This window comes from Klebsiella sp. AqSCr, from assembly GCF_008452795.1.
GTDB lineage: Bacteria > Pseudomonadota > Gammaproteobacteria > Enterobacterales > Enterobacteriaceae > Klebsiella > Klebsiella pneumoniae.
This window is the reverse complement of the sequence record NZ_MJDM01000005.1, coordinates 749,065-803,958: the sequence shown is the minus strand read 5'-3', so window position 1 is coordinate 803,958 and position 54,894 is coordinate 749,065. Positions and strand designations below refer to the sequence as shown.

58 protein-coding genes, 3 tRNA genes and 2 pseudogenes (2 of these 63 cut by a window edge) are annotated in these 54,894 nt (G+C 57.0%); 22 read left to right on the top strand and 41 right to left on the bottom strand.

The genetic code is table 11. The features are described from left to right. The 8 genes from BHE81_RS07855 to BHE81_RS07820 all read right to left on the bottom strand — a co-directional run. On the bottom strand, positions 1 to 253 hold the 5' end (the start) of the coding sequence (locus BHE81_RS07855; protein WP_002907918.1) for an anti-virulence regulator CigR family protein. The gene continues 275 nt to the left of window position 1, outside the view; only the first 253 of its 528 coding nucleotides appear in the window; its start codon is at positions 251 to 253; the stop codon falls past the left edge of the window. A 365-nt stretch (positions 254 to 618) separates the two neighbouring features. Further along, positions 619 to 1,590 (bottom strand): ABC transporter ATP-binding protein, encoded by a 972-nt coding sequence (locus tag BHE81_RS07850; RefSeq protein WP_023342767.1) that lies wholly within the window; start codon positions 1,588 to 1,590, stop codon positions 619 to 621. Then, a complete protein-coding gene (locus tag BHE81_RS07845) occupies positions 1,587 to 2,567 on the bottom strand; it encodes an ABC transporter ATP-binding protein (protein WP_023342768.1) in 981 nt (326 codons plus the stop codon). Before BHE81_RS07845 ends, BHE81_RS07850 begins: the two co-directional genes overlap by 4 nt. After that, the gene (gene opp4C / locus BHE81_RS07840) at positions 2,564 to 3,514 is read right to left on the bottom strand and encodes an oligopeptide ABC transporter permease (protein WP_073545861.1); all 951 of its coding nucleotides are present in this window, start codon (positions 3,512 to 3,514) and stop codon (positions 2,564 to 2,566) included. The genes BHE81_RS07845 and opp4C overlap by 4 nt, the downstream gene beginning before the upstream one ends. Next, entirely contained in the window at positions 3,511 to 4,470 is a 960-nt protein-coding gene (locus BHE81_RS07835; protein ID WP_004175825.1) for an ABC transporter permease, read from the bottom strand. The genes opp4C and BHE81_RS07835 overlap by 4 nt, the downstream gene beginning before the upstream one ends. A 43-nt stretch (positions 4,471 to 4,513) precedes the next feature. Then, positions 4,514 to 6,217, bottom strand: coding sequence for an ABC transporter substrate-binding protein (locus BHE81_RS07830; protein ID WP_032411661.1), 1,704 nt, complete (start codon positions 6,215 to 6,217; stop codon positions 4,514 to 4,516). Positions 6,218 to 6,561: 344 nt separating this feature from the next. Continuing rightward, positions 6,562 to 7,245 carry a CatA-like O-acetyltransferase, family 1 gene (locus BHE81_RS07825; protein ID WP_023342771.1) on the bottom strand — a complete coding sequence of 228 codons (684 nt, stop codon included), beginning with the start codon at positions 7,243 to 7,245 and terminating at the stop codon, positions 6,562 to 6,564. A 31-nt stretch (positions 7,246 to 7,276) separates the two neighbouring features. Further along, entirely contained in the window at positions 7,277 to 7,660 is a 384-nt protein-coding gene (locus BHE81_RS07820) for a VOC family protein (protein WP_023342772.1), read from the bottom strand. 91 nt (positions 7,661 to 7,751) lie between these two features. On the opposite strand from BHE81_RS07820, the gene BHE81_RS07815 reads away from it, so the two are divergent. Then, complete coding sequence (locus BHE81_RS07815; protein ID WP_002907813.1) at positions 7,752 to 8,522, top strand: DeoR/GlpR family DNA-binding transcription regulator; 771 nt, start codon at positions 7,752 to 7,754, stop codon at positions 8,520 to 8,522. Between the two features lie 4 nt (positions 8,523 to 8,526). Here BHE81_RS07815 and BHE81_RS07810 read toward each other — a convergent pair whose 3' ends face one another. Then, positions 8,527 to 9,156 (bottom strand): LysE family translocator, encoded by a 630-nt coding sequence (locus BHE81_RS07810; protein WP_002907812.1) that lies wholly within the window; start codon positions 9,154 to 9,156, stop codon positions 8,527 to 8,529. Positions 9,157 to 9,405: 249 nt separating this feature from the next. On the opposite strand from BHE81_RS07810, the gene BHE81_RS07805 reads away from it, so the two are divergent. Continuing rightward, positions 9,406 to 10,041 carry a carbonic anhydrase gene (locus BHE81_RS07805; RefSeq protein WP_002907811.1) on the top strand — a complete coding sequence of 212 codons (636 nt, stop codon included), beginning with the start codon at positions 9,406 to 9,408 and terminating at the stop codon, positions 10,039 to 10,041. A 312-nt stretch (positions 10,042 to 10,353) separates the two neighbouring features. On the opposite strand, the gene BHE81_RS07800 is transcribed toward BHE81_RS07805, so the two are convergent. From BHE81_RS07800 to BHE81_RS07790, 3 genes are all read right to left on the bottom strand, one after another. After that, entirely contained in the window at positions 10,354 to 10,563 is a 210-nt protein-coding gene (locus BHE81_RS07800; RefSeq protein WP_002907807.1) for a YdgH/BhsA/McbA-like domain containing protein, read from the bottom strand. Positions 10,564 to 10,665: 102 nt separating this feature from the next. Beyond that, positions 10,666 to 11,364: a hypothetical protein gene (locus tag BHE81_RS07795; protein WP_004184290.1), complete on the bottom strand. Its 699-nt coding sequence runs from the start codon at positions 11,362 to 11,364 to the stop codon at positions 10,666 to 10,668. Between the two features lie 45 nt (positions 11,365 to 11,409). Continuing rightward, positions 11,410 to 11,844 carry a winged helix-turn-helix domain-containing protein gene (locus tag BHE81_RS07790; RefSeq protein WP_004143863.1) on the bottom strand — a complete coding sequence of 145 codons (435 nt, stop codon included), beginning with the start codon at positions 11,842 to 11,844 and terminating at the stop codon, positions 11,410 to 11,412. Positions 11,845 to 12,245: 401 nt separating this feature from the next. Here BHE81_RS07790 and BHE81_RS28125 point away from each other — a divergent pair, with 401 nt between their 5' ends. After that, positions 12,246 to 12,395 (top strand): hypothetical protein, encoded by a 150-nt coding sequence (locus BHE81_RS28125; protein ID WP_002907802.1) that lies wholly within the window; start codon positions 12,246 to 12,248, stop codon positions 12,393 to 12,395. Positions 12,396 to 12,482: 87 nt separating this feature from the next. On the opposite strand, the gene BHE81_RS07785 is transcribed toward BHE81_RS28125, so the two are convergent. Next, positions 12,483 to 13,319, bottom strand: a complete 837-nt coding sequence (locus BHE81_RS07785) for an MBL fold metallo-hydrolase (protein ID WP_004180178.1) — start codon at positions 13,317 to 13,319, stop codon at positions 12,483 to 12,485. A 7-nt stretch (positions 13,320 to 13,326) separates the two neighbouring features. After that, complete coding sequence (locus tag BHE81_RS07780; RefSeq protein WP_004180177.1) at positions 13,327 to 13,842, bottom strand: DUF4286 family protein; 516 nt, start codon at positions 13,840 to 13,842, stop codon at positions 13,327 to 13,329. 156 nt (positions 13,843 to 13,998) lie between these two features. On the opposite strand from BHE81_RS07780, the gene BHE81_RS07775 reads away from it, so the two are divergent. After that, positions 13,999 to 14,883 (top strand): LysR substrate-binding domain-containing protein, encoded by an 885-nt coding sequence (locus BHE81_RS07775; protein WP_023342774.1) that lies wholly within the window; start codon positions 13,999 to 14,001, stop codon positions 14,881 to 14,883. Here BHE81_RS07775 and BHE81_RS07770 read toward each other — a convergent pair. After that, the gene (locus BHE81_RS07770; RefSeq protein WP_004180175.1) at positions 14,880 to 15,806 is read right to left on the bottom strand and encodes an AraC family transcriptional regulator; all 927 of its coding nucleotides are present in this window, start codon (positions 15,804 to 15,806) and stop codon (positions 14,880 to 14,882) included. The two genes, BHE81_RS07775 and BHE81_RS07770, sit on opposite strands and share 4 nt — an antisense overlap. A 98-nt stretch (positions 15,807 to 15,904) precedes the next feature. On the opposite strand from BHE81_RS07770, the pseudogene BHE81_RS07765 reads away from it, so the two are divergent. Together BHE81_RS07765 and BHE81_RS29115 are read left to right on the top strand one after the other, a co-directional pair. Continuing rightward, positions 15,905 to 16,656, top strand: a pseudogene (locus tag BHE81_RS07765) (SDR family oxidoreductase). Positions 16,657 to 17,518: 862 nt separating this feature from the next. After that, positions 17,519 to 17,641, top strand: a pseudogene (locus BHE81_RS29115) (hypothetical protein); the annotation flags it as partial. A 709-nt stretch (positions 17,642 to 18,350) separates the two neighbouring features. On the opposite strand, the gene BHE81_RS07745 reads toward BHE81_RS29115, so the two are convergent. The 3 genes from BHE81_RS07745 to BHE81_RS07735 all read right to left on the bottom strand — a co-directional run bounded on the left by BHE81_RS07745 (position 18,351) and on the right by BHE81_RS07735 (position 18,589). Next, a tRNA-Val gene (locus tag BHE81_RS07745) sits at positions 18,351 to 18,427 on the bottom strand. 4 nt (positions 18,428 to 18,431) lie between these two features. After that, positions 18,432 to 18,508, bottom strand: a tRNA-Val gene (locus tag BHE81_RS07740). A 4-nt stretch (positions 18,509 to 18,512) separates the two neighbouring features. Further along, positions 18,513 to 18,589 (bottom strand) — tRNA-Val (locus tag BHE81_RS07735). A gap of 254 nt (positions 18,590 to 18,843) precedes the next feature. Here BHE81_RS07735 and BHE81_RS07730 point away from each other — a divergent pair. Continuing rightward, complete coding sequence (locus tag BHE81_RS07730; RefSeq protein ID WP_004175848.1) at positions 18,844 to 19,422, top strand: TIGR00730 family Rossman fold protein; 579 nt, start codon at positions 18,844 to 18,846, stop codon at positions 19,420 to 19,422. Positions 19,423 to 19,562: 140 nt separating this feature from the next. Here BHE81_RS07730 and asr read toward each other — a convergent pair whose 3' ends face one another. Beyond that, positions 19,563 to 19,901, bottom strand: coding sequence for an acid resistance repetitive basic protein Asr (asr, locus tag BHE81_RS07725; protein WP_032428160.1), 339 nt, complete (start codon positions 19,899 to 19,901; stop codon positions 19,563 to 19,565). 175 nt (positions 19,902 to 20,076) lie between these two features. Then, positions 20,077 to 21,450 (bottom strand): MdtK family multidrug efflux MATE transporter, encoded by a 1,374-nt coding sequence (mdtK, locus tag BHE81_RS07720; protein WP_004148609.1) that lies wholly within the window; start codon positions 21,448 to 21,450, stop codon positions 20,077 to 20,079. Positions 21,451 to 21,679: 229 nt separating this feature from the next. Between mdtK and BHE81_RS07715 the strand changes: the two genes are divergently transcribed. After that, positions 21,680 to 22,315, top strand: coding sequence for a riboflavin synthase (locus tag BHE81_RS07715; protein WP_002907792.1), 636 nt, complete (start codon positions 21,680 to 21,682; stop codon positions 22,313 to 22,315). A gap of 36 nt (positions 22,316 to 22,351) precedes the next feature. Here the strand turns inward: BHE81_RS07715 and cfa are convergent, their stop codons facing one another. Then, positions 22,352 to 23,500 carry a cyclopropane fatty acyl phospholipid synthase gene (cfa, locus tag BHE81_RS07710; protein ID WP_002907788.1) on the bottom strand — a complete coding sequence of 383 codons (1,149 nt, stop codon included), beginning with the start codon at positions 23,498 to 23,500 and terminating at the stop codon, positions 22,352 to 22,354. A gap of 292 nt (positions 23,501 to 23,792) precedes the next feature. Further along, positions 23,793 to 24,974, bottom strand: a complete 1,182-nt coding sequence (punC, locus tag BHE81_RS07705) for a purine nucleoside transporter PunC (protein ID WP_002907785.1) — start codon at positions 24,972 to 24,974, stop codon at positions 23,793 to 23,795. A 112-nt stretch (positions 24,975 to 25,086) separates the two neighbouring features. Here punC and punR point away from each other — a divergent pair, with 112 nt between their 5' ends. Next, positions 25,087 to 26,091 carry a DNA-binding transcriptional activator PunR gene (gene punR, locus BHE81_RS07700; RefSeq protein WP_023316933.1) on the top strand — a complete coding sequence of 335 codons (1,005 nt, stop codon included), beginning with the start codon at positions 25,087 to 25,089 and terminating at the stop codon, positions 26,089 to 26,091. On the opposite strand, the gene purR is transcribed toward punR, so the two are convergent. Then, entirely contained in the window at positions 26,018 to 27,043 is a 1,026-nt protein-coding gene (purR, locus tag BHE81_RS07695; RefSeq protein ID WP_023342777.1) for an HTH-type transcriptional repressor PurR, read from the bottom strand. The genes punR and purR overlap by 74 nt on opposite strands. A 292-nt stretch (positions 27,044 to 27,335) precedes the next feature. Here purR and BHE81_RS07690 point away from each other — a divergent pair, with 292 nt between their 5' ends. Next, positions 27,336 to 27,428, top strand: a complete 93-nt coding sequence (locus BHE81_RS07690) for a YnhF family membrane protein (RefSeq protein WP_002907776.1) — start codon at positions 27,336 to 27,338, stop codon at positions 27,426 to 27,428. 167 nt (positions 27,429 to 27,595) lie between these two features. Continuing rightward, positions 27,596 to 28,762 (top strand): MFS transporter, encoded by a 1,167-nt coding sequence (locus BHE81_RS07685; protein ID WP_023280184.1) that lies wholly within the window; start codon positions 27,596 to 27,598, stop codon positions 28,760 to 28,762. Positions 28,763 to 28,825: 63 nt separating this feature from the next. Here the strand turns inward: BHE81_RS07685 and sodB are convergent, their stop codons facing one another. After that, the gene (sodB, locus tag BHE81_RS07680; RefSeq protein ID WP_073545863.1) at positions 28,826 to 29,407 is read right to left on the bottom strand and encodes a superoxide dismutase [Fe]; all 582 of its coding nucleotides are present in this window, start codon (positions 29,405 to 29,407) and stop codon (positions 28,826 to 28,828) included. A 469-nt stretch (positions 29,408 to 29,876) separates the two neighbouring features. Here sodB and BHE81_RS07675 point away from each other — a divergent pair, with 469 nt between their 5' ends. Then, on the top strand, positions 29,877 to 30,362 hold the full coding sequence (locus BHE81_RS07675) for a helix-turn-helix domain-containing protein (protein WP_023301864.1): 486 nt from the start codon (positions 29,877 to 29,879) through the stop codon (positions 30,360 to 30,362). Here the strand turns inward: BHE81_RS07675 and BHE81_RS07670 are convergent. Beyond that, the gene (locus BHE81_RS07670) at positions 30,317 to 31,189 is read right to left on the bottom strand and encodes a C40 family peptidase (RefSeq protein WP_023301865.1); all 873 of its coding nucleotides are present in this window, start codon (positions 31,187 to 31,189) and stop codon (positions 30,317 to 30,319) included. The two genes, BHE81_RS07675 and BHE81_RS07670, sit on opposite strands and share 46 nt — an antisense overlap. Positions 31,190 to 31,529: 340 nt before the next feature. Here BHE81_RS07670 and BHE81_RS07665 point away from each other — a divergent pair, with 340 nt between their 5' ends. Then, complete coding sequence (locus BHE81_RS07665; protein ID WP_002907768.1) at positions 31,530 to 31,877, top strand: Grx4 family monothiol glutaredoxin; 348 nt, start codon at positions 31,530 to 31,532, stop codon at positions 31,875 to 31,877. 47 nt (positions 31,878 to 31,924) lie between these two features. Here the strand turns inward: BHE81_RS07665 and rnt are convergent, their stop codons facing one another. From rnt to BHE81_RS07645, 4 genes are all read right to left on the bottom strand, one after another. Next, a complete protein-coding gene (gene rnt / locus BHE81_RS07660) occupies positions 31,925 to 32,572 on the bottom strand; it encodes a ribonuclease T (RefSeq protein WP_002907766.1) in 648 nt (215 codons plus the stop codon). A 137-nt stretch (positions 32,573 to 32,709) separates the two neighbouring features. Further along, entirely contained in the window at positions 32,710 to 33,117 is a 408-nt protein-coding gene (gloA, locus tag BHE81_RS07655) for a lactoylglutathione lyase (protein ID WP_002907764.1), read from the bottom strand. A 78-nt stretch (positions 33,118 to 33,195) separates the two neighbouring features. Continuing rightward, positions 33,196 to 34,293, bottom strand: a complete 1,098-nt coding sequence (locus BHE81_RS07650; protein ID WP_002907763.1) for an alkene reductase — start codon at positions 34,291 to 34,293, stop codon at positions 33,196 to 33,198. A 53-nt stretch (positions 34,294 to 34,346) separates the two neighbouring features. After that, positions 34,347 to 34,946 (bottom strand): TetR/AcrR family transcriptional regulator, encoded by a 600-nt coding sequence (locus BHE81_RS07645; protein WP_004175857.1) that lies wholly within the window; start codon positions 34,944 to 34,946, stop codon positions 34,347 to 34,349. Between the two features lie 139 nt (positions 34,947 to 35,085). On the opposite strand from BHE81_RS07645, the gene BHE81_RS07640 reads away from it, so the two are divergent. From BHE81_RS07640 to sodC, 3 genes are all read left to right on the top strand, one after another. Beyond that, the gene (locus tag BHE81_RS07640) at positions 35,086 to 35,328 is read left to right on the top strand and encodes a DUF1289 domain-containing protein (protein WP_004189722.1); all 243 of its coding nucleotides are present in this window, start codon (positions 35,086 to 35,088) and stop codon (positions 35,326 to 35,328) included. 48 nt (positions 35,329 to 35,376) lie between these two features. Next, a complete protein-coding gene (locus BHE81_RS07635; protein ID WP_002907760.1) occupies positions 35,377 to 36,273 on the top strand; it encodes an aldo/keto reductase in 897 nt (298 codons plus the stop codon). Between the two features lie 69 nt (positions 36,274 to 36,342). Next, positions 36,343 to 36,864 (top strand): superoxide dismutase [Cu-Zn] SodC, encoded by a 522-nt coding sequence (gene sodC / locus BHE81_RS07630; protein ID WP_002907759.1) that lies wholly within the window; start codon positions 36,343 to 36,345, stop codon positions 36,862 to 36,864. Here sodC and BHE81_RS07625 read toward each other — a convergent pair. Genes BHE81_RS07625 through BHE81_RS07615 form a run of 3 tightly spaced genes read right to left on the bottom strand, consistent with a single transcriptional unit; the run spans position 36,857 to position 40,024 of the window. After that, the gene (locus BHE81_RS07625) at positions 36,857 to 38,881 is read right to left on the bottom strand and encodes an FUSC family protein (protein WP_002907754.1); all 2,025 of its coding nucleotides are present in this window, start codon (positions 38,879 to 38,881) and stop codon (positions 36,857 to 36,859) included. The genes sodC and BHE81_RS07625 overlap by 8 nt on opposite strands. Continuing rightward, positions 38,881 to 39,777 (bottom strand): HlyD family secretion protein, encoded by an 897-nt coding sequence (locus BHE81_RS07620; RefSeq protein WP_004143835.1) that lies wholly within the window; start codon positions 39,775 to 39,777, stop codon positions 38,881 to 38,883. Before BHE81_RS07620 ends, BHE81_RS07625 begins: the two co-directional genes overlap by 1 nt. 10 nt (positions 39,778 to 39,787) lie before the next feature. Beyond that, on the bottom strand, positions 39,788 to 40,024 hold the full coding sequence (locus BHE81_RS07615; RefSeq protein WP_002907752.1) for a DUF1656 domain-containing protein: 237 nt from the start codon (positions 40,022 to 40,024) through the stop codon (positions 39,788 to 39,790). Positions 40,025 to 40,196: 172 nt separating this feature from the next. On the opposite strand from BHE81_RS07615, the gene slyA reads away from it, so the two are divergent. After that, positions 40,197 to 40,637 (top strand): transcriptional regulator SlyA, encoded by a 441-nt coding sequence (slyA, locus tag BHE81_RS07610; protein WP_004143833.1) that lies wholly within the window; start codon positions 40,197 to 40,199, stop codon positions 40,635 to 40,637. A gap of 33 nt (positions 40,638 to 40,670) precedes the next feature. On the opposite strand, the gene BHE81_RS07605 is transcribed toward slyA, so the two are convergent. Both BHE81_RS07605 and slyB read right to left on the bottom strand, forming a co-directional pair. After that, positions 40,671 to 42,032: a GGDEF domain-containing protein gene (locus BHE81_RS07605; protein ID WP_023301866.1), complete on the bottom strand. Its 1,362-nt coding sequence runs from the start codon at positions 42,030 to 42,032 to the stop codon at positions 40,671 to 40,673. 222 nt (positions 42,033 to 42,254) lie between these two features. Beyond that, on the bottom strand, positions 42,255 to 42,722 hold the full coding sequence (gene slyB, locus BHE81_RS07600) for an outer membrane lipoprotein SlyB (protein WP_002907749.1): 468 nt from the start codon (positions 42,720 to 42,722) through the stop codon (positions 42,255 to 42,257). A 267-nt stretch (positions 42,723 to 42,989) separates the two neighbouring features. Here slyB and anmK point away from each other — a divergent pair, with 267 nt between their 5' ends. The 5 genes from anmK to pdxY all read left to right on the top strand — a co-directional run bounded on the left by anmK (position 42,990) and on the right by pdxY (position 47,565). Then, a complete protein-coding gene (gene anmK / locus BHE81_RS07595; protein WP_004898604.1) occupies positions 42,990 to 44,114 on the top strand; it encodes an anhydro-N-acetylmuramic acid kinase in 1,125 nt (374 codons plus the stop codon). 92 nt (positions 44,115 to 44,206) lie between these two features. After that, positions 44,207 to 44,530 carry a C-type lysozyme inhibitor gene (mliC, locus tag BHE81_RS07590; protein WP_002907744.1) on the top strand — a complete coding sequence of 108 codons (324 nt, stop codon included), beginning with the start codon at positions 44,207 to 44,209 and terminating at the stop codon, positions 44,528 to 44,530. 57 nt (positions 44,531 to 44,587) lie between these two features. Further along, complete coding sequence (gene pdxH / locus BHE81_RS07585; protein ID WP_002907742.1) at positions 44,588 to 45,244, top strand: pyridoxamine 5'-phosphate oxidase; 657 nt, start codon at positions 44,588 to 44,590, stop codon at positions 45,242 to 45,244. Between the two features lie 124 nt (positions 45,245 to 45,368). After that, positions 45,369 to 46,643: a tyrosine--tRNA ligase gene (tyrS, locus tag BHE81_RS07580; protein ID WP_002907740.1), complete on the top strand. Its 1,275-nt coding sequence runs from the start codon at positions 45,369 to 45,371 to the stop codon at positions 46,641 to 46,643. A gap of 61 nt (positions 46,644 to 46,704) precedes the next feature. After that, positions 46,705 to 47,565, top strand: coding sequence for a pyridoxal kinase PdxY (gene pdxY / locus BHE81_RS07575; protein WP_004898602.1), 861 nt, complete (start codon positions 46,705 to 46,707; stop codon positions 47,563 to 47,565). 42 nt (positions 47,566 to 47,607) lie between these two features. Here pdxY and gstA read toward each other — a convergent pair whose 3' ends face one another. The 7 genes from gstA to rsxC form a co-directional block, all read right to left on the bottom strand. Next, complete coding sequence (gene gstA / locus BHE81_RS07570; protein ID WP_023301867.1) at positions 47,608 to 48,213, bottom strand: glutathione transferase GstA; 606 nt, start codon at positions 48,211 to 48,213, stop codon at positions 47,608 to 47,610. A gap of 110 nt (positions 48,214 to 48,323) precedes the next feature. Beyond that, entirely contained in the window at positions 48,324 to 49,829 is a 1,506-nt protein-coding gene (dtpA, locus tag BHE81_RS07565) for a dipeptide/tripeptide permease DtpA (protein ID WP_004151206.1), read from the bottom strand. 607 nt (positions 49,830 to 50,436) lie between these two features. Then, positions 50,437 to 51,072, bottom strand: a complete 636-nt coding sequence (gene nth / locus BHE81_RS07555; RefSeq protein ID WP_002907734.1) for an endonuclease III — start codon at positions 51,070 to 51,072, stop codon at positions 50,437 to 50,439. 1 nt (position 51,073) lies between these two features. Then, positions 51,074 to 51,772, bottom strand: coding sequence for an electron transport complex subunit E (locus tag BHE81_RS07550; RefSeq protein ID WP_002907733.1), 699 nt, complete (start codon positions 51,770 to 51,772; stop codon positions 51,074 to 51,076). Between the two features lie 2 nt (positions 51,773 to 51,774). Further along, positions 51,775 to 52,395 (bottom strand): electron transport complex subunit RsxG, encoded by a 621-nt coding sequence (gene rsxG, locus BHE81_RS07545; protein ID WP_002907731.1) that lies wholly within the window; start codon positions 52,393 to 52,395, stop codon positions 51,775 to 51,777. A gap of 10 nt (positions 52,396 to 52,405) precedes the next feature. After that, entirely contained in the window at positions 52,406 to 53,458 is a 1,053-nt protein-coding gene (gene rsxD, locus BHE81_RS07540; protein ID WP_002907730.1) for an electron transport complex subunit RsxD, read from the bottom strand. Next, a protein-coding gene (rsxC, locus tag BHE81_RS07535) for an electron transport complex subunit RsxC (protein ID WP_070991620.1) crosses the window boundary here: on the bottom strand, positions 53,459 to 54,894 show its 3' portion. Its footprint extends 520 nt past the window's final position; only the last 1,436 of its 1,956 coding nucleotides appear in the window; the start codon falls outside the window, past its right edge — the gene reads right to left on this strand; its stop codon occupies positions 53,459 to 53,461.

The following is a 54,894-nucleotide window of genomic DNA, read 5'->3' as shown; positions in this document are numbered from 1 at the left end:
GGTCGGGCTTGCCGTAGTTTTTCCGTTTGCCGTGATCTTCAGTGGACTGGCCTTTATTTTGCCCTTTATTGCCATGGTCGCCACTGTTACCGTTGTTACCATGATTGCCGCTATTGCCATGGTTACCACTGTTCCCGTGATTACCACCGCCGTTGCCATTGCCATTACCCGGGTTGGCATACGCTGGCGCGGCCATGACGGCAAGAGAAATAACCGCCGCCAGTGCTGTTTTGAGAGTGCGACGCTTAAGCATGATGTTGATACCTTAACAGGGAGTACACGCTTAAAAAATAAGATAAAGCTATACCCCAGGCAATCTCATGTTGTCTTATTTTTTTGCCCTTATTTAATTAGCGGCGGGAAAAGGGTAGCGGGACGCGGACGAGCAATTCCATTGCTGCGTTTTGACAGACGGGCGACCGCGCCCCGCTAAATATCTTGCCGGGAGGATCGCTCCCGGGCGTGGAGAAAAAATGCCCGAAGCCATTGGGCAAAAGAGTACAAAGATGTTCCGCTTCATTTATCGCGCGTCTCACAAGACGGGGCGGATAGTAAATCCTGGCGCTGCCGCGCACAATCGGTCGGTTGTTTAGAAATAAATAACCCCATTGACCGCGCTCAGGATGCGACCCAATGACAGGCGACCCGATGGCCCGGGGCCACCTCGCGCAGCGCCGGAGGCTCTCTGCGGCAACGTTCGCTGGCCAGCGGGCAGCGGGATGAAAAGCGGCAGCCGGCGGGGGGATTGGCCGGATCCGGGATCTCGCCTTGCACCAGCGCCTGCGGTTCGCTGTGCGGGTCGAGGGTCGGCACCGCAGCCATCAGGGCGCGGGTATAGGGATGGAGGGGGCGGCTGAACAGCGCATCGCGGCTGGCGCTTTCCACCAGTTGCCCGAGATACATCACCGCCACATCGTCACATAAATGCTCCACCACCCCGAGGTCGTGGGAGATAAACAGAAACGTGACGCCGCGGTTGTCGCGCAGGTCGGAAAACAAATTGATGATCTGCGCCTGAATCGACACATCAAGGGCCGAGATGGGTTCATCGGCGACGATAAAATCCGGGTTGAGGATCAGCGCCCGGGCAATACCGATCCGCTGACGCTGGCCGCCGGAAAACTGATGCGGGAAGCGGGCATAATGTTCCGGCGCCAGGCCGCAGATCTTCATCACGTCGATCACCCGGTCATATAGCTCATTGCGGGCGCACAGTTTGTGCTGCAGCATGGCTTCGCCAATCGCGTCGCCAATACGCAGCCGCGGGTTCAGCGAGCTATAGGGGTCCTGAAACACCAGCTGCATCCTGGGCCGGATAGCGCGCAGGGCAGGCGCGGTCAGGTCGGCCAGCTCCTGACCGTGAAATTTCACGCTGCCGGCGCTCTTCTCGTACAGGCCAAGCAGGGTCCGGCCGACGGTGGTTTTACCGCTGCCGGACTCGCCCACCAGGCCAAAAATGGTGCCCGGACGGATATTAAAGCTGATGCCGTCCACCGCGCGAAGCTCGCCGGTCTGCTGACCAAACAGGCCGTCGCGTAGCGGAAAATATTTTTTCAGTCCATCCACTTCAATGACATAGCGTTCGCTCATGATGTCACCTCCGCAAATTCGCTATAAAAGCATGCAGCACGTTGGCGGTCGCCGAGCAGCGGCGGAATCGCCTCCCGGCAGCGCGCCGTCGCCCGCTCGCAGCGCCCGGCAAAGGCGCAGCCCGCCGGCAGGGCGGCCAGATCCGGCACCTGGCCGGGAATTGAGTACAGCCGCCGACGCCGCTCACCGGGCACCGGTCGGGAGGCGATCAGCCCCCGCGTGTAGGGATGCTGAGGATGCCGTAGCACTTCCGCGGTGGCGCCTTGTTCCACAATTCGTCCGGCATACATCACCACCACCTGCTCGGCCATCTGCGCGATCACCCCCAGGTCGTGGGTAATCAGCATCATCGCCATCTGGCTGGCCCGCGCCCGATCCCGCAGCAGGCGTAGGATCTGCGCCTGCACGGTCACGTCGAGCGCGGTGGTGGGTTCGTCGGCGATCAGCAGTTTGGGCCGACAGCTCAGCGCCATGGCGATCATCACCCGCTGCAGCATGCCGCCGGAAAGCTGGTGAGGATAGCGGGTCATCAGGCTGTCCCCGCGCGCCAGGCCGACCTCGCTTAACAGCTGGATGGCCTGATGCCAGGCGGCTTTCGGCGTGGCGCTGAGGTGGCGGATCGGCGGTTCGCACAGCTGCTCCCCGATGGTCAACACCGGGTTGAGGGCCGACATCGGTTCCTGAAAAATCATTGCCAGCTGGTGACCGCGCAGATCGGCCATCTGTCTGGCTTTCAGCCGCAGCAGATCGCGGTCCGCGAAGCGGATCTCGCCGCCGTCGATGCGCGCCGTCTGCGGCGGCAGGAGGCCCATCAGCGCCATGGCGGTGACGCTTTTGCCGCAGCCGGATTCACCCACCACGCCAACGGTTTGCCCGGCCTGAATGGTGAAAGAGACCTCCTGCACCGCGCGCACGCGAGAGCGTTCGCCGGCGAAAGAGACGGAGAGATGATTAAAGGAGACTAACGGCGTGGTCATTTCAGCCTCGGTTTCATATTGGGATCCATGGCATCGCGCAGGCCATCGCCCAGCACGTTGATGGCGATCACGGTGATAAAGATGGCGATGCCCGGCGGCATCCACAGCCAGGGGCGGCGCTGGAAATCGATCAGGCTGTTAGCGGCATCCATCATATTGCCCCACGACGGCGTCGGCGGCAACACGCCGAGGCCGAGATAGCTCAGCGCGGATTCACTGAGAATGGCGTTGGCGACGGCCATGGTCGCCATCACCACCAGAATCGGAATGGTATTCGGCAGCAGGTGGCCAAACAGCCGGCGACGCGCCGACAGGCCCAGCACCTGGGTGGCCAGCATAAAATCGCGTTCGCGCAGGGAGAGACATTGCCCGCGCACCAGCCGCGCCAGTCGGGGCCACTCCAGCAGGCTGAGCATCACCACCACCATATAAATGCGCGAGTCCGGCGAAAAATCGAGCTCAGAAAGCATCGCCCCGGCGACGATCAATAGCGGTAACCCGGGGATAGTCATCACCAGGTCGGCCACGCGCATGATCAGTTTGTCGGTTAACCCGCCGACGTAACCCGAGAGGGCGCCGAGCAGGTAGCCGAGGCACACCGACATCACCATGGTCAGCAGGCCGATAATCAGCGAGATGCGCCCGGCCAGCAGCAGGCGGGTATAGACATCGCGACCGAGGAAATCGGTCCCCAGCCAGTGTTCCGCCCCGGGCGGCTGGTTGATGCTCAGGGCGTCGGTGGCATCATCACTCCACGGCGACCAGACGGGCCCCAGCACGCACCACACCGCCATCACCGCCAGCAGGATCAAGCAGAACATGGCCTGCCGGTTACGGCGCAGCTGTCGCCACCCCTGGCGCCAGGGAGAGGGGGTAATGTGCGCCAGCGCCGGGATAGCCGCCTGCCGCTGGCGGCGACGGGAAGCTAAGTAAGACAGGATCATCATGACCTCACCCGAATACGCGGATCGGCCCAGGCGTACAGTACGTCGGCGAGCAGATTCCCGACGATCGTCAGCACCGCCAGAAACAGGGTAAACCCCATCAGTACCGGATAGTCGCGGGCGGCCAGCGAGTCGATATGAATGTGGCCCGCCCCCGGCCAGTTGAATACCTTTTCGGTAATGATCGCCCCGGAGAACAGCCCCGGCAGCTCGAAGCCCAGCAGGGTGATAATCGGCAGCAGGGCGTTGCGCAGGGCATGTTTGAGGATCACCGTGCGCTCCTGCAACCCCTTGGCGCGGGCGGTACGGATAAAATCCATTTTCACCACGTCGAGCATACTGGCGCGCACATAGCGCGTCAGGCTGCCCGCCTGCAGCATCACCAGCGCCAGCACCGGCAGCGCCAGATGGGCAGCCACCTGCAGCACATACTGCCAGCCGCTCTCGTCGCTGCCGGTATTGGTCATCCCGCCTACCGGCAGCCAGTGGAGATCGACGGCGAACCATTTAATCAGCAGCAGGCAGAGGAAAAAGGTGGGGAACGACATGGCGGCAAACACCGCGACGCTCACCAGATGATCAAACCAGGAGCCAGGGCGCAGGGCAGAAACCACGCCCACCGCCAGGCCGATGCCCCAGTAAAAGACCAGCGCGACGCTGGCCAGCAGAAAAGAGTTCCAGATGTACTGGTTGAGCAACTGGCTGACCGGGATCTGATACTGCAGCGAAAAGCCTAAATCACCGCGCAGCAACTGTCCCAGCCAGTGGAGGTAGCGGGTCAATAGCGGCTGGTCGAGGCCGTAGATCGCCTTCAGCTCCGCGGCGCGGGCAGCGGTCAGGGTGATATTGCCATCGATAAAGTCGCCGGGGGTTTTGGCAAACAGCAAAAAAATAATGAAGGAGGCCAGCAGCAGCATCGGCAGCGTTTGCAGCAGGCGCCTCAGGATGAAATTTCTCATGACGGTCTCACATCAGCCGCCGGTTAACCCGGCGGCCAGGGATTTATTTGACGATTTTTACATCCGGCAGGCTGCCGGTCAGGCCGTTGTAGATATCCGGCTTAAAGCCGCTGACGCGGGCGCTGCTGGCGGAAAGGATCTCGCGATAGCCGAGCAGGATCACCGGCGGATCGTCGGCCAGCACTTTATACAGCTGGTGGTAGATCGGCTTGCGCTGTTCGATGTCGAGCACCGCGTTGCCGGCGTTAATCAGCTTATCGACTTCCGCGTTATGGTAGCCGGACTCTTTAGCTTCGCTGCTGTAGAAATCCCATACCCCGTCGTGCGGGTCGTTGAGGGTGCTGGTGCTGAACGAGGCCAAATCGTAATTTCCGGCTTTGCGCTGCGCCATCAGGGCGTTGAAATCCACCACCTGCGGCTTCAGCAGCACGCCGATCTGCCGCCAGTTCTCCTTGGCGATGGGGATCAGCGCATCGTTGAGCACCTTCTTGCTCACCAGCAGGGTCAGCTCCAGGCGCTGGCCGTCTTTGGCGCGGATACCGTCGGCGCCTGGTTTCCAGCCGGCCTCATCCAGCAGCTTTTTGGCCTGTGCCGGATCGTAAGGGTAAGGGTTGACGCCTTCAGCGTTAAAGGCCCAGGAGATCGGCGCGATCGGTTCGATGGCGACTTTGCCGTATCCCTGATAGACCACGTCAATCAGCTTCTGCCTATCCAGGCCGTAAATCAGCGCCTGGCGCACCCGCTTATCCTGTAGCGCCGGGCGATGCACGTTGAATTCCACCTGGCTGTAGTCGCTGGAGCCGTAAAGATTAATATTGGCGAAGCCGAGCATCTTCAGTTGCTCAATATCGTCGGGGCGCGAGGTAAAGGCGTCGTAGTCGGTCTCCCCGGTCTGGAACAGCTGGAAGTTGGTGGACGGATTGGTCACGCGATAGATAAAGCGCGGCGTTGGCGGCGTCCCACGGTAAAAATGGCTATTGGCATGGAAGCGTATTTCCTGACCGGGAATATATTTGTCGTACACGTAAGGGCCGTTGCCCAGCGGCTTGCCGTGCAGTGAGCGCAGATAGTCGAGATTCCCCCGCTGATACCCTTTGCCGTACCAGGCTTTCGACAGTACAGGCCCGCCAATTTTGGCCAGCGTGGTGGCGCCTGGCTGCGTGGTGGTCACCTGCAGGGTGAGCGGGTCGATGACCTTCAGGCCGCTGACGCTGTCAGCCTTGCCGGCTTTGTAGTCCGCCCCGCCGGCGATATTGGCCAGGGTGATGTCGGTATCGCCATCATAGCTGGGGTCGAGCAGGACCGTCAGGGTAAAGGCGACATCTTCCGCCGTCAGCGGTGAGCCGTCGCTAAAGGTGAGACCAGGGCGCAATTTGATGGTATAGACTTTGTTATCCGGGCTGACCGTCCAGCTCTCCGCCAGTCCCGGGACCAGCTTGCCCTGGCTGTCCCAGTCGATCAGGCGTGAAAAAATGACGTTAGTCACGTTCTCATCCCAGCCGTTGACGAAAAAGTAGGGGTTAAAGATCCCCTGCGGCTCGGAGATCCCGGCCACCACCGTGTCTGTGCGCAGTTTGGCGCTGGCCGGGATCTGGCTGGCTTCAGTGGCCGGGGTGATACCTTCTTTCAGGAGACCCTCAGCAAAGACAGCAGAAGAAAATGCTACCACGCCGCCGAGCAGGGCCACTTTTAGCGCCAGGGCGAAGCGGGTTTGTCTGGTTTTTAATCCTTGTTGTAATCTGGACAAAAGTGCTACCTCATCAAATGATTGCGTGGTTATTTACAATTCATGACGAAAGATAAGAGGCGCACTTCGCCCTGTCTAACACTGAAACGCTATGATTTATAACTAATTATCCTTAGCAAAGGATCGGCAATATAATCCCATTTTATGGCTATGAAGCAGTGGTTTCCGCTGTCTGATGATGGTTGGTCAGCATGCTGTCTGCGACCCAGCTTTTCAATCGCGAGGTTCTGAACAGGCGTCACACCTGCGCGGTATTCGCCGGCTGAAAGGGAACGATGATAGTGGCCCCGTACCGACCACCGTGCAGGGAGTAAGGCTCCCTGGCGGTCAGTTCCGGGCAGACGTTAACGCTCCTTCACCGCTGGGGGCAGCAGGGAGGGTGCGGTTTCGGTTAGCGGCAACCAGAGCCGCTCGGGGTCATTAAATCCCTCTTCGACAAGGGCATAAAAGCGGCTGGCGTGGAGACCATCGACGAAGGCATGGTTAAACCGCCCGGCCACCGGGACAACGCCATTCTGCAGTTTTCCCCAGGTGAGCGCGGGGACCGCCGCGCCGACGGCATATTCCGCATGGGTCATCGAGGTGAAATGGAGCCATGGCAGACAGCTGGCGCAGATAAAATGCTCGCCATCGACGATGAGCGGCGCCGGGGATGTCTCTCTTGCCGCGACAATCTTCGGCGTGGCCGCGGCGCTGAAGGCGGTGAACTCGGGGGCGTTGTCGCACCACACCTGACGGAATCCCTCTCCGACGGTCATCACCGGCGTCATTACTGCCAGACTGTCATATTCAATCACCTCATCGTTCCGCACGCGCTGGCGTAGCTGCGGTACCCCGTTGGCCGCGCGCAGCAGGGCATAGAGCGCGAGCTGAAAAAACGAGACCCGACGGTCCTTCGCACATTCGTACAGGCGCTGCGCCGCTATCGGCACGCAGAGATTAAAGCTGGGGTTGGCGAATTGGCGGTAAAAAGTGAAATGATCCCGGCGGGGCCAGGATGCGGTGTCGATAATCCGGTAATGTGCCATGGATGCCTCCTGAATACTGGCGTTCTGCTGACTATGCGACGATTTCGATCAGGTTGCCATCGGGATCGGCGATCACCGCCTCAAAATAGCCGTCGCCGGTGGTGCGCGGCGGCGAAATCAGTATTCCGGCGGCCCCGGCGCGTTGGGCGATGGCATCGACCTGTTCCGCCCCGCCCACCGAGAGGGCCAGATGCGCCCAGCCGGTATGGTTGTTATCCGCGCTGGCCTGCTGCAGGCCAGGCTTGGTCATCAGCTCGATCACCACCTCGTCGTCGATAGTAACAAAATAGGAGGCAAAGCCGGGGTTGGTCTGGCTAAGGTATTTTTCATTGATGCTGGCGGCAAAGAAGTCCACCCAGAAGCGGGCCTGGACGTCGAGCTGTTGGGTCCACAGGGCGAAATGGGCAATTTTCATGGTAAACCTCCGGGCAGGAACGTTGACAACCAGAGCAGGGCAGACGATCATGCTTGCTACTGCTCGGTTTTGATCATTTAAGGATTGTGTTATGCTCGATTATGCTGCTTTCCCTCAACAGCGACAAGCGCTGATTTGCCAGATCCTGCAGGAAAACGGCAGAGTGGTGTGCGCGGAGCTGGCGGCGCGTCTTCAGGTGTCGGAGCATACCATCCGCCGCGATCTGCATGAGCTCAGCCGCGAGGGATTCTGTAAAAAGGTGTATGGCGGGGCGGTGCTGAGTCTGCCGGAAGCGGGGGATTACAGTGAGCGGAAAGATAAAAACCGCGCGATAAAGCTCAGGATCGCGCAACAGTGTGCCCGGCTGGTGAAGCCCGGCGGCACTATTTTCATTGATACCGGGACCACCAATCTGGCGATGGCCGAGGCGCTGCCCACCGAGCTGGCGCTGACGGTGGTAACGAACTCGCCGGAGATCGCCGCGGTACTGGTGAAAAAACCGCTGTATGACGTGGTGATCCTTGGCGGCCAGGTACAGCGCGCGAGCGGCGGTTGCGTCGGTGCCGCGGCGGTGGCTCAGGTGCAGGGCATGTTATTCGACCAGGGGTTTATCGGCGGCTGCGCGATGGCGCCAGAGTCGGGCCTGACCGGCTTTGACTATGCCGACTGCGAGTTCAAGAAAGCGGTCATTAAACAGTGCAGCGAGATTATTGTTGGTCTGACTTCGGATAAAATTCCGGCAGCAGCGCGGTTTGTGGTGGCCGCCAGCAGCGATATCGATGTGCTGGTGGTGGAAGAGAATATCAGTCGCGAATATCGCGTTGCCTTTCAGCAGCACGATATTCGCATCTATACCGTGTAACCCGCTAGCGGGTGAGGGAGGTGGCGATAAGCCGCAGGCCCAGCGCCCCCAGCACCGTCGCTGTGGCGATGTCGATCCGCCGCTTCAGCCGCAGGTAGACGCGCCGCGGGCGGTCGGCAGACAGCACCAGCGCCACCAGCGAATACCAGCTGACGTCGATCAGAAAGCTCATCAGCGGCACGATGTAATAGAAGGCGGTGGGGATCTGCGCCGGCAGCAGGGCGGTAAAAATTGAGGCGAACACCAGCGCCGTTTTGGGATTGCTGAGCTGAGTATACAGCCCGTCGCGGAAGGTCTTCAGCAAAGAGCGGTTGCCGGCCATCCCGCTGGCGGAAAAATCCATCGGCTGCGCCGACCCGCGAAAAATTTTATAGCCCAGCCACAGCAGATAGAGCCCGCCCGCCACCTTCAAACCAATAAACAGCTCCGGCACCGCGGTGAGCACCTTCTGCAGGCCCAGCATCGCCATAATGGAGAAAATGGCCGCACCGGCGCCGGTACCGAGGGCGGTCACCATACCGTGCAGACGCGAGCGAGCGACGGCATTGCGCGCGACAAAGATAAAGCTTGGGCCGGGACTGATCACGCCCATGATCAGCACCGCGGCAATGGCCATCAGGCTGGATAGGAACATAGCGACTCCTGTTATGTCCGCCGCAGGCAGGCGGTCGGTAACGTGTGGACGGTTGGAGCAGACAGAGTAGCAAACTGGTTCAGGAAAGCACGTCAAAAAGGTGTGTATTAGACGGGGAGAAGCAGGCGTTGGCGGCGCGCGTTTTCTGCGCAACTGTTTGAATAACGATTCCCATTCTTGTCATCGATGGTAAACTGAATAACTGTGATCTTTGTCATACCGTAATAACTACAGAGAAGAGACACTGCTATGCAACATATCATTGAGGGCTTCCTCAACTTCCAGAAAGAGATCTTCCCCCAGCGTAAAGAACTCTTCCGCAGCCTGGCCTCCAGCCAGAATCCCAAAGCGCTTTTCATCTCCTGTTCTGACAGCCGTCTGGTGCCGGAACTGGTTACCCAGCAGGAGCCGGGACAGCTCTTTGTCATTCGTAATGCCGGGAATATCGTGCCGTCTTTCGGGCCGGAGCCGGGCGGCGTTTCCGCGACCATCGAATATGCCGTGGTTGCGCTGGGCGTGACGGATATCGTGATCTGCGGCCATTCCAACTGCGGCGCGATGAAAGCGATCGCCACCTGTCAGTGCCTTGAGCCGATGCCGGCGGTGTCTCACTGGCTACGCTATGCCGATGCCGCGAAAGCGGTGGTGGAAAAGAAAACCTGGGCTAGCGAAACCGATAAGGTCAATGGCATGGTGCAGGAAAACGTCATCGCCCAACTGAATAACATCAAGACCCATCCTTCGGTGGCGGTTGGTCTGCGCGACCATACCCTGCGCCTGCATGGCTGGTTCTACGACATCGAAACCGGCGATATTCAGGCGCTGGATAAAAACACGAAATCCTTTGTTTCGCTGTCGGAAAATCCGGACGTCTTTTTCGAATAAAGTCTTTCCAGGGCACGGAGGCCCTGCAAACCCTCACCACGCCACGCAAATTTTGCCAAAATGGGCGCCGCTTTGCAGACAGCGGAAGGCCTCCGACTGATTCGCGGCGACAGACCTCTCCGCTTTACGCCGACAAGCCGCAGATAATCCAGCCAATCGGGTATTTATTGCTATCAGGCTCTTTTTGTGCTGAGAGTCAGTATTGTCCGGGATCCGGCGAATGCCGCATGGACCTGCCGGGAAAGGTCAGGAAGGGGGAAAAACTAAAGCGCCGTCCAGGCGGCGCTTTAGGAAACGTTTAGGGGCAAGGGTTTATTTGCTCAGTTCAGCCGTCATATGAACACGGTTGTTAAACTGGGCGCTGGTAATTTTATAGGATGCACCCTGTTCTGCGGCCTGGGCGGCAATTTTAGCTTCCGCGCGGTCCAGCGTGGAGGCAGTGGCGCTGACGCTCTGAGCAAAGCTGGCAGCAGAGAACAGAGACAGCGCAGCAACAGCAACGAAAGTTTTGATGAATTTCATGGTCGTATTCCTTAATTTGGTGTCTGATAAAGGGCCTGTTGCCCTGATGTGATAAAGAATACGCTTGATTGCTGGAGCCTAAAATCAAAACAATTTGCGAAACTATTTCAAATAATATGAATGATTTTCCGCCAGCCTCGAGGCTGCGCGCGGCGGCAGGGTTGCATTAGCTGCTGTGGTCAGGCATCGGAGGTCGGCAGACAGGCGACTAAAAGAGAGCCTGTCGGTCATGAAATGATGAAAATGGCTATGACTGACCAGGCGGAAATTCACTTTAATCCTTTCCAGGCCGTTATAGACCCGCTTGCGATTAATCCCCAGCGTAGCGGCCATTTGATGAACCGACTGACCCTTCATGGTGGCATCAATCATCCGCATCTCCAGGCGGTTGAGCGGGGCTCGTTGACGGAAAGAAACGCTCTGACGTTGGTGACGCGGCACGAGTGGCCAGCGGCGCTCGGCCAGGCAGCGCAGAAGGCGGCTCACTTCACGTACCGCTTCGCGCTGGCTGACCCACAGTAGGGTATCCGCGAAAAAGGGGCGTCCGCGCCTTACATTGCCGGCTGACGTAAAGCCAATGACCAGGCCCTGAAAGTGCTGAGCGATTTCAGCGGCAGCCAGGTAATCATGATAGTTTTCCAGTGACAAAATAATCACATCCAGCCCGGACAGTTCTGGAAGATGGCTGAGGGGCAGGGAGTGAATAACCTTTAATTCGGGCGCTGTTTTCTGAATATCCCGAAAACACTGGGCGATACCGATATTAAAATAAATATTATTGCTGTGAATTAAAATATTCAACGAATAAACCCTGTTGCTGGCGATGTAAACGGCGCGGGGAGGGGATTAGCTGCGTACCAGAAGCTTATTCATATCAGCAGGCGAAGTGTTTATATAATTCATCATCCCCGGCGGTTTGTATGAATAAATTTCGGCTACGTAAACGTTATTAATATAATACCCCGCGCACTTAACGCGGATGATTAACGCGCTCTCCACGCCAGCCTGGTGTAAGCGAGACTTTAAGCTCTGAATAACCTGCCATAGGCGCTGCGCGGAAGGGCGGAGATTATTTTTTTCCCAAACGTTAATCATTAACTCTTCATCGCTGACCAGACGTTCTCTGCCGTGCGCCAGCAGGTACTCCAGTAAACAGGCCATGGTGCTGCGTAGCTGGACTTGCGTCCGTGTCCCGCGCAGCGTGATAATTTCCCGATGATGCAGGCAGTAGAAAATATTATCCGCTAACTTATAGCCAAGTAGTTTATAGCCTTTAGTCATCCACAACTCCCTGACAAATCCTCTTCTTGCCGGTGCAGAGTACCTGCCCGCTGCTGACTGACCAAGTGAATTTTATCAGTTAGAATAATCAAAACAAATAACCACACAGCCATACATAACTAGAATAAAAATCTGATAATATCGCTTGATTCTGTTGTATTATGCGGTATAGGAAAAGTCTTAATCAGGCGACTGGCGAAGGTAAGCGCTTGAAAATATAGGTGGCATCGAAAAATAAATGCACTTAAATTGATTTGGATCAATTTAAGCTATTTCAGAGGGCGATGACCATTTACATTCTAAAACAAAGATTGAAATAACTTCCGTTACGCGGTGATACGCTAATTCTGAACTTGTGGAACTACCCAGGGAATGGTTCATTACTTTTCAGGAGCGTTTTTATGGTCATTGCAACTCGTAAGCCTCTGTGCAACAAACGCTGGTCGGCCAGCCCGGCCTCCCAGGATCTTCAGTTGACTCAGCTACGTCACCCGTGGGTCGCCACCAAAGCTAGCTGCAAAAGTAAAAAAGGCTGGAAGAGCCGCGGTTAACGGCTCGTCCACTTTCCCGGACAAAACGCCCCGGTCGTGCTCATGCCGCGACCGGGGTTTTACTGTGGTCATTGTTCTGCTCAACGATCACACCGAGCGCAGACAATAGCCTGAGGCGGTGTTCTCCACTCTGGCGAATCCCGGCAGGCCAAGATGCATACCGGCAATCAACCACCGTTCGCTGGCGGCCTGGCGCAGCAGGATCTCCCTGGTACGCCGGGCCTGTTCAGGATCGACGTCGAAGGCGACCGAGGCTTCTGGCCGCGCAGACTGAATGGACGGGAAATGGACGATATCCCCCCAGATCAGCAGCGAGGTATCGCCCGCTTCGAGACGATACCCGGTATGCCCGGGCGTATGGCCGGGCAGAGGGCACGGGCGGATCCCGGCGATCACCTCCTCATCATCAACCCCGCTGATTTGCGCCGCGCAGTTCGCCAGTACACGGCGAACAAGCAGCACGTTGCGCCGGCCGCGATCGCTGGCGTTGTCGAACGTGGATGTTGCCAGCCAGTAAGCGCTTTCCCGCGTAGGCAGGAACACCGTGGCGTTGGGATACGCTGGCGTACCAGCGGCGGACAGCAGGCCGCCGATATGGTCCGGATGGGCGTGGGTGAGAAGGATGGCGTCGATCTCCTCGGGACCAACGCCGAGCCGCGCCAGATTGGCGATAAGTTCGCCGCCAACGCCATTGGCTCCGCCGGTGCCGGTATCCACCAGCACCGTATTCCCGCGACCGCGGATCAGATAGGCGCCAATCGCAATGGTCTCCGGCGAGGCTAATCCTGAATGCCGCTGCAGATGTTCCGCCTCCTCCCGTGAGATACCCGAGAGTAAGGACAGCGGCGCTGACATCAGACCATCACTCACGGCAGTCACCGTCAGGTCGCCAGCGGTCAACGTATAAAAGGGAGCAGGTGACATGGCGACCTCACGCGCGCTGCGCCGGGTTGCGTAACCGGGCGGTGATGGGCTGATAGATAAAGACGGCGGCAGTCGTGGCCAGGTGATGCAGGTTGTCTCGTGGGAGGATGGCGGCATACCGGGTTTGTTCGGTCGCCAGGCCGCCAGGCTGCAGGAGTATCGGCGCAGCGACGGGCAAGTCCTCCGCGGTATCGCCCAGCAGCAGCACTTCATCCGGGGCAACCTCCCGCAGCGTATTATTCGTTAGATAGAGATGGCGATGCCAGTCGGCGATCGCCGATTGCCAGCGGGCAAAATGGCCGCCGCCGTTGCGGCGGTAGGCGTCGCTGTCGATGACGGTAGCATCGTGGATATCGTGCAGCGCCAGGTAGCAGGGGCAGCCCTCGCTAAGAGCGCGGAAGCGCTGGGAGGCGTAGAAACCGGGCACAGAGACCAGCGCCGGTAGTTTTTCCTGATTGTAAAAGGTATTCCACGCCGCTTCGCTTTGGGGATCGGTGTAGGCGCATTCGACGACATAGAGCATAGTGACCTCGATGAACAGATGATGTGGCGCACAAGGCGCTTTAGTGAGTTTTCATCATCCTATCGGCTAAAAATGGCGCTGAAAAACGATGTTAATTCAAGGCGTAGTGATATTCTGTCACTGACTTTCGGTGAGCCTGCACAAGGAGCATTGGCTATGCGTCGTAAAATCCCCAGCAGCGCTGCGCTACTGGCTTTTGAGGCCGCGGCTCGTCACGGCAACTTTGCCCGCGCGGCGGCGGAGCTCGCGTTAACGGAAGGGGCCATCAGCCGGCAGATTGCCCGTCTGGAAGCGCTCCTCGACAGTAAACTCTTCGACAGGACGGGGAGCCGGGTGCGGCTCAATCCGGCAGGCGCCCGCTATGCTCGTCAGGTCCGCGAGATCCTCGCTCGCCTGGAACGGGACACCCATGACGTCAGCGGGATGCCCGTCGATGGCCGCAGCCTGGAGATCTCCGTGCTCCCCACCTTCGCCAGCCGCTGGTTAATTCCCCGGCTCGGGCGCTTTGCGGCGCAGCATCCGCATATCGTGGTCAATATCGCCGCCCGCAGCGATCCCTTCATTCTGCCGGGAAGCGGATTTGATGCCGCCATCCATTTTGAACACCCGGCGTGGACCGGAATGGAGGTGACGTTTTTATTTGCGGAGTATTTGCTGCCGGTCTGCCATGCTGCGCTGCTGACGGATGACGATCTTCCGGGGCTGCTTAACCGGCTAACGCGCATTCACCGGCGGCAAAACCCGGACGCCTGGCTGCACTATGCCCGTGAGTGCGGTCTGGCGCTGGATAACCCCGCCCAGGGGCCGCGCTACGATCTGCATGAGATGGCGATCGCCGCGGTACTAAGTCAGCAGGGAGTGGCCCTGGTGCCGAAGATGTATGTGGAAAGCGAGCTGCGCGCCGGAACGCTGGCCGCCCCGTGGCCGGGCTCCCCGACGCTGGCTAAGCGCTTCTGCTTGATCAAACCCGGCGGCGGGGAGGGGGAGCCAGCGCTGCAGATGTTTGAGCGCTGGCTGCAGACGGAGATTGCGGCAGGTTAAGTCAGAGCTGGCCGGGAGACATTTAGCGCCGCCCGCTGGCGGGCATATTTGCCCGGCGATATCCCGGTATAACGGGTAAAAGCTACGCTGAACGCGCTGGCCGAGCCATAGCCGATGCGCTCGGCGATATCCGCAATGCTGATGCCCGTCTCGCTCAGCCACTGCATGGCCAGGGTCATTCGCCAGCCTAACAGATAGCCCATCGGGGTCATCCCGGTCAGGTCGGTAAAGCGTTCAAATAACGTCGAGCGAGACAGCGCGCAGTCGGCGGCCAGGGCGTTGACCGTCCAGCGTCTGGCGGGGGCCTGATGCAGCAGACGGATTGCCTGGGCGACCCGCGGGTCGCTCAGCCCGCGCATCAGACCGGGGGTCGCGAGCGTGCCGGAGGAACGGATGGCCTCGATAAAAAGCAGCTCAACCATTCGCGCCAGAACGAAAGATTTGCCCGCGCGATCCGCCTGCGCTTCCTCTTTCAGCAGCCCGACAAAGGTGGCCAGCCGCGGTTGATTGCGGACCACCACAAAGGCTGGCAACAGCGAGGCCAGCAGGCTGGCGTTCGTTGAACCGGAAGCGCAGTGGCCAATCAGCGCCTGCATCTGCGCAGGCTTGTCGAGGGCGCCCAGCCGAAAGTGTCCCTCCGCCAGTTGCACCGGGATGGTTTCCAGCGCCGGTGAAGGAGGCGGGGTCAGGCTGGTTAGCGAGAAGCGGTACGCCGCCGGGATCAGAATAAAATCCCCGGCGCGCAGGATCTGCGGCTCATGCTGGTCAATTTCCAGCCGACAGCCGCCTTCCAGCACGACGCCATAAAATGACAACCCCTGATCCGAGCGCCGGACTCGCCAGTCTCCCGCCCCCTCGATGGTTTTGGTCAGCACCGCTCTGAGATTTAACATCGCGATGACCTCCGCCAGCGGATCGCTCATTTCCGGACTCCTGCTAAAGAATGATGGATTATTGACCCTATATCGTCCGGCACGGCCTGTCTATGATGAAAAGGAAGAAGCCATTCGGAGACAGAGATATGCAAACGATAATGATCACCGGCTGTTCATCGGGTTTTGGCCTGGAGACGGCGCGTTATTTTCTCGAGCAAGGCTGGAAGGTTATTGCCACGATGCGCGCTCCGCAGGAAGGTGTGTTACCCGCCAGCGACCGCCTGCGGCTGGTACGTCTTGACGTCACTTCGGCGCAGAGTATCGCAGAGGCCATTGCCGAAGTAGGAGAGATTGATGTGCTGGTTAACAACGCCGGGGTGGGGATGCTTAATGCCCTGGAGGGCGCCCCGCGCGAGGCGATAGCCAACCTGTTTGCCACCAATACCCTGGGAACGATTGCCATGACCCAGGCGGTGATCCCCCGGTTCAGAGAGCGCCGAAGCGGGACCATCGTTAATATTACCTCGGCGGTCACCCTGCAACCGATGCCCCTGCTGCTGTCTACACCGCGAGTAAGGCGGCGGTGAATGCCTTCACGGAGTCGCTGGCGCTGGAGCTCCGTGCTTTTAATATTCGCGTCGGGCTGATCCTCCCGGGACGCGCCCCGCAGACCCGGTTCGGGGAAAACGCCCGCCGGACGATGGGACAGCTCCCCGAGAGCTATGCGGCGCTCGGCCAGCAGATCTTCGACAGCATGCAGGATAACGCCAGCGTGACGCAGGCGACCGATGTCGCTCAGGCCGTCTGGCGAATGGTGCACGATCCTGATGCCCCTTCGCGGCTGCCGGCAGGGGAAGACGCCCTGGCGATGGCGCAGGCCAGTCATCGCCTTGTCTGAAGGCAATATGCGGGACTTGTCTGTCAGACGGTGGGTGCGCAAGCTGCCGCTGCGCTTTATGGTCGGGGAATATTATCTCTGTCAGGATCGCCTGGATAATATGAGCTGTTATACGATATAACGGTCGGGGGGATTTACTGATATAAATCAGGACAGCAATGTATTTCATGGTGCGTTTTCGCAGCTTATTCTGGATGTGTGCGATCCGTCCGCAATATTATTAGATGATCAATGGCTCAGGTCATTTATATGTAAATTCTCAATGTAATTCGGGCGTTAATCTTAAAAAGTTAGTCTGGCCCGGTCGGGGCTGGACTTTCTTTATTTTACTGTGGCATGGTTTCCTCCCGGTTGTACCGCGCGCTCGCTTTTTTACACCAGGGAATAGTTTTCAGTATGGAATATTGTTGTTGCGAAGCCACCGCTTCCGCCCTGCGTCCAGACGGCCTCCTTCTCTCGTCTTACAAAATATTGTCAGTTTATTTTTTTTATTCTGTTTGTCGTCTTTTTCAGCATTACGCAGTTACTCCCGATCTGAACCGAGATGCCACTGAATTAAAACTGGACGTACTCCGGCAGGATGTGGATACGAACGGGATTTCCTTGTGCATGTATAGCTGAGCGACTGTTATTCCGGGCGTTAAATAAAAGATCACCGTTCTGCCTTACCCAGTGCGCTTTGGGTTCCTGTAGGGAGACAGCGACGGGCGGTAGCGTTCGCGAAAGCAGGCGGGTGCGATAGCGCGACCAGTGGGTGGCGAAGGGTAACGAATGGAGGTCGTAATGATGAATTTTAACGCCAGAAAAGATGGAGTGAAGCGATGAGGAACAGGCTGATAAACGACGCAACCAGTTTGGTAAAGCAACCGCCGAGGCAGTCACGCTACCGGATGGTTGTTCACCGGGGGGGCGCAATATCGACAGCCTGCTGAATCAGCAACTGTTAACCCATATGGCGGCAGGACCGAAGCCGCAGCACCTGACGCGGAGCGGGATGAGGAAGAGGGGAACGCCTCAAGAGGAGTGTCCGCTTTTTTTGCAGGAAGTCTTGCCGGATTATTATTATCCGTTGGAGCTGAAACATCCAGAGCAATATACACGTCCCGATATCTGAAGCGCAGAAATCCGGTACTGCATGATAAACTGCAAAATCTGCGAGATCTGGATCTTCTGTATTTTCATGTTGAGGAGATTGTAAAACCTTTCGAAACAGCGTGTATGGCCAGTGATAAGAATCCAGCAGAATTTAACAAAATATGTGAATATTTCTTTGGTGGATTATGAATATAAAACGAACATTACTCATCCTGTTTTCCCGTGTTATCAGAGGGGCTGGGATGGGATTAGGTGCTTCAGGTATCGCGCTGGCTGGTTGGTTCTTTTTTTTCTCAGTAAATGAATATAAATTTCTCTGGGGTTTACTTTCAGTTGTGGAATTCCTGGTGGGGTATCTGATATATCGATTTGCATATGCATATATTTATGATGAATGGAATGATTATCATTAAGAAATTAAACGGCGTGGTCTGTTGATCGATTTTTGATGCTCATTAAAAGGGTTGGCTTCCTTAGCACTCATGTGGACTAGTATGGACTATGCAAGGAAAACGCTTTGCCAAAACACAACATTTTAAGTCAGCAATACCAACGGGGAGCAGGTGATAAAATTCAGGAATTACAGAAGGAAAGATGATTGGTGCGTCTGAATGGACTCGAACCATCGACCCCCACCATGTCAAGGTGGTGCTCTAACCAACTGAGCTACAGACGCATTATGGTGCGTTTAATTGGACTCGAACCAACGACCCCCACCATGTCAAGGTGGTGCTCTAACCAACTGAGCTATAAACGCATTATGGTGCGTTCGATTGGACTCGAACCAACGACCCCCACCATGTCAAGGTGGTGCTCTAACCAACTGAGCTACGAACGCAATGTTGTGGTGACAACGGGGACGCATATTAGCGGCAGGGAGGGGATGTGGCAAGAGGTAAACGTCACTTTTCTTGCACATTGCATGCGATTGCGGAACTTTTACTCATTCCGGATATATTTTACTGAACCACAAGGATATTTCTTCGCCAGCGAGCATCACGGCTCTTATTTTTCAGGCAGTCCAAACCTGCGCGGAAGGGTTGGCGATGTGTTAAATTATCGGCCACCAGAAGAGAAGGAGTCATAACGAAGATGAAATCGATTGGTATTTTCTGCGGTTCTTCAGCTGGCGAACATCCGCTGTACCTCGAAACCGCCCGTCTGGTTGGACGTACGCTGGCGCAGCAGGGGTTGGCGCTTGTCTATGGCGGCGGCAAAGTTGGTCTGATGGGGGCGGTCGCCGATGCGGCGCTGGAGGCCGGTGGCGTGGTGATCGGCGTGATGCCGCGCGGCCTGGTGGAGCGGGAAATTGCCCACCGCGGCTTGACGGAGCTGCATGTGGTCGAGGATATGCACGAGCGGAAAACCAAAATGGCGGCGCTGGCGGATGGCTTTATTGCCCTGCCGGGCGGGGCGGGGACGCTCGAGGAGATTTTCGAACAATGGACCTGGGCGCAGCTGGGGATCCATGAGAAACCGTGCGCGTTCCTGAATATTAAGGGTTATTACGATCCGCTTCAGGCGATGGTCGATAACATGGTACGGGAAGGGTTTATGCACCCGCGCTACGCGGAGATGCTGCCGTTCGCTACCTCGGCAGACGAGATTATCGCCGGTTTTCGCGACTATACGCCGCCGGCCCGTAAATGGGTTCAGCAGCCAGCTATTTAAACATCAAGCGCAGGGTAAACAGCGCGCAGACGATGAGCAGTAACAGCAGCAATTCGAAGCGATAGCGTTGCAGCATGATGTCCTCCTGAAAAAAAACCGGCGCTGTTCAGCGCCGGTTTATCACCTTAACGCCCTGACCATTATGCCGCCGGTTTAGCTGCGTGGTGTGCCGCTTTATGATGTTTCTTTGCAGCCTGCGCTTTCTGCGCGACTGCCGGTTTCGCAGCGGTTTTGTGGTGTTTCTTCGCCGCCTGGGCTTTTTGCTCAGCAGCCGGTTTTGCAGCAGCTTTGTGGTGTTTCTTCGCCGCCTGCGCTTTCTGCTCGGCTGCCGGTTTCGCGGCCGCTTTGTGATGTTTCTTATGGTGAACGGTAGTATGGCTGGCTGCTGCACTCGGGGTGGTGCTTGCCGCATCGGCAGCGAAAGCAACTGATGACAGACCCATAGCAGCGGCAACGACCAGAGCTAATACTTTTTTCATTCTGAAATCCTCGACTTGGTTTCTTGAGTAACCCCACTGCGGGGCTGTTGGCAACACTATAAGCGCCTGCCGGGAGGCTATCAGTGAGTCTTTGGTGTCAGGGAGTAACGGAATGTACAACGCGCCGTTATAGCGAAGAACGAAAAAGCCCGCCGGAGCGGCGGGCTTAGACAAGTTAGCGCGCAGCGCGCTGTAAGATGATGCTGGAAGGCTGGCGCTGCAGAAAACGCATCCGCAGCATCATCATGATGGCGGCGGAGGTCAGACCGATGATAAATCCGCACCAGAAACCGGCAGGTCCCATGCGGGGCACAATCATATCGGTCAGCGCCAGCAGATAGCCGCTCGGCAAACCCAGCACCCAGTACGCGGTAAAGGTAATGAAAAAGATAGACCGCGTATCTTTATAGCCGCGCAGAATGCCGCTGCCGATCACCTGAATAGAGTCGGAGATCTGATAGATAGCCGCCAGCAGCATCAGGTGCGAGGCCAGCGTCACCACTTCGGGATTATCGTTATACAGCAGCGCAATCTGCTTACGCATCAGGACGGTAAAGATAGCGGTAAATACCGCCAGGCAGACCCCCACGCCCACGCCGGTGCGGGCCGAAACCTGGGCATCGATCGTTGAGCCCTGGCCAAGGCGGAAGCCGACGCGAATGGTGACCGCCGCCGCCAGCGACAGCGGCAGAACGAACATCAGCGAGCTGAAATTAAGCGCGATCTGGTGACCAGCGACGTCAATGATCCCGAGCGGGGAGACCAGCAGCGCGACGACGGCAAACAGAGTGACTTCAAAGAACAGCGCCAGAGCAATGGGCAGCCCCAGCTGCACCAGCCGTAACAGGACGGCAAAATCAGGGCCGCTGAAGCGCTCGGCGCAGCGGATATCGCGCATCGTACGCGCCCGGCGCACCCACCACAGCATGCTGGCGAACATCACCCAGTAAACGGAGGCCGTCGCCACACCGCAGCCGACGCCGCCCAGCTCGGGCATGCCGAAATGACCATAGATAAAAATATAGTTCACCGGAATGTTGACCAGTAATCCAATAAAGCCCATGACCATCCCGGGCTTGGTTTTTGCCAGCCCTTCACACTGGTTACGGGCGACCTGGAAGAACAGATAGCCCGGAGCGCCCCACAGCAGCGCGCGCAGGTAGCCAACCGCCTTCTCTGCCAACAGCGGATCGATGTTATGCATGGAGCTGATGATGTATCCGGCGTTCCACAGCACGACCATGATCAGCACCGAGACAAAGCCGGCCAGCCAGAAGCCCTGACGCACCTGCGGCGCGATACGCTCTCGCCGCCCGGATCCGTTAAGCTGCGCCACCACCGGGGTCAGCGCCAGCAGAAGGCCGTGGCCGAAGAGGATCGCCGGCAGCCAGATGGAGGTCCCGATGGCCACGGCGGCCATATCCGTGGCGCTGTAGCCACCCGCCATCACGGTATCGACAAAACCCATCGCCGTCTGCGCTACCTGCGCAAGAATGACGGGTATAGCCAGAGCTAATAACTGACGCGCTTCAACGAAATACTTCTGCACGTGAACACCTTCGAATTGTTGTTATTTTGAGACTAAAAAAGCCGCCGTAACTGGCAGCAAGGGGATAAAAATGAGGAATTTCCAGTCTATTGTAGCGAGGATTGGCTATTAAGCCAGTGAAAAAAGAGTCGAGGCACGAAGCGCGCTGGCAACCGCTTTGCCCTCCTGTTATTGTTCCCGATAGCGAAAGCGGTAATGATACCGTCATGATTTTCAACAGGAGCCAAACATGTTTACTGGTATTGTTCAGGGAACCGCGAAAGTGGTCTCCATTGATGATAAACCCAATTTTCGCACTCACGTGGTTGAGTTACCGGCACATATGCTGGAGGGGCTGGAAACCGGCGCCTCGGTAGCCAACAACGGCTGCTGCCTGACGGTGACCGAAATCAACGGCGCGCGCATCAGCTTCGATCTGATGAAAGAGACGCTGCGGATTACCAATCTTGGCGATATTCAGGTCGGCGATGAAGTGAACGTCGAGCGAGCGGCGAAATTTAGTGATGAAATCGGCGGGCATTTAATGTCCGGCCACATTATGACCACCGCGGAAATCGTGAAGATTCTGACTTCCGAAAATAACCGTCAGATCTGGTTTAAAGTGCAGGATCCAACGCTGATGAAATACATCCTCTATAAAGGATTCATCGGTATTGACGGCATTAGTCTGACGGTGGGTGAGGTGACGGCGACCCGTTTCTGCGTGCATCTTATTCCGGAGACGCTGCAGCGGACCACCCTGGGAGCGAAAAAACTGGGCGATCGCGTCAATATTGAGATTGATCCGCAGACCCAGGCGGTTGTCGATACGGTCGAACGCGTGCTGGCCGCGAAAGAGATGGCGGCTAAGGTCAATGAAGCCTGAAAAAAAATCCCCCGCCGATAAGCGGGGGAGTGTTATTTAACGGGCGACGCGCAGTCCATGTTCAATACCGCGCGAGAACACCACCTGCCAGAGCTGAATGTCGCGGGCGCGGAAGGCGCCGGCGCAGGCGTTCAGATAATAGGTAAACATGCGTTTGAAACGCTCAGAATAGTTATCGGCAATTTCCGGCCAGCTGGCGAGGAAACGCTCATACCAGGCCATCAGGGTCGTGTCGTAATCGGCGCCGAAGTTGTGCCAGTCTTCCATCACAAAATGCTTCTCGCTGGCTTCGGCAATGTGACGCACGGAAGGCAGGCAGCCGTTCGGGAAGATATATTTATCGATCCACGGGTCAACGTTATGGTCGGTGACCTTGGAGCCAATGGTGTGCAGTAAAAAGCGGCCGTTGGGTTTCAAATTACGGTCGGCAACCTCAAAGTAGGTAGCGTAATTTTTCGGCCCCACGTGCTCAAACATGCCAACGGAGACGATGCGGTCAAAGCTGTCGTGCAGATCGCGATAATCCTGGAGACGAATCTCTACATCGAGATCGGCGCAGCGCGCCTGGGCCATTTTTTGCTGTTCGGCGGAGATAGTGACGCCGACGACGCTGACCTGATAATTTCGCGCCATATATTCGGCGAGACCGCCCCATCCACAGCCAATATCCAATACCCGCATGCCTGGCTCCAGCTCCAGTTTGCGGCAGATGAGATCCAGCTTAGCCTGCTGGGCGGCCTCGAGGCTCTGCGCCTCTTTCCAGTAACCGCAGGAATACTGCATATAGGGATCAAGCATCCGGCTGAAGAGATCGTTGCCGAGGTCGTAGTGCTCTTTACCGACAATCCAGGCACGTTTTTTACTTTGTAGATTAAACAGACGAGCGCCTGCGATGCGGAGTGTGTCTTTGAAATGGTGTGGGAGCTGCTTTTCCAACCCGGCGCGTAACACCTTGTGGAAGAATATATCCAGACGCTCGCATTCCCACCAGCCGTCCATATAGCTTTCGCCTAAACCCAGCGAACCTTCCTGCAAAACCCGTTTAAAAAAGAGAGGATTTTTAACCCGCAGGTCGGACGGCGCGGAGCCATTGATTTCAATTCCCGCACGGCCTAATAATTCAGCTGCAATCCGGTACCAGTCATCATTTGGTACACTTACTTCTTCTATACACGATGAACTCATAGCTTCTCCATCACGCCCAAGTGATCAGAACCTTAAAACAGCGTAGACGCTTTTTTGGCTTTGTGAGAAATCTCACGGATAATCCGTGAAGTCGCTATCCGACGTAAACAGAGGAAGGGAGATAACCCTTGCCGAAAGGCCTTCCATGGTGAAACGGAGGCATCCTGCATCCGTTAATCTGTAACTATTTTCTATTTATGTGAACCCGGATCCAGTATAGGACGCTAAGTACTGGCTTTCAATAAAAATTTCTTAGCATGCTAACGACTGGTCCGGGCCCTGGCGACGGGCATTACGCGTGGGAAGAGTGGGGTGTCAGCTCCGGCGTCTGCTGCAGGCGATAGCCTATTCCGGCTAAGCCAATCGAAACCAGCATTACGCTGGTGGTGGTCAGCAGCGGCGTGGCGATCAGCGCGGATACCAGCAGACTGGTCAGGAAGCACAGGCCAAGCTGCAGGGTATTTTGCAGCGCCGCCGCGCGGCCGGTCGCCTGCGGAAAAGGCTTCAGCGCCTGAGCAACCACGATGGGGTAGATCCCGCCGTTGACCACCGCCATCATGCAGAACGGGATCATTAACGCCACCAGCGAGGCATGGGTTTGCAGGCCCACCAGCCAGGTGGCGGCTACGCTGACGGCAAAAATCACCAGCAGCCACGGCAGCATCTGTTGACCGGACCATTTCTGCAGCAGCGCGCGACAGCCATAGCCTCCCACCAGAAAGGCGATGGTCTGCGGAATATAGCTCAGGCCGATAGCGGTTGGGCCATAGCCCATTTCATGCAGGATAAAAGGTGAACCGGTAAGCCAGGCGAAGAAGCTGGCGGAACAGGCGGCGTAGATCAGGACGTTGCCGCTGTATTCCCGGGAGCGCAGCAGCGCGAGAAAGGTGATCTTTTGCTGCGTCACTACTACTGACTTCGCGGCTGCCTTCAGGCGCAGGGCAGGCAGCATCAGCAGCAGAGTGATGGCGAACAGGGTGGCGAAGATGGCTTGCCACTCGAAGTGCACCAGCAGCCAGCTGCCCAGCAGCGGGGCCAGCGCCGGCGACAGTCCTACCAGCGGCATAATGGTGGCGAAGATGCGGTTCGTGCGCTGGGCAGGATAGTAATCGGCGACCATTGCCTGCCAGGTAACGGCCGCGGCACAGACGCCAATCGCCTGCAGAAAGCGCAGCGCCAGCATCAGGGTGGCGTTGTGCACCCACAGCATCCCCAGACAGCCGGCCGCGAAAATCGCCAGGCCGCTCAGCAGCACCGGTTTACGTCCATAGCGGTCCGACAGCGGTCCCCAGAACAGCTGGCCCAGCGCGAAGCCGGCGAGGAACAGGCTCAGGCTGGCGCTAATGGAGGCGGCGGAGGTGTTGAGATCCTGCTGCATGGCGGCAAACGCCGGCAGGTACATATCGGTGGCCAGAAAGCCCAGCACGCTCAGGCCGGCCAGCCAGACTAAAAATCCTTTCCCGGGTTGTGACATAACGTTCTCATAGTTGGTGTACAGGTACGATGCCGCAGAGTGTAGGGAGTGCATTGTGGCTTGTGAAACGCTAATATTTGTCACATGCATTCAAAAATTTTGCAGGCAGAAAATGTGGTCTGAATACTCTCTGGAAGTGGTTGATGCCGTCGCCCGTAACGGCAGCTTCAGCGCGGCCGCGCAGGAGCTTCACCGGGTGCCTTCCGCGGTCAGCTATACCGTGCGTCAGCTCGAAGAGTGGCTCGCCGTTCCCTTATTTGAGCGTCGCCATCGTGATGTGGAGTTGACCCCCGCCGGGGTCTGGTTTTTACAGGAAGGGCGCTCTGTTATCAAAAAAATGCAGATCACCCGCCAGCAGTGTCAGCAAATTGCGAACGGCTGGCGCGGACAGTTGTCGATCGCAGTGGATGATATTGTGAAACCGGCGCGGATGCGTCAGATGATCGTCGATTTCTATCGCCATTTTCCCGACGTCGAACTGATCGTCTTTCAAGAAGTATTCAATGGTGTATGGGATGCGCTGGCCGACGGCCGCGTTGAGCTGGCGATTGGCGCAACGCGATCTATTCCGGTCGGCGGTCGCTATGCGTTCCGCGATATGGGGATGCTGAGCTGGGACTGCGTGGTGGCGAGCGATCATCCGCTGGCGAAGATGGATGGACCCCTGAGCGACGACGTCCTGCGTAACTGGCCGTCGCTGGTGCGGGAGGATACCTCGCGCTCGTTGCCTAAACGGACAACATGGTTGCTGGATAACCAGAAGAGGGTAGTCGTCCCTGACTGGGAATCATCAGCAACCTGTTTGTCGGCAGGACTCTGCGTCGGCATGGTGCCGAGCCATTTCGCCCGTCCATGGATAGATCGCGGCGAGTGGACTGCGCTGGCGCTGGAAAATCCGTTCCCGGATGCCGCCTGCTGCCTGACGTGGCAGCAGAACGATGCCTCACCGGCGCTGAACTGGATGCTTGACTATCTGGGGGACAGCGACACGCTGAATCGGGAGTGGCTGCGGGCGCCGGAGAGATCCGCGCCCGCCAGATGCCTTAACGACGATAATCGACAAACGGGCCATCCGCTACCGAGCGGCGCTCAACCAGACGGGGGTGCACTTCGATAGACTGCGACTCTACACGCTTGTTGACGATACGATCCAACAGCATGTTAAATGCGGCCTCGCCCAGGGAATCTTTCGGCTGATGAATGGTGGTTAACGCCGGGCTGAAATAGCGGGCGTTGCGCACATTATCATAACCGATCAGCGAAATGTCCTGCGGCACCCGCAGTCCCATTTCATCCGCCGCGCAGATAGCGCCCATCGCCATGATATCGCCGCCGCAGAAGACCGCCGTCGGGCGGTGCTGCTGGTTTAGGATCTGCTGCATTGCGCGGTAGCCGGACTCCGGCTCGAAGTCGCCCTGCACAATCCAGTTTTCCGGCACGCTGATATGCGCCTCTTTCATCGCCTGCATGAAGCCGGCCAGTCGCCCCGCGCCGGTGTTGCGTTCCAGCGGACCCGGGATCACGCCGATTTCGCGATGGCCGCGTTCAATCAGGTAGCGTCCGGCGATATAGCCGCCCTGGAAGGCGTTATCGATCACCGCATCGGTGAAGTCGGCTTTCGCCTCGCCCCAGTCCATCACCACCATCGGGATATGGCGGTACTCTTCCAGCATGCTCAATACCGAATCCGGATACTCGGAACACATCACCAGCAGACCGTCTACGCGCTTTTGCGCCATCATCGACAGATAGGCGCGCTGTTTTTCCAGATCGTTCCACGCGTTACCGAGGATCAGAGTATAGCCCTTCTGGAAGCAGCTCTTTTCAACGGACTCAATAATTTCAGCGAAATAGGCGGCTTCGCTACTGGTCGCCAGCAGGCCAATCGATTTGGTGTGATTGACTTTCAGGCTGCGCGCCACGGCGCTCGGCGAGTAGTGCAGCTCTTTGATCGCCGCCCATACCGCATTACGCGTCTCTTCGGCAACGAAACGGGTTTTGTTAATTACATGTGACACAGTTGTAGTGGAAACGTTTGCGCGTTTCGCTACATCTTTAATAGTTGCCATTACATCTCACTCCATGCCTTGACCTGATCGCCTGATCATCGATACGTAAACGTTTGCCTACACACACCCTGAATACAATTTTCAACATTGCATCACGTCGGGAAAACGACACAGAACGACAGGAAGGGGTCAATGGCCGATACGCTTTTAAATTAGCGTGGGATTTTGTCCGATCTTGGGGCAAAGTGGAAGAGCAAAAATGTGCATCGCCCTAAATCCCGGAAGATTTTTGCGATTTTTTGTGCAAAAATGAGCAAGCTCACTTTTGGTGTGGGGATAACAAGAGGGAAAAATGATGGATACCAATTTAAAGTTTTCGCTGATCACCACGATTATTGCTCTCGGCGTGATTGTCGCTTTCAGCCTGACCGCCATACTGCACTAATGTTTCGCTGAGGGAGGAGCGCCGCTTCCTCCCCATATCCCGCCATTATTATCAATTCTGCAAAAATCTTTTGTCATTTCGTTCACTTTTGTTTTTTTGTGATTGATGTCATGCTTTTGACTTCTGATGTTACGCCGTCCTCTCTGACGGTCTGATGGAGTCATTGAATGAAAATCAACTTTCCTTTACTTGCGCTGGCGATCGGCGCCTTTGGCATCGGTACCACCGAGTTCTCCCCGATGGGATTGCTGCCGGTGATTGCGAAAGGTGTGGACGTCTCGATACCGGTAGCGGGAATGCTGATCAGTGCATATGCCATCGGCGTCATGGTCGGCGCACCGCTGATGACGCTGCTATTGTCGCATCGCGCACGGCGCAATGCGCTGATTTTTCTGATGGGGATCTTCACCGTCGGCAACCTGTTGTCATCCATCGCGCCGGATTACACCACGCTGCTGCTGTCGCGCATTATTACCAGCCTCAACCACGGCGCTTTTTTCGGCCTGGGATCGGTGGTGGCGGCCAGCGTCGTGCCAAAGCATAAGCAGGCCAGCGCGGTAGCCACTATGTTTATGGGCCTGACCATCGCCAACATTGGCGGCGTGCCGGCGGCCACCTGGCTTGGCGAAACCATCGGTTGGCGGATGTCCTTCCTTGCTACTGCGGGATTAGGCCTGCTGGCGATGGTTAGCCTGTGGTTCTCCCTGCCGAAGGGCAGCGCGGGGGAACGTCCTGATGTCAAAAAAGAGCTTTCTGTCCTGCTGCGCCCGCAGGTGCTCTCCGCGTTGCTGACCACCGTGCTGGGCGCCGGGGCGATGTTTACGCTGTATACCTACATTTCGCCAGTGCTCAATACGCTGACCCACGCTTCATCGCTGTTTATAACCGCGATGCTGGTGCTGATTGGCGTCGGTTTTTCGCTAGGCAACTATCTGGGCGGCAAATTTGCTGACCGGTCGGTCTCCGGCACGCTGAAGGGCTTTCTGCTGCTGCTGATGGCGATCATGCTGGCGATCCCGCTGCTGGCGCAATCCCAGGCCGGGGCGGCCATCAGCATGATTGTCTGGGGCGCAGCAACCTTTGCGGTGGTTCCGCCGCTGCAGATGCGGGTTATGCGCGTAGCGCATGAGGCGCCGGGGCTCTCTTCTTCGGTGAATATCGGCGCGTTCAACCTCGGCAACGCGCTGGGCGCCGCCGTCGGTGGGGCGGTGATCTCTGGCGGACTGGGATATGCGTTTGTGCCGGTGATGGGCGCAATTATCGCTGGTCTGGCGCTGCTGCTGGTCTGGTTTAGCGGGCGAGCGCAGCCGGAAGAGGCTTTCGCCAGCCAGTAATCATCGGCTGGGCAAGGGCAAAAAAAAAACCGCAGCCGGGGAGACCCCGCTGCGGTTTGTCGTTTATGCCGCGAGGTTAGCCGCAACAAACTTCCAGTTTACCAGCGCCCAGAAGTGGTCCAGGTAGCTTGGACGGGCGTTGCGGTAGTCGATGTAGTAGGCGTGTTCCCAAACGTCAACGGTCAGCAGCGGCTTCGCGTCGGTGGTCAGCGGGGTGCCGGCGTTGCTGGTGGAGACGATAGCCAGGCTGCCGTCGGCATTTTTGACCAGCCAGGTCCAGCCAGCGCCGAAGTTTTTCGCCGCGGCATCGGTAAATTTGGCTTTAAAATCGGCGAAGCTGCCGAAAGATTTGGCGATTGCGGCCGCCAGTTCGCCTTCCGGTTCGCCGCCGGCGTTAGGCGCCAGGCAGTTCCAGTAGAAGGTGTGGTTCCAGACCTGCGCTGCGTTGTTGAATACGTCGCCTTCAGAAGTGCGGACGATCTCTTCGAGGGACTTGCCTTCGAACGCAGTGCCTTTGATCAGGTTGTTGAGGTTAGTGACATACGCCTGGTGGTGTTTACCGTAGTGATATTCCAGGGTTTCTGCGGAAATGTGCGGCGCCAGGGCGTCTTTTGCATATGGTAATGCAGGTAATTCAAACGACATTGCTACTCTCCTTATAACTTTTTGTTTTATCTCACATTGACAGGATGAGGTTTTCACCTGAATCGTGTTCTGACCGCCCGACGCTGTCGCGTCCCGGGCGTGTTATTGTATTGAGAATGTTAACATTTGCCGCAAGCAGTGAAAAGCCTTACAACGATAAAGGCTATTATCACTGGTGCATGTGGTGAAGGCTTAACCGTTTTCTGCAGGAGTGGGCAATAAGCCGCCAAAATTGTTGCAACCATGTATAAGGAGATGCCCTCTGCGGATTTGCGAACTCGCATAGCGATTAACTACTCTGCTTCGCCGCTGTCACGCAATGCGCTGGACAAAAAATAAAACTTTAATATCAAACGATTAATAAAAATATGCGCTCAGGCAATCGTCGCTATGCCAATAATTCATTGTCTATTTTTTAATTTGTATGACAAATATAGCCGCCAGCAGTAATTTCCCCAGGATGACGACGATGGCAAAAACAGATGAGGTGGTGAGCGCGAAAATGATCCCGGTGGTGCAGGGGATTGTTGACTGGATCGAAGCACATATTTTCGACACCCTGTCGGTGAGCGCGATTGCGAAAAAGTCCGGCTACTCACACTGGTACTTCCAGCGACAATTCGCCATGGTAACGGGCTGCACGCTGGCGAGCTACGTCAGCCGACGAAAGATGACGATTGCGACAATCTATTTAACGCAGACGCAGGCGTCGATACAGAGTATTTCTCAGTGCCTGGGATACGAGGGACAAGCCGCTTTCTGCCGGACCTTTCACCGTCACTTTGGCATGTCGCCGACCCGCTATCGTCGTGATACGCCGGGCAAAGAGAGCAATATGCAATATCCCTTGCGGGTGGGGATGGAGATCGAGCAGGAGAGGCGGTCTGCCGCCGCAGCGGCAGCCCGGGATCAGCGAATGGTTTTCGGCGTCATGACGCGACGAGCGCCGACATAATGGCGAACCCAGTAATCCTCGCTCAGGGAGGTGATTTGAATATCACGACCTGTGCGCGGCGACTGAATGAATTTTCCGTTGCCGACGTAGACGCCGACATGGTCGGCAGCGCCCCGTCCGCGGGTGCGGAAGAAGACTAAATCGCCGCTCTGCAGTTCATCACGATCCACCGGACGCGCATCGCGCAGGTGGTACATTTCGTTGGCCGTACGCGGGATGTGGATCTTGACCAGGTCCTTATAGGCGTAATAGACCAGCCCGCTGCAGTCAAACCCGGTGCGCGGCGAGGTGCCGCCCCAGCGATAGGGTTTACCCAACTGGCCCATCAGTTTGTTCATCGCGGTACTTTGCGCTTTTTGCACCCGGACCTTGTGGGCATCGGCGATCGTTAAATTCGCTCCGCTGGCCTCGGGCTTACAGCGTTTTTTATAGCCCTTGCGCACCACGCACTTGCTTTTGACGCTGTTTAGCGCCAGGGTCGGCTCGGCGCTGGCGGCGACCGTTTTCGCGCACTGCTTTTTATAACCTTTACGCAGCACGCATTTTTTCGTCGCGCCGGCGGCCTGACGATGAAGTGCGGTTTGGCTTGCTGCGGTAGTGCGGGTAGGGAGCCGGGTGCGCGAGGACTTTTTACTGGTGGTTTTAGCGGTGGTTTTAGTTTTTTGACTGGTTGCTTTTTTCTTGCGCTCTGAGCCACTTTTCGCGGGCAACGCTTTTGGCGAAGCGGAGGCGTGCGTATGCCCTGATGCCTGAGCCAGTGGCGTGAATGAGATAGACGTGAACAGTAATGCACAGAGCGATATCGCGATTTTGTTTAGCCGCGCCACTGAGCAATCCCCTGATTAATTACAGACATGTACAAATGCCTGACGATGAATGACAAACCGGAATGATTCTAAAGCATAAAAAGCCGGAAAGTTAATATTCTTTTGTATCAAAAATGTCGATTGGTTAACGATTGCAAGAAAACGCGTCAGACATTGACGGCCTCGCACAGAAAATGCGCAATGAGCGCCCGCCTGCGACCGCAAAATGATATTTTTAAGGCAACTTCGCGCAACAGAAGATAAAATATGAATAGTGAAAAAAATGTTATTATCCGTCCTGCCTACAGGACGCTACAATGACAAGTTACTGCCGTAGAAAGAAGTTTAAGGAAGCACGACAATGAGCTCGACTTTAGAAAAGATCCAACGCCAAATCGCTGAAAACCCGATCCTGTTGTACATGAAAGGGTCGCCGAAGCTGCCAAGCTGCGGTTTCTCTGCCCAGGCCGTTCAGGCGCTGTCCGCCTGTGGCGAACGTTTTGCTTACGTTGATATTCTGCAGAACCCGGATATCCGCGCCGAGCTGCCTAAATACGCCAACTGGCCGACTTTCCCGCAGCTGTGGGTAGACGGTGAACTGGTGGGCGGCTGCGATATCGTCATCGAAATGTACCAGCGCGGTGAACTGCAGCAGCTGATCAAAGAGACGGCGGCAAAGTACCATACCGACGAGCCAAAAGCGGAGTAATTCCCGCCATCAGTAAAAAAGCGACTTCCTGGAAGTCGCTTTTTTTATCACTCCGGGGTGGCCACTGGCAGCGGCCAGCCGCCCAGACGCTTCCAGCGGTTCACGATCTCGCAAAACAGCTGCGCCGTCTGCTCGGTATCATACAGGGCGGAGTGAGCCTGCGCGCCGTCGAACGGCATACCCGCGGCAATACAGGCTTTCGACAGCACCGTCTGGCCCAGCGCCAACCCGCTTAGCGCGGCGGTGTCGAAGGTAACAAACGGATGGAAAGGGTTGCGTTTAAGTCCCGCGCGTTCGGCGGCGGTCATGGTGAAGCTGTGGTCAAAGGTGGCATTGTGCGCCACCATGATTGCCCGGCTGCAGTCGCTCTCTTTCATCCCTTTGCGCACCATTTTGAAGATGGCATGCAGGGCATCGTATTCGCTGACGGCCCCGCGCTGCGGGTCATGCGGGTTAATCCCGTTAAAAGCCAGCGCTTCGGGCTGCAGATTGGCGCCCTCGAAAGGTTCAACATGGAAATGCAGCGTTTCATCGGGCATCAGCCAGCCGTGCTCATCCATCTTCAACGTAATGGCGGCGATCTCCAGCAGGGCGTCGGTTTTGGCGTTAAATCCTGCGGTTTCAACATCGATCACCACCGGATAAAAACCGCGGAAACGGTCGCACAGACCATTCAGTTGAGCGTTCTCGGACATCAGATTCTCTTAGCTGGAAAAAAGTAGCGCGCATTATGGCAAATTTTGCCGCGGCTTGCAGCAGGCAGGGGTGAAAACAACGGGCACCGTAGCGCCCGGGCGAGCCATGGCATTAAATATGCCAGCGTGGGGAAGCGTTAGTTGCCCAGACCTTTGCCGGCATCTTTCTCTTCAATGAGCTCGATTTTGTAACCGTCCGGATCTTCCACGAAGGCGATGACGGTGGTGCCGCCTTTTACCGGCCCGGCTTCACGGGTGACGTTGCCCCCGTTCTGACGGATCCGTTCGCAGGCTTCGGCGGCGTTATCGACGCTCAGCGCGATATGGCCGTAGGCGGTGCCCAGCTCATAGCTGTCCACGCCCCAGTTGTAGGTCAGTTCGATCACCGCGGTTTCGCTCTCTTCGCCGTAGCCGACAAAGGCGAGGGAGTACTTGTACTCCGGGTTTTCGCTGGTGCGCAGCAGCTTCATGCCCAACACGTTGGTATAGAAGTCGATAGAACGTTGCAGGTCGCCAACGCGCAGCATGGTGTGGAGTAAGCGCATAATGTCCCCTATGCAGTTTATTTGATAGATCAGAACGTTGAGTATAGCGGCGATACGTCGCCGCTATCAATGGAGGGATTACAGAGTCGGGTAATCGGTGTAGCCTTCCGCGCCGCCGCCGTAGAAGGATTCCGGGCGTTGCGGGTTAAGCGGCGCTTTTTTCTGCAGGCGAGCCACCAGATCCGGGTTGGCGATGTAATCGCGGCCAAAGGCCACGGCATCAATCAGCCCTTTATTGATAAGATCGTTGGCTTTTTCTACTGTGTAAGCGCCAGCGCCAATGATCACCCCCGGGAAGCGGTCGCGGACTTTCTGACGGAAAGCTTCACTGTAAGGTTTGCCGCCCGCCCAGTCCGGCTCGGACATGTGCAGATAGGCGATACCGCGTTTCGCCAGCTCGCTAATCAGATACAGCGCGTCTTCTTCTTCGTTCGGGCCATTATCCACATTCTGGAAGCTGCCAATCGGCGACACGCGGATGCCAATGCGCTCGGCGCTCCACTCTTGACTCACGGCGTCAACCACTTCCAGCACCAGACGGGCACGGTTCTCCACGCTGCCGCCGTACTGATCGGTACGCTGGTTCGCCGATGGCGAGAGGAACTGGTGCAGCAGATAGCCGTGGGCTGAGTGCAGCTCAACCAGATCGAAGCCGGCGTCACGGGCATTGCCGACCGCCTGACGGAAATCGTTGACGATCCCTGGGATCTCTGCGGTTTCCAGGGCGCGGGGCATTGAGGTGTCGACGCGGATGGCGTGGCCGTTTTCGTCACGCAGTGAGGTACGGGTGCCCGCGCTCAGCGCGGAAGGCGCTACCGGGGCGGCGCCGCCAGGCTGCAGGCTGCTATGGGAAATTCGGCCTGTGTGCCACAGCTGGACGGCGATATGACCATTTTCGGCATGAACGCCGGCGGTGATTTTCTGCCAGGCGGCAATCTGCTCCGGGCTGTGCAGCCCAGGCGCGCCGGCGTAGCCTTTGGCCTGCGCGGAGATCTGCGTCGCTTCGGTGATGATCAGCCCGGAACTGGCGCGCTGGCGGTAGTATTCACCCATCAGCGGAGTAGGGATATCGCCCGGCTCAATGCTGCGCAGACGCGTCAACGGCGCCATAAATACGCGATTAGGGACGGTGACCGCACCGACTTTCAGTGGGCTGAATAATTTTGCTTCCGACATAGTGACTCCTGAGTAGACCGGTCGTCTAGTAACTGATGAAATAAAAACGCCTGTTATACCGCAGGCGCCGCAATAATCTGTTTGGCGTGGGCAAGGGCGCTTTCCAGCGGCGTTGCGCTACGCGTAATTTTGGCCTGCAGGTTGGCCCCGAGCCACAGGGAATACAGCACCTGCGACAGGGTCATGGCCTCGCCGTCAAATGCGAGACTGCCTTCCTGACGTCCTTTCTCCAGCGCGTCGCCCAGCAGGGCGATAATCTGGCTGGCTCCGCGATCCATGGCGGCGCGCATATCTTCCGACAGATCGCAAACCTCCGCGGATAGCTTGACAGTAAGACACCCGCTAATAATCCCCTGCTGGCAGAACTGATTCAGCGTGTGCTGATAGTAGGCCAGCAGGCGATCGCGATAGTTACCGTCGCCATGATCGAAGTGGTCGACCAGGCGCTGCAGATATCCGGTGTAGTGATGTTCAAGCAGCGCGACGCCGAAGGCTTCCTTAGAGCGAAAGTAGTGGTAGAAGGAGCCCTTGGGCACCTCCGCCGTCTTCAGAAGTTCGCTCAAGCCCATTCCGGTAAAACCGCGATGCATGCAAAGCTGCTCGCCGGTGGCCAGGATATGTTCTCGGGTATCGCAATCGCTGTGTCTGTTCATGCTGCACAATGTAGTAGACCGATTGGTCTAATGCAAGCGTCGGCGGAAAAATGTTAGCTGGCGCAGCACGTAGTGAACAAAATTTGCGTCGGCGCGGGGAAACGTCTTCAATGAAAGGAGACGAGGGGACAGGAGGCGTGTGGTGGCAGAGCAGTTAGAATTTTTCCCGGTGCAGAGCCCGTGCCGGGGAATATGTCAGACCGATGAGCGCGGCTACTGTCGCGGCTGTTTCCGCAGCCGTGAGGAACGTTTTAACTGGCAAACGATGAGCGATGCGCAGAAACAGGAGGTTTTGCGTCTTTGCCGCCAACGGCTGCTGCGCAAAATACGCGCGAACAGGCCGGAGCCGGCGGAAGAACCGCAGCAACCCTCACTGTTTTAAGCCAAAAATTACGTATACTCAGAGCACTTTTTTATTGAGGAAGCGGTTATGGTTCAGCGTATTGCTATGGCTCCCCAGGGGCCGGAATTTTCACGTTTTGTGATGGGCTACTGGCGTCTGATGGACTGGAAAATGTCGCCTGGCGAGCTGGTCAGCTTTATTGAGCAGCATCTCGATTTAGGCGTAACCACCGTCGATCACGCCGATATCTATGGCGATTATCAGTGTGAGGCTGCCTTTGGCGAAGCGCTGAAGCGAGCGCCGCATCTGCGTAGCCGGATGGAAATCGTCAGCAAATGCGGTATCGCCACCCGGGCGCGCGCTGAGAACACCATTGGCCACTACATTACCGACCGCGATCACATCGTGCTCAGCGCCGAGCAATCGCTGCGTAATCTGGCGACGGACCATCTCGACTTGCTGCTGATCCACCGGCCGGACCCACTGATGGACGCCGACGAGGTAGCCGAAGCTTTTCTCGCGCTGCATCATAGCGGTAAAGTGCGCCATTTTGGCGTCTCGAACTTTACCCCCGCCCAGTTCACCTTGCTGCAGTCACGTCTGCCGTTTACCCTGGCCACCAACCAGGTCGAAATTTCACCGGTGCATCAGCCGCTGCTGCTCGACGGTACTCTCGATCAGCTGCAGCAACTGCGTATTCGTCCGATGGCGTGGTCTTGTCTTGGCGGTGGTCGCCTGTTTAACGAAGAGGGCTTCCAGGCGCTGCGCGATGAGCTGGCGCAGGTGGCGCACGAGCTTAACGCCGACAGCATCGAACAGGTAGTTTATGCCTGGGTGCTGCGTCTGCCGTCGCAGCCGCTGCCGATTATTGGCTCGGGCAAAATCGAGCGCGTGCGCTCGGCGATTGTGGCTGAAAAACTCAGCATGACCCGTCAGCAGTGGTTCCGCATCCGTAAAGCCGCGCTCGGGTACGACGTACCGTAACGGGCATTTCCCCTCCGGAAAGGCGTTCCTGGTTTACACTTAACAGGGAGACAGCCATCCGGAGGTGTTATGCAACGATGTATTCTCGCGATCTTATCCCTCGCATTTTGCGCTGGCGCACAGGCCGTTAGTGAAGATGTGCAACTTAATCTCGTGACCAACCAGGGCGTCGGTCAGACCATCGGCAGCGTCAAAATCACCGAAACCGACCGCGGACTCGAGTTCGCCCCCACTCTGCGGGCGCTACCGCCGGGCAAGCACGGGTTTCATATTCATGCCGAAGGCAGCTGCCAGCCGGCGATGAAAGAAGGTAAAGCCGTGGCCGCCGGGGCGGCGGGCGGACATTACGATCCGCAGCATACCGGCAAACACGAAGGGCCGTTGGGGGCCGGGCATCTTGGCGACCTGCCCCTGCTGGTGGTCAACGATGCGGGCGTAGCCGACCAGCCGATTATTGCTCCGCGCCTGAAAACGCTGGCGGAGGTGAAAGGGAAAGCGCTGATGGTCCACGTAGGCGGGGATAACATGGCCGACAGTCCGCAGCCGCTGGGTGGCGGCGGCGAACGGTTTGCCTGCGGGGTGATTAAGTAGTTCCTTCGCCAATTGTGCCGGCCACCGGGGCCTGTTCCAGCTGCGACAAGGCGCAGTACAGTCGCCAAATCGCGGCGGCCAGTTCCCGCGCCGCCGGCTGATGATGGTGGTTCAGGGCGTCGCAGATCCGCTGCAGCTCCTGCAGGGTGGAGGCCAGCGGGCGCTGCTGCACGCCGCGCTCGCTCATCACATCGCGTAACAGGTTGATGCACAGGTCGCGCACCTGGGCGAGAGGATCGGAGCGGGTTTCCCATTCGCGAAGCTGCCAAACGACGTGCGAGCAATTGAGCAGCACGACGCCCCAACGCAACAGCCAGCGGCGCGCCAGGGCATCCTTACTCTGGCTGAGCTGACTGACGTGGTGATAGACCAGCGATTCAAATTCATGCTCACTGTGCTGAGGATGACGGCTGAGCTGATCGACAAAGTGACGCCGTAACGCTCTGATATGGCGTCGCCCTTTGCGGGCGTCAGAGCCCGGACTCAGTACCGCAAAGGCCAGCCAGGCAAAGCCCACCCCGACAATCTTGCTCAAATTATCATTGAAAAAGGCCGCATAATCGTACACCGGCGGGTTGGTGACGGCGATAAACGAGCCCATAAAGACGATAAGCTGTCCCCACAGGCCGGCGTATTTGGGCCACTGCAGTTTGAGTAACTGCATGGTGGTCAGGAGCGGGAACAGGAACAGCAGAAACTGCCACAGGTCGGTTACCTGCACCATCAGGCCGAACTTCACCACGAAACTGAATAGCGACAGCAGGACCAGAGTCTGCATCAGCAATGTCAGCGAGCGAAACGGCGAGGCGGATACGGAGTAGAGCACGCAGCAGATGGAGGCCAGGGTCAGGGCCGCCGCGCAGCTGGTCCACTGGGTACTGATCCCCCATGCGCCAATCGCCACCAGCGCGCAAAAGGTACGGACACCGTTGAGCAACGCCTCCGCCTGATCGGTATGGCGGGCTAATGGCGGGGCGGCGGGCACATTGAACTCGGCGATCGCCGAGGCATTTTCAACGCGGCGGATCCAGCGGCTGCTCTCCAGGTAAATGCGACAGAAATAGCGCAATCGCGCCCAGAAAGCGATGTGCCGGTAATCGGCATCCTGCCGCGGCGCCAGCGGCGCCAGGATCCGCGCAACGTGATAGCTGTCGGCATGAGGGGTGGCGAGCTCGGCGAGCAGCGACTCCAGTACCTGGCGAGTGTTCGCCGGCGCGTCAGGCCAGTTCAGCAGCATCCGTCGCAGACTGGAGATGACGCTGGTCATTCTGAGCTGCTGATGCAGGAGGTAGTTCAGCAGAGGATTCTGCCGACGGAAACGGTAGTGGCTCCAGAAGGCCTGGATACGCAGCAGGTTCATGGTCAGGATCTGGCCAATCACGCTCTCATGGGCGGTGCGAATGGCATCCGTCGTCTCCGGCACCCACAGCAGGCTGGCGTGCTCCAGCAGCCGGGCGTGCATGGTTTTCAGGGCCGTCAGCAGGTTGCTGCCGTCGGAGGTGCTTGGCAGGATCATCATCATTAGCCCGCCGCAGAGGATCCCGACGATGACTTCGCAGACGCGCGACTGGGCGATGACCCACAGCTCGTAGCTGTCGCTGATGTTAATCACCGGAAAGGCGATGATGGCGCAGGTATAGCCCGCCAGCTGAAAGGCATAAGCGACGTTGTTGGTGAACAGGGCGCAGGCCCAGGTGCAGAGCGCCAGCCAGCCGGAGATACTGAACAGAAACAGCCAGGGATCGTTGAGTGTATGACCGGCAAGCAGCAGGGCGGCGCAGGCGCCGAGCAGGCTGCCTGCGATGCGGCCAAAACTTTTACTGATCACGCCGCCGACGGTGGGAAAGCTGACCACCGCCGCGGACGTCATCGCCCAGTAGGGCTCATCAAGATCCAGCGCATAGGCGATACTCAGCGCAAGACACATCGCGATGCCGTTGCGCAATGCGTACCGCCACTGCGGCCGGGTGGCTTTAACCCAGGGGAGTGCGCGCCACGACAGGGTCTGCAGGTTCATTACTGCCCGCCAATTGAGACAGTGCAGGTGGTACCGGAGACCAGGGTGACATCGGCCGGCAGCGTATCAAAGGCAATTCGCACCGGAACGCGTTGGGCGAGACGAACCCAGGGGATATTTGGTTTGATGTTGGCCACCAGCCCGGTTCCCTGTTCCACGCTCTGGTCGACAATCGCGCGGCCGATGCTCGCGACATGGCCCTTTAGCGTCTGCTGATTGCTATAGAGAATAATTTGTGCCGGATCGCCGATGCGAATGTGGCGCAGTTTGGTCTCTTCGAAGTAGCCCAGTACGTAAAACGAATGGCTGTCCACCAGGGCAAAGACCGGATGGCCGGTGGTAGCGTAATCACCGACGCGGGTGGAAAGGTTGGTCACCCAGCCATCCACCGGCGCTTTGACAACCGTCTGGCTGAGCTGCCACTGCGCATGTTTCAGCGCCGCTTCGGTTACGCCGACCCCCGCTCTGGCGGCAGCCAGGGTGGTGGTGGCGGTATTCAGGGCGGTATTGACGTTCTCAAGGTCTTCAGCCGAGATGGCATTTTGCGACAGGCTTCGGCGACGGCGAGCCTCGCTGGCGGCCTTGCTTTGCTCCGCCTGCGCTTTCGCCACCTCCGCCTGGGCTTTCGCCAGCTGCGCCTGGGCGTTCAGCACCGCGATGCGATAGGGGGTGTCGTCGATGGTAAACAATACTTCCCCGGCTTTGACCCGTTGGTTATCGGTTACGTTCAACTGCAGAATACTGCCGGAGACCTGAGGGGTGATCCCAACCTGCTCGGCGCGCACTTTGCCGTCGCGGGTCCAGGGTGACTGAGTGTAGAAATTCCATAACAACCATGCGGCAATCAGGGCGACGGCCGCGACCAGCAGCGTTGACAGATATTTTAATCTTTTCATAACAGGGAGATCACCAGGCAATGAGCAATACCAGGGCCAGACAGACCGCGAGCGCGAACAGGGAGAGATCCATTAGTAGCGGGTGCCAGATGTCGCCCGCATACATCCAGTCACGCAGCTGGCGATGTAAAAACAACCAGATAAAGAAACCCAACAAGACGGCTTTGAACAGCGGAGGGAAATAGACGGATGCGCCGAACACCAGGTCCTGCAGCGGCAATCCGGATGTGTTAAGACTCAGTTTCACAAGCAAAAATCCTTTGCCATTACAGGGGTAACCTCAGGACGTGCTACTCTTTAACAGTGTAAATCATTGTTTTGGTTTTTGTTGAATCAAGTAATTCATTTGTTTTGATAATTCAAATGCTGCACACTATTCTAAAATCAGTATAATAACTTAGCAAGCTAATTATAAGGAGATGAAATTGGAATCGCCACTTGGTTCTGATCTGGCACGTTTAGTTCGCGTTTGGCGCGCGCTAATCGACCATCGCCTGAAACCTCTGGAGTTAACGCAGACCCACTGGGTCACGCTGCATAACATCCACCAGCTGCCGCCTGAGCAGTCGCAGATCCAGCTGGCGAAAGCTATCGGTATTGAACAGCCGTCGCTGGTGCGCACGCTCGATCAGCTGGAGGAGAAAGGGCTCATTTCTCGCCAGACCTGCGCAAGCGATCGGCGGGCCAAACGCATCAAGCTGACGGAAAAAGCCGAACCGCTGATCAACGAGATGGAAGAGGTGATAGGTAAGACCCGTGATGAAATCCTCTCAGGGGTCTCGAAGCAGGAAGTGGAAACCTTGCTCCACTTAATCCGTAAACTTGAACAAAATATCCTCGATCTCCAGGCTAAAGATTAATTCTTTGCGGCCCGGGCTAATCCGGGCCTTTTTTCACCCTCCCTGCCGATGCCAGACGATCACCTGATTACGTCCGTTATTCTTTGCTTCATACATGGCTTCGTCCGCGCGCTGAACGCACGCTTCCGCTGTCACGCTATTGTCGTAGGTGGTATACACCCCCATGCTGATGGTCATTCGCTCCGGTAAATGGCTCTCCCCGGCACTGACCGCCAGGCGGATACGCTCGGCGATCGCTTGCGCTTCTTTTTCACCGGTGTTGACCAGCAGCAGAGCAAATTCCTCACCGCCGATGCGTGCGGCGGCGTCATCTACCCGCGAATGGCTTTCCAGCACCGAGGCGGCGAACTGGATCACTTTGTCGCCCGCGACATGGCCGTAGCTATCGTTGATGCGTTTGAAATGGTCGAGGTCGCTGATGAGCACCGACAGCGGATGCTGGGCATTCACCTTCGCCAGCTGTTGGTTAAGGGTGTCGTAGAAGAAGCTGCGGTTGTAGAGGCGGGTCAACGGGTCGCGGATCGAATTCTGATACGAATGAACATATTTGTGGTTAGACTCGCGATAGAGGATAAAGACGTCAACCAGTAGCACCAGAATCAGGAACAAGGTGCATAGCGTTTCGAAAAAACGCGCCTGGTACCAGGTCTGATCCAGCTCCCCTGCGGTGGAGAGCAGCTGGAAAAGCGTGAACAAATAAGCGCTGCAAAAAAAAGCGCCGCTGAACCAAAAAATATTACGCAGTTTACTCAAGCTAATTAATAAAATCAGCGTGATGAACCAAACTGCCATCAGCAGCCAGCCGATAATACTTTGCCACAACGGGGTAAAGGTATGGCTCAGATCGTCGATAAAATTGACGCTCAGCCACGGCGAATGGCTGGAGTATAGCCATGATAAAACAATAATGGTCAACGTAAAAAGAATACATGCTGTAAATGTAAGAATGTGTGCTTTCCACGAATGCATGATGCGCTGGCGAAAATAGTACAAAATAATAGATGACATGAATAACACAGCCATCATTATATTGCGGAAGAAATAATAGATAACGGCGTCATTTTGATTAACGACCGGGGCCGGATTGCAGGTAAGCCAGTCCGGATAGCTGCTGAGCGTGCCAAGCATCAGCAGCGCTGAGCAGGCAAACCCGAAAGAGACTGGAGTAAGGTACAGACGCCGCTTGCTGCTCCAGTATTTCATGCCCATAAAACAGGCAATGGTAATATGAAAAACCATCAGGAAACTGGTCAGCAGCGGAAATAATATTGAGGAAGTACTACTGAAGCTGGTATGAAAAAACGCAGTCATCCCGGAAATGCCAATCCCGGCCAGTAAACAAATGCAAATATAAAGGATTAGACGTTTAACGATATGATGCACATGTTCGGGCATAGGCAATATTCCACATAAAAGGCAACGGCAGCGACGATGAGTCACCAGGGCTAATTTATGTTCTTGAGGGTAATAGGGGCGGGCAGATAAGATATTGCGCAGGCGCAATGATTCATGGAATATTAAAATAAAGATGTCTGATGGTTACTACGAATTTATTACGGCGAAATAAACGTGGCTGAAAAATACGATGCGGCGCAACCGGCCGCATCGTAAGGGAAATTATCGCGGAGAGACGGTGACCTGGCTGCCGCTGCCGGCAATGGCCACGCGCTGACCAACGGAGAACGGAGTGCTGCCCTGTTTCTGCACTACCATAATGGTATTGCCATCGTCCTTACGGATTTCCAGTTCAACGCCCTGCGTTTTATTCATCGCGCCCTGAACGCCCTGACCGGCTACGCCGCCCGCGACCGCACCTGCCGCCGTAGCCAGAGAGCGTCCGGTACCGCCGCCGATGGTGTTTCCAAGGAACCCGCCCAGTACCGCACCGCCAATGGCCCCGATGGCATTGCTATCGTCGCCGCTCTGGATCTGTACGGCGCGCGTATGCACGATGGTACCGTAAGTCACGCTCTGCACCTGTTTGGCTTCAGATGCGGAATAAACGTCGCCGGACAGGCCGCTGCTGCTCACGCAGCCTGCGAGCGTAAAACCAATCATCGATACAGCCAAAACACGTAAAATCATTTATGAATCTCCTGTTCACCGAAGGTGTTCAATTGAACGTCCATACGGTTAATTATATGGCATTTAGTCGTCGGCGGGCATAGGTTCTCCCTGGACTATACAAAAAATAATAAACACTGGTGCTTCAACCTCAACTAAACGCCGGTTCTTTACGATGTTCTCTGATTTGTCGCTCTATTGTTAAAAAGTATTAGTACAACATAGCATTAGCCGACACTTTATGATGGAGTGAAGGGCATACAAGGGTCATGGAATGAAGGAAAACGTATGAGATCGGGTCGCTTTATTGGCGTTATGTCTGGTACCAGCCTGGATGGTATCGATGTCGTTTTGGCCACCATTACTGAAAACATGGTGGCGCAGCAGGCTAGTCTCACCTGGCCCATTCCACACGCGATAAAAGAAGAGATTCTGGCGATTTGCCAGGGGCAGTCGCTGACCCTTTCGCAGCTAGGTCGTCTGGACACCCGTCTGGGACGGCTGTTTGCCGATGCCGTACTGGCGCTGATGCGCCAGGAAAGTCTCAAACCCACCGACGTCATCGCCATCGGCTGCCATGGACAGACCGTATGGCATGAACCGCAGGGAGAGGCTCCGCATACCCTGCAAATTGGTGATAACAACCAGATCGCCGCCCACACCGGGATAACCGTAGTGGGGGATTTTCGTCGCCGGGATATGGCGCTAGGCGGGCAGGGGGCGCCGCTGGTGCCGGCTTTTCATCATGCGCTGCTGGCCCACCCCGTTGAGCGACGTATGGTGCTCAATATCGGCGGGATCGCTAATGTGTCGCTGCTGGCGCCAGGTCAGCCGGTGCGCGGCTATGATACCGGGCCGGGAAATATGTTGCTGGACGCCTGGATCTGGCGCCAGAAGGGCAAACCGTACGACAAGGACGCCCAATGGGCTAGCGAAGGTAAAGTGCTGCTGCCGCTGCTGCAGGACATGCTGAGCGATCCGTGGTTTGCTTTGCCGGCGCCGAAAAGCACCGGTCGGGAATATTTCAATTACGGCTGGCTGGAGCAGCATATGGCCCGCTATCCGGGGCTACGCGGGGAGGATGTTCAGGCTACGCTTGCGGAATTGACCGCCGTCACCATCAGTGAGCAGGTATTGTTAAGCGGCGGCTGCGAGCGTTTGTTAGTGTGCGGCGGCGGCGCGCGTAACCCCTTGTTAATGGCGCGCCTGGCGGCGCTGCTGCCGGGAACAGAGGTCTCCACCACCGATGAGGCGGGGATCAGCGGCGATGATATGGAAGCGCTGGCCTTTGCCTGGCTGGCCTGGCGAACGCTGGCTGGTCTGCCGGGCAATCTGCCCTCCGTGACCGGCGCCAGCGAATCCTCGGTGCTGGGCGCCATTTTTCCGGCTAACCCGCCGCAGAATCGGAGTTAACTGAAATCTTAAATACGATGCGACCGGTAAACTGGACAAGTTAAGCGGAGGGCGGAGTGCCCGCCGTGACCGGGAAAGTCGAAGGCAAACGAATGAAAAAAATTCTTATCGCAGTTGTACCTTTTATGCTGGCGGGCTGTAGCTACTACAACCAGTTTGTCGAGCGGATGCAGACGGACACGCTGGAGTATCAATGCGACCAGAAACCATTGACGGTCCATCGCAATAACGCACGCCAGCAGGTCAGTTTTATCTATGATAATCAGCAACTGAACCTGTCTGAGGGGCTGTCGGCTTCCGGGGCGCGCTACACCGACGGCGTCTATGTGTTCTGGTCAAAAGGCGATACCGCCACCGTCTATAAGCGCGACCGCATCGTCCTTGATAACTGTCAGCTGCAGACGGCCAAACGTTGAGATTTCTGTCCGGGGGGCGCACAATAACGCCACCTTATGACTACATCCTCAATGGCCATGTCTGATAACGACGAACTCCAGCAAATTGCGCATTTGCGCCGTGAATACACCCGTGGCGGTTTGCGTCGCCACGATCTTCCTGCTGAACCCCTGCCGCTGTTTGAACGCTGGCTGCGTCAGGCCTGCGATGCGAAACTTGCCGACCCGACGGCCATGGTGGTTGCCACCGTCGATGAGCGCGGCCAGCCCTACCAGCGCATTGTGCTGCTGAAGCACTACGACGAAAAAGGGTTGGTGTTTTATACCAACCTCGGCAGCCGCAAAGCGCATCAAATTGAAAACAACCCGCAGGTCAGCCTGCTTTTCCCGTGGCATATGCTGGAGCGCCAGGTGATGGTAATCGGCAAAGCGGAGCGTCTGTCGACGCTGGAAGTGGTCAAATATTTCCACAGCCGTCCGCGCGACAGCCAGATTGGCGCCTGGGTCTCGAAGCAGTCGAGCCGGATCTCAGCCCGCGGCATCCTCGAAAGCAAATTCCTCGAGCTGAAGCAGAAGTTCCAGCAGGGTGAAGTGCCGTTGCCGAGCTTCTGGGGCGGATTCCGCGTCAGCATTGAGCAGATGGAGTTCTGGCAGGGGGGAGAACACCGTCTGCACGATCGCTTTTTATACCAGCGCGATAGCGGCGCCTGGAAAATAGACCGTCTGGCGCCGTAAACGCCGAAATTAGTTATCGAAGCGCTGGCGCTGAAAGGGCCGGCGCTTTATTCTATGTACTTTTCGCATCTGGCGAAAAGTCGTGTACCGGCAGAGGTGCAGTCGTTTATACATGGAGAATTTGATGGCAAGCAGTAACTTGATTAAACAATTGCAAGAGCGGGGGCTGGTAGCCCAGGTGACGGACGAGGAAGCGTTAGCAGAGCGACTGGCGCAAGGCCCGATCGCGCTCTATTGCGGCTTCGATCCTACCGCTGACAGCTTGCATTTGGGGCATCTTGTTCCATTGTTATGCCTGAAACGCTTCCAGCAGGCAGGTCATAAACCTGTGGCGCTGGTGGGCGGCGCAACCGGTCTGATTGGCGACCCAAGCTTCAAAGCCGCTGAGCGTAAACTAAACACCGAGGATACCGTGCAGGAGTGGGTGGATAAAATCCGCAAACAGGTGGCTCCGTTCCTTGATTTTGACTGCGGCGACAACTCGGCGATCGCGGCGAATAACTATGACTGGTTTGGCAGCATGAACGTGCTGACCTTCCTGCGCGATATCGGTAAACACTTCTCTGTTAACCAGATGATCAACAAAGAAGCGGTGAAGCAGCGTCTGAATCGTGACGATCAGGGTATCTCCTTTACCGAGTTCTCTTACAATCTGCTGCAGGGTTACGACTTTGCCTGCCTGAACAAGCTGCACGGCGTGGCGCTGCAGATCGGCGGCTCTGACCAGTGGGGCAACATCACCTCCGGCATCGATCTGACCCGTCGTCTGCATCAGAATCAGGTGTTTGGCCTGACCGTACCGCTGATCACCAAAGCGGACGGCACCAAATTCGGTAAAACCGAAGGCGGCGCCGTGTGGCTGGATCCGAAGAAAACCAGTCCGTACAAATTTTACCAGTTCTGGATCAACACCGCGGATGCTGATGTCTATCGCTTCCTCAAATTCTTCACCTTTATGGACATTGCGGAGATCAATGCCCTGGAAGAAGAAGACAAAAACAGCGGTAAAGCGCCGCGCGCCCAGTACGTGCTGGCAGAGCAGGTGACGCGCCTTGTTCACGGCGAAGAAGGCCTGGAAGCGGCGAAGCGCATTACCGAAAGCCTGTTCAACGGTAACCTGAGCGACCTGAGCGAAGCAGACTTCGAACAGCTGGCCCAGGATGGCGTGCCGATGATCGAAATGGAAAAAGGCGCCGATCTGCTGCAGGCGCTGGTTGATTCCGAGCTGCAGCCGTCCCGCGGTCAGGCGCGTAAAACCGTTGCCTCTAACGCGGTGACCATCAACGGCGAAAAACAGGCCGACCCGGAATATGTATTCAGTGACAGCGATCGCCTGTTTGGCCGCTACACCTTGCTGCGTCGCGGTAAGAAAAATTACTGCCTGGTCTGCTGGAAATAAAAAAATACTGCCAGGGCGTGGGAAACCACGCCCTTTTTCTTTTTAGGGTTGTGGTAAGAAAATGAAGAACATCCTCGCCATTCAGTCTCACGTTGTGTTTGGCCATGCCGGCAACAGTGCCGCCGAATTTCCGATGCGCCGTCTGGGCGCCAATGTCTGGCCCCTGAATACCGTACAGTTCTCTAACCATACGCAGTACGGCAAATGGACCGGCTGCGTCATGCCGCCTTCGCATTTGACGGAGATCGTTCAGGGGATTGCCGACATCGACAAACTGCAGACCTGCGATGCGGTACTGAGCGGCTATCTTGGCTCCGCTGAGCAGGGAGAGCATATCCTCGGTATCGTGCGTCAGGTTAAGGCGGCCAATCCGGCGGCGAAATATTTTTGCGATCCGGTGATGGGTCATCCGGAGAAGGGCTGCATCGTCGCGCCGGGCGTGGCGGAGTTCCACGTGCGCTATGCGCTGCCGGCCAGCGATATTATTGCGCCGAATCTGGTTGAGCTGGAGATCCTGTGCGGTCATCCGGTCGCCAGCGTCAGCGAGGCAGTGGCCGCCGCGCGGGAGTTGATTGCCCAGGGGCCGGAAGTGGTATTAGTTAAGCATCTTGCCCGTGCGGGTCTGAGTATGGATCGTTTTGAGATGCTGCTGGTGACGGCCAAAGAAGCCTGGCATATTAGTCGGCCGCTGGTGGATTTCGGCCTGCGTCAGCCGGTGGGCGTCGGCGATGTGACCAGCGGTCTGCTGTTGGTTAAATTGCTGCAGGGGGCAAGTCTGCGCGATGCGCTGGAACACGTCACCGCCGCGGTGTACGAGATTATGCTCGCCACCAAAAATATGCAGGAATACGAACTACAGGTAGTAGCGGCGCAGGATCGCATCGCCGTACCGGAGCACTGCTTCAGCGCCACCCGGCTGTAACTCCCAGGGCCTGCCCGACGGTCCGCCGGGCAGGTTCAGGCCTTATTTTAAGCCTTCAGCCGCCAGTGCGGCCGCCACCGCCGGACGCGCTGCCACCTGCGTCATCCAGCTGCCGATATGACCATAGGCAGCCATATCCAGTTTTATAGCATAGGCCCAGCGCAGCACCGTAAACAGATAACCATCGGCAATGGTGAAGCGATGGCCGGTCAGCCACTGTTTGTCTGCCAGCGCTGCATCAACGTATTGCAGCTTTTTCTCCAGCAGCCCCCGCGTGACAGGCTTATAGTCCTCCGGGGTATCCGGGCGGAACAGCGGGGTAAAGCTTTTATGCAGCTCGGTGGCCACATAGTTCAGCCATTCGAGAGTCTGATAGCGCGCAATCGAGCCCACCGGCGCCAGCAGATGACGATCCGGTACCTGGTCTGCGATGTACTGCATGATGGCTACGCCCTCAGTGAGCAGGATATCATCATCCAGCAGCAGCGCCGGCACCTGACCTTTCGGGTTGATCAGCAGATAGTCTTCCCCGTTTTCCAGCCGTTTTTGGGCCAGATCCACGCTCTGCAGGGTAAAATCCAGACCGCTTTCGCGCAGGGCAATATGCGAGGCAAGGGAACAGGCGCCGGGTTTGTAGAACAGTTTCATGCGTGACTCCTCGTGGCTGCAGTTTTCTGTATGTTAGTCCTGCCAGGGGTAAAAAAAAAGCCGCTAAACTAACGTTAGCGGCTTAAAAATAATTAGTTTTCCCTGCGGCGTCAGGCAGCCGCGGTTTCGCGTGCTTTAATGTCCGCGCTGTCGTCCTGAGTCATACGATTCAGTTTCGGCGCGGTCAGCAGCATCAGGGCGGCGATAACCGCGGTGACGATACCAATCTGCAGGAATACGTGACCGTACACTTCCAGCGACACCAGCGGATCGGTGACATTCTCCGGGACTGCCATCAGGTTAGCGATTTTCCCGGCGATGATCGCCGCGCCTGCCGTGGTGAGGAACCAGCTGCCCATAATGAAGCCCATCAGACGCTGAGGAACCAGCTGAGCGACCATCGCCAGGCCGAGGCCGGAAATCATCAGTTCACCGATAGACTGCAGCGCGTAGCTCAGAATCAGCCAGTTGACCGAGACGATACCGGCGTCGCTGGCGAACTTCGCCCCTAAAGGCAGGACGAGGAATGCGCCAGAGCACAGTACCATACCGATAGCAAATTTGTGCGGCATCGGCAGGCGGTCACCCATCTTGTTGTAGATGGCGGCCAGAATCGGGCTACCAATCATGATCCAGAACGGGTTCAGCGCCTGATACTGTTCCGGTTCAAAGGCGAGACCGAGGATCGAGTGCTCCACGTTACGGATGGCGAAGAAGTTCAGCGAGGTCGGCATCTGGCTGTACAACACGAAGAAGACAATCGCTTCTACCATCAGCAGGAAAGCGACGATCATTTTACGACGCGGAGCACCTTTAAGGCCTATGGTTTCTTTGGCGAAAATCACGACGATACCCAGTGCGACGACGCCCAGCACCATACGTGCGATACCTTGGTTATGCAGCAGCCAGGTGGCGATAGCGACCAGCACCACCACGCCAGCGATGGTCGCCAGCAGTTTACCCATGTGTACCGGGGCAAAGTCCGGTTTAGAGCCGTACTGTTTAACCCATTTCTGACAGAAGGCGAAGTTAATAATGGTGATCACCATCCCCACCACGCTGAGAGCAAACGCTACGCTCCAGCCAAAACGTGCGGCCAGCCACGGGGTTGCCAGCATAGAGAAGAACGAACCGATATTGATGGACATGTAGTACATGGTAAATGCACCGTCCAGACGTGGGTCGTTTTTGTCATAGCAGGTAGAAAGCAGGGAGGACGGGTTGGCTTTAAACAGGCCGTTACCGACGGCGATGGTCGCCATACCCATATAGACGATAGCGGCGTCATGACCGGACCAGGCCACCAGCGCATAGCCAATCGCCAGCACGATAGCGCCCAGCATGATGACACGCTTGGTACCCAGCACTTTATCACCCAGCCAGCCGCCAATGGCGACGAGGCCATAAACCAGCGCGCTAAAGGAGGAGAACAGAGTAATGGAATCCGCTTCCGACATACCCAGCTGTTTTACCAGGTAAACGGCCATGATCCCTTGCAGGCCGTAGTAACCAAAACGCTCCCACAACTCGATCGAGAAAATGAGATAGAACGCGCGTGGTTGTTTGAAAGCGTTCAGACTCACGCTTTCTGCTGGTTTATTGTTTGCAGTAGACACATATACCTCTTTTTTTACATCCCATATTTACTGGGGGGTGTTCGGGGCGCAATCTCGTTGGACCGCCGCCTTTATAGTTATTCTTGGAGGGAAAACGGCAAGTAATGTTCACTATCCTGGCGCATCAGGCAAGGCTTTTGTAATAATCTGTTACACATAATCAGGGTGGTATAATGCTCCGGACATATGAATGTTATACAGCGTTAAATTTTACCGTTTCGAAATCGTTGGTATTTTTATCTTTCGGGTTCGCCGGTTTGCCGGGAAAAGGCGATATATTCTACTGATCTGGCGTAAGCATAGTGATATGGTCCATTATCTTAAAAAATCATGGGTCATTATCCTGACAATCTTTACTCATCCGTTGTATTGCCTGACATTTATTTCCATTCCAGTAACATTCAATCAACATAAAGTTGCGAGCATGATCTGGATCACAAATGCATAGAAATTTTGCGCTGATAAAAAATGAATGAACTAGTTGTTTGTTATATAACCGGATAATCATCCATAATCATGATGATTATGTGGTGTTAATGGCCGGTGAAATAGATGAATGCGGGCCATAACCCAGAGTTAAGCTATGACCGCAATAGAGACGAGACAGTCAGGCGTAGACTTTATCTTTGTATTCGCAAAGATCTTCAATCAGGCAGGAGCCGCAGCGCGGCTTGCGGGCAATACAGGTATAACGCCCATGCAGGATCAGCCAGTGATGACAGTCGACCTTAAACTCGGCGGGGACCACCTTCAGAAGCTTCTCTTCCACCTGCTCAACGTTCTTGCCCGGGGCGAATTGCGTCCGATTGCAGACGCGGAAGATGTGCGTGTCCACGGCGATGGTCGGCCAGCCAAAGGCGGTATTCAGCACCACGTTGGCGGTTTTACGGCCCACGCCGGGCAGCGCCTCCAGCGCTGCTCTGTCTTCCGGCACCTCGCCATTGTGCTGCTCCAACAGGATGCGGCAGGTTTTGATGACGTTTTCCGCTTTGCTGTTAAACAGGCCGATAGTCTTGATATACGATTTCACCCCATCCACCCCCAGGGCCAGCATCGCTGCGGGCGTATTGGCTACCGGATAGAGTTTGGCTGTCGCTTTGTTGACGCTTACGTCGGTGGCCTGTGCAGAAAGCAGGACGGCAATCAACAGCTCGAATGGCGAACTGAAATGCAGTTCGGTGGTGGGGTGGGGATCGTTTTCCCGCAGCCTGGTAAGGATCGCCAGGCGTTTGGCTTTGTTCATATTATGCTTTCCCTGTCACGTCGGACGGGGCGACAGAGACGGCCCGGGCCGCTTGCGCCTTCCGCTGTTTGCTACGTTCATCGATAAGGTATTTAATCGCCAGCATCATGCCGAGGCCAATAAAGGCGCCTGGCGGCAGCATAGCCAGCAGGAAAGGGGTGTCGGTGTGGAAAACCTCGATGCGCAGAACCTTCGCCCAGCTGCCAAGCAGACTGTCGGCGCCGTCAAACAGGGTGCCGTTGCCAAGGATCTCGCGCAGGGAGCCCAGCACAAACATCGCGCAGGTAGCGCCCATGCCGATCGAGAAACCGTCCAGTGCCGACAGCGCTGGCCCTTTTTTGGCGGCAAAGGCTTCGGCGCGGCCGACCACGATGCAGTTGGTCACGATAAGCGGGATGAAAATCCCCAGCGACTGATAGAGGCCGAAGGCATAGGCGTTGATCAGCATCTGCACGACGCTCACCACCGAGGCGATAATCATTACGTAGATGGGGATCCGGATCTCCGCCGGCGTCCAGCGGCGCAGGCTGGAGATGGTCAGGTTGGTCAGGGTTAACACCAGGGTGGTGGCCAAACCCAGCCCGAGGGCGTTGGTGGCGGTCGAGGTGACCGCCAGCAGAGGACACATACCTAACAGCTGAACCAGGGCAGAGTTATTTTTCCACAGGCCCTGGACGATGACGTCTTTAACTTCGCTCATGGTTATTCTCCACAGGCGGTGAATTCAGGAAGTTGCGCAGGCAGCGTTTGTGCATATAAGCCTGCGCGCTTAACGGCATTGACCACCGCCCGGGGGGTGATGGTGGCGCCGGTGAACTGGTCAAAATCGCCGCCATCCTTTTTGACCGCCCAGTGGCTATCGCCCTGGCCGTGGATGACTTTCCCGGCAAAATGGGTAATCCAGTCCGACAGGCGAAGTTCGATTTTATCCCCCAGGCCCGGCGTTTCATGATGCTCAGTTACGCGGGTGCCGAGGACCGTGCCGCTAAAATCGGCGGCAACCAGCAGCTGTATTGCTCCGGAGTAGCCGTCCGGCGCGGTGGCTTCCATCACCGCGCCGATCGGTCGATCGTTATTTTTGGCGATCCACACTTTATGCTGGCCTTTGCCCAGCGCCGGGGCGCTGACCAGATAGCAGCTCTTAAGCAGATCGTTATTATAGCGGTCGGCAGGTAAAACCTGGTCGAATAACGCCTTTTGCTGCAGGGCCGCCTGCTGGTCGATGGTGCTTTTGGTCAGCTCATTGATCGCCGCCGTCAGCCCGGTGGAACCGGCGGCAAACAGCGCCAGCGTGACGCCGTGTTTACGCATCGTTTTTAACATCATTGCTCTCTCAACGGTGGCCATATACGCGCGGGCGCGTGTAGTAATCGATCAGCGGCACGGTAATATTCGCCAGCAGAACGGCAAACGCCACGCCGTCCGGATAACCACCGAAGCTGCGGATGAGCCAGACCAGCAGGCCAGCGAGGGCGCCAAAGATCAGACGGCCGCGGTTGGTTGTTGAGGCCGTCACCGGATCGGTCAGGATAAAGAAGGCGCCAAGCATGGTCGCCCCGGAGAGCAAATGCATCTGCGGTGAGGCCAGGCTCTGCGGCGAAAAAATCCAGCCGAGGGTGGCGCACAGGCCGAGGCTAACAAGGAAGCTGACCGGGATATGCCAGCGGATCGCCTTCTGCCACAGCAGGAAAAGGCCGCCTGCCAGCCAGGCGATATTCACCCACTGCCAGCCCAGACCTGCCAGCACGCCGCCGTAGACCGGCAATTGCAGCACCTGCTGAACGCTATGTCCGGCATGCAGGGAGGTTTTAAAGGTATCCAGCGGGGTGGCCTGGCTGACGCCGTCGATACCCAGCCGCAGACTGGCCATGTCGCCTCCGGCGGCGGTATGACCGGTGAAGATCATCTGCAGCGCGTCGCTGAATGCCGGGATATGGGCGGCTATCTCATAGGAAGGCAGCCAGGAGGTCATCTGCACCGGGAACGAAATCAGCAGCACGACATAGCCGATCATTGCCGGGTTGAAGGGGTTATGGCCCAGGCCTCCGTACAACTGCTTGGCAATGACTACGGCAAAGGCAGTGCCGAGCACCACCATCCACCACGGGGCCAGTGGCGGAATACTCACCGCCAGCAGCAGGCCGGTGAGCAGGGCGGAATTATCTTTCAGCGTGGCAGCAACAGGCTGTTTACGCAGTTTGAGAATAGCGGCTTCGGTCGCCCAGGCCGTCAGGGCGGCGAGGACAATCTGCAGTACGGTGCCCCAGCCGAAAAACCAGGTCTGGACCACAATGCCAGGCACAGCGGCGAGCAGCACCAGCAGCATAATACGCGAGGTCTGCCGCTGGTTATGGGTATAGGGGGAGCTTGCGATTCTGAAAACCATTTATTCCTCGTTAACTGCCTGCTGTGTTGCTTTACGCGCCTGAACGCGGGCGATAGCCGCGGCGACGGCCGCTTTGCGCGGGTCGTCATTGGCTGCGGCTGACGCGAGATCCTGTTGTGCGGCCTGCTGTTCGGCTTTACGCGCTTTAGCGCGGGCGATGGCGGCTTCTACCGCCGCCTTGCGCGGGTCGACCGGTTCGGCGGTCGGGGCGTCCACCGGCGCGGCCTGCTGTTCTGCTTTACGCGCTTTAGCGCGGGCGATAGCGGCTTCCACCGCCGCCTTGCGCGGGTCGACCGGTTCGGCGGCCGGGGCGTCCACCGGCGCGGCCTGCTGCTGCGCTTTGCGCGCCCGGGCCTCAGCCTTACGCGCTTCGCGGGCGGCAATTGCCTCGCTGTTGTCAGGTTTGGCGCCGGCCTGGATCACGATCGGCTGCGCGGCATCGCGCTGTTTATCCCGTACCCGGGCCAGGGCGGCGCTAATCGCCTCCTGATCTTTGGCGGCAGGCTGAACGGCGGCTTTTTTATGCCGCTCGGCGCGCGCAGCTTTCTCACGCTCCAGGCGCGCCTGTCGGGCCTCGAATCGGGCTTTGGCTTCCGCAGCGCGCTGCTCTTCCTGACGAATCGCCGCGATCTCGGCCTTTTCCTGACGGAAGTACTGCACCAGCGGAATATTACTTGGACATACCCACGCGCAGGCGCCGCACTCGATGCAGTCCGCCAGATTATGGGCAGTGGCTTTATCGTGCTGCTGACCTTTGCTGAACCAGTACAGCTGCTGCGGCAGCAGATCGGCCGGGCAGGCGTCAGCGCAGGCGCTGCAGCGAATGCAGCCTTTCTCTTCCTGCGGTTCGCCCATCTCGCTGGCGGAAGGCGCCAGCAAACAGTTGGTGATCTTCACCACCGGGACGTCGAGCCACGGCAGGGTAAAGCCCATCAGCGGGCCGCCCATGATCACCATTGGCTCGGCGCTGGGGCAGAAGCCGGCATCGTTCAATAGATGGCGCACCGGCGTGCCAAGACGCGCCCAGACATTGCCCGGTCTGGTTACCGCTTCGCCGGTGAGGGTGACCACGCGCTCGGTTAACGGCTCACCGTCAATCACCGCGCGTTTCACCGCATAAGCCGTACCGACGTTCTGCATCAGCACGCCAATGTCCGATGAACGACCGCCGTGCGGTACCTGTTTGCCGGTAAGAATTTGGGTGAGCTGCTTGGCGCCACCGGAGGGATATTTGGTGGGGATCACGCGCAGCGAAATGCCATGGGCGTCGCAGAGCACCGCCCGCAGCATTGAGATGGCCTGCGGCTTATTGTCTTCAATGCCGATCAGCACTTCTTCAGGCTGCAGTATATGAGCGAGGATGCGGATACCCTCGACAATCTGCGCCGCGCAGTCCTGCATCAGGCGGTCATCCGCCGTGATATAGGGCTCGCACT

Coding starts and splice junctions, on each gene's coding strand:
- BHE81_RS07780 (WP_004180177.1), bottom strand. CDS start 13,842: ATGCTCTATGTCGTCGAATGCGCCTACACCGATCCCCAAAGCGAAGCG.
- BHE81_RS07715 (WP_002907792.1), top strand. CDS start 21,680: ATGTTTACTGGTATTGTTCAGGGAACCGCGAAAGTGGTCTCCATTGAT.
- mliC (WP_002907744.1), top strand. CDS start 44,207: ATGAAAAAAATTCTTATCGCAGTTGTACCTTTTATGCTGGCGGGCTGT.
- BHE81_RS07770 (WP_004180175.1), bottom strand. CDS start 15,806: ATGAGCGATCCGCTGGCGGAGGTCATCGCGATGTTAAATCTCAGAGCG.
- BHE81_RS07820 (WP_023342772.1), bottom strand. CDS start 7,660: ATGAAAATTGCCCATTTCGCCCTGTGGACCCAACAGCTCGACGTCCAG.
- asr (WP_032428160.1), bottom strand. CDS start 19,901: ATGAAAAAAGTATTAGCTCTGGTCGTTGCCGCTGCTATGGGTCTGTCA.
- sodB (WP_073545863.1), bottom strand. CDS start 29,407: ATGTCGTTTGAATTACCTGCATTACCATATGCAAAAGACGCCCTGGCG.
- rnt (WP_002907766.1), bottom strand. CDS start 32,572: ATGTCCGAGAACGCTCAACTGAATGGTCTGTGCGACCGTTTCCGCGGT.
- BHE81_RS07690 (WP_002907776.1), top strand. CDS start 27,336: ATGATGGATACCAATTTAAAGTTTTCGCTGATCACCACGATTATTGCT.
- BHE81_RS07835 (WP_004175825.1), bottom strand. CDS start 4,470: ATGAGAAATTTCATCCTGAGGCGCCTGCTGCAAACGCTGCCGATGCTG.
- opp4C (WP_073545861.1), bottom strand. CDS start 3,514: ATGATGATCCTGTCTTACTTAGCTTCCCGTCGCCGCCAGCGGCAGGCG.
- sodC (WP_002907759.1), top strand. CDS start 36,343: ATGCAACGATGTATTCTCGCGATCTTATCCCTCGCATTTTGCGCTGGC.
- BHE81_RS07850 (WP_023342767.1), bottom strand. CDS start 1,590: ATGAGCGAACGCTATGTCATTGAAGTGGATGGACTGAAAAAATATTTT.
- BHE81_RS07605 (WP_023301866.1), bottom strand. CDS start 42,032: ATGCCCGAACATGTGCATCATATCGTTAAACGTCTAATCCTTTATATT.
- slyB (WP_002907749.1), bottom strand. CDS start 42,722: ATGATTTTACGTGTTTTGGCTGTATCGATGATTGGTTTTACGCTCGCA.
- BHE81_RS07775 (WP_023342774.1), top strand. CDS start 13,999: ATGCGTCGTAAAATCCCCAGCAGCGCTGCGCTACTGGCTTTTGAGGCC.
- nth (WP_002907734.1), bottom strand. CDS start 51,072: ATGAACAAAGCCAAACGCCTGGCGATCCTTACCAGGCTGCGGGAAAAC.
- rsxD (WP_002907730.1), bottom strand. CDS start 53,458: ATGGTTTTCAGAATCGCAAGCTCCCCCTATACCCATAACCAGCGGCAG.
- BHE81_RS07625 (WP_002907754.1), bottom strand. CDS start 38,881: ATGAACCTGCAGACCCTGTCGTGGCGCGCACTCCCCTGGGTTAAAGCC.
- punC (WP_002907785.1), bottom strand. CDS start 24,974: ATGTCACAACCCGGGAAAGGATTTTTAGTCTGGCTGGCCGGCCTGAGC.
- BHE81_RS07550 (WP_002907733.1), bottom strand. CDS start 51,772: ATGAGCGAAGTTAAAGACGTCATCGTCCAGGGCCTGTGGAAAAATAAC.
- BHE81_RS07685 (WP_023280184.1), top strand. CDS start 27,596: ATGAAAATCAACTTTCCTTTACTTGCGCTGGCGATCGGCGCCTTTGGC.
- tyrS (WP_002907740.1), top strand. CDS start 45,369: ATGGCAAGCAGTAACTTGATTAAACAATTGCAAGAGCGGGGGCTGGTA.
- BHE81_RS07645 (WP_004175857.1), bottom strand. CDS start 34,946: ATGAACAGACACAGCGATTGCGATACCCGAGAACATATCCTGGCCACC.
- BHE81_RS07810 (WP_002907812.1), bottom strand. CDS start 9,156: ATGTTCCTATCCAGCCTGATGGCCATTGCCGCGGTGCTGATCATGGGC.
- BHE81_RS07815 (WP_002907813.1), top strand. CDS start 7,752: ATGCTCGATTATGCTGCTTTCCCTCAACAGCGACAAGCGCTGATTTGC.
- BHE81_RS07675 (WP_023301864.1), top strand. CDS start 29,877: ATGGCAAAAACAGATGAGGTGGTGAGCGCGAAAATGATCCCGGTGGTG.
- BHE81_RS07845 (WP_023342768.1), bottom strand. CDS start 2,567: ATGACCACGCCGTTAGTCTCCTTTAATCATCTCTCCGTCTCTTTCGCC.
- purR (WP_023342777.1), bottom strand. CDS start 27,043: ATGGCAACTATTAAAGATGTAGCGAAACGCGCAAACGTTTCCACTACA.
- anmK (WP_004898604.1), top strand. CDS start 42,990: ATGAGATCGGGTCGCTTTATTGGCGTTATGTCTGGTACCAGCCTGGAT.
- pdxY (WP_004898602.1), top strand. CDS start 46,705: ATGAAGAACATCCTCGCCATTCAGTCTCACGTTGTGTTTGGCCATGCC.
- BHE81_RS07665 (WP_002907768.1), top strand. CDS start 31,530: ATGAGCTCGACTTTAGAAAAGATCCAACGCCAAATCGCTGAAAACCCG.
- cfa (WP_002907788.1), bottom strand. CDS start 23,500: ATGAGTTCATCGTGTATAGAAGAAGTAAGTGTACCAAATGATGACTGG.
- BHE81_RS07790 (WP_004143863.1), bottom strand. CDS start 11,844: ATGACTAAAGGCTATAAACTACTTGGCTATAAGTTAGCGGATAATATT.
- slyA (WP_004143833.1), top strand. CDS start 40,197: ATGAAATTGGAATCGCCACTTGGTTCTGATCTGGCACGTTTAGTTCGC.
- BHE81_RS28125 (WP_002907802.1), top strand. CDS start 12,246: ATGGTCATTGCAACTCGTAAGCCTCTGTGCAACAAACGCTGGTCGGCC.
- BHE81_RS07650 (WP_002907763.1), bottom strand. CDS start 34,293: ATGTCGGAAGCAAAATTATTCAGCCCACTGAAAGTCGGTGCGGTCACC.
- gstA (WP_023301867.1), bottom strand. CDS start 48,213: ATGAAACTGTTCTACAAACCCGGCGCCTGTTCCCTTGCCTCGCATATT.
- BHE81_RS07825 (WP_023342771.1), bottom strand. CDS start 7,245: ATGGCACATTACCGGATTATCGACACCGCATCCTGGCCCCGCCGGGAT.
- BHE81_RS07730 (WP_004175848.1), top strand. CDS start 18,844: ATGAAATCGATTGGTATTTTCTGCGGTTCTTCAGCTGGCGAACATCCG.
- gloA (WP_002907764.1), bottom strand. CDS start 33,117: ATGCGCTTACTCCACACCATGCTGCGCGTTGGCGACCTGCAACGTTCT.
- BHE81_RS07805 (WP_002907811.1), top strand. CDS start 9,406: ATGCAACATATCATTGAGGGCTTCCTCAACTTCCAGAAAGAGATCTTC.
- punR (WP_023316933.1), top strand. CDS start 25,087: ATGTGGTCTGAATACTCTCTGGAAGTGGTTGATGCCGTCGCCCGTAAC.
- BHE81_RS07785 (WP_004180178.1), bottom strand. CDS start 13,319: ATGTCACCTGCTCCCTTTTATACGTTGACCGCTGGCGACCTGACGGTG.
- BHE81_RS07620 (WP_004143835.1), bottom strand. CDS start 39,777: ATGAAAAGATTAAAATATCTGTCAACGCTGCTGGTCGCGGCCGTCGCC.
- BHE81_RS07635 (WP_002907760.1), top strand. CDS start 35,377: ATGGTTCAGCGTATTGCTATGGCTCCCCAGGGGCCGGAATTTTCACGT.
- pdxH (WP_002907742.1), top strand. CDS start 44,588: ATGTCTGATAACGACGAACTCCAGCAAATTGCGCATTTGCGCCGTGAA.
- rsxG (WP_002907731.1), bottom strand. CDS start 52,395: ATGTTAAAAACGATGCGTAAACACGGCGTCACGCTGGCGCTGTTTGCC.
- BHE81_RS07800 (WP_002907807.1), bottom strand. CDS start 10,563: ATGAAATTCATCAAAACTTTCGTTGCTGTTGCTGCGCTGTCTCTGTTC.